Raw genomic sequence first — 57,671 nt, forward strand, 5'->3', positions numbered from 1 at the left:
CCAGTCCCCCTGCCGAGTCTGCGTAAACAAATGTCCTGCCATCCCTATCAATTCATCGGCCCAGAGGCAATTGGGACCCATGGTGCTGTTGAGAGGCTGTGACAGAGCACGAGCCGGTCCGGCGCGGCAGGAAGAACCGGAGGGGAGTGCTCAACCCGGCTCCGGTGGGCCGGGGAACCGTTCCCGGTGGGCCCGGGATCCGATACCGGCGCCGCCGGGGCGCCGCTTGCTCACGCTCTGAGACAGAATGCCGTTTGGCACAAGCCGTGTCGCCGCCGGCCATTCACATCCGCGCCTGCTGCACAGCTGTTCCCGTCCGCACCGTGTGTGCGGACCGCGCGACGACTCATGGAGTGCAGATTGACTACGACGTTCCGCTCTCGTCTCACCGCCCGGATCGGGCGCACCTACCTGTCCAGGATCCAGAAGTACGGGATCGGCTCCTCCACGGTCAGGCTGCTCCCCGACGACCTGCTGATGATGCTGCGCAGGGACGGCCTCGACCCGGTGGACAGGCTGGCCAGGACCCGGGCGAAGCGGCCGGTGCACAAGGTCTCGTTGCCGTTCGGCATGGACGCCTGGGTGGTCAGCGGCTACGAGGAGTCGAAGGCCGTCCTCGGCTCGGCCGACGGATTCAGCACCGACTTCGCCCACCTCGCGACGAACGCCGGAGTGGCCGCCGAACAGAGCCCCGGCGGACTCGGGTTCAACGATCCCCCCGTGCACACGCGCCTGCGCCGCATCCTGACCCCGGAGTTCACGATGCGCCGGCTGCGGCGCCTGACGCCCAGGATCGACGCCATCGTCGAGGAGCGCCTCGACGCGATGGAGGCCGCCCGGGGCCCGGTCGACCTGGTGCAGGAGTTCGCGCTGCCGATCCCCTCCCTCACGATCTGCGAACTGCTCGGCGTGCCGTACGAGGACCGCAGCGACTTCCAGCAGCTCGCCATGGACCGCTTCGACCTCTTCGCCGGAACCACCGCGCCCTTCGGCGCGATGTCGGAGTCGCTGGAGTACTTCAGGGGCGTCGTCAAGGCACAGCGCGAGAAGCCGGGCGACGGCCTGCTCGGCATGATCGTGCGGGAGCACGGCGACGACGTCGACGACGAGGAACTCGCCGGCCTCGCCGACGGTGTGCTCACCGGAGGGTTCGAGACGACCGCCAGCACGATCGCCCTCGGCTCCCTCGTCCTGCTGCGGAACAGGGACGTCCTGGAGCGAATACGCCACGACGACGCCATGACCGCCCCGTTCGTCGAGGAGGTGCTGCGCTACCTCTCGGCGGTGCAGATCGCCTTCCCCCGGTTCGCCCGCCGCGACATCGAGATAGGCGGCGTGGTCATTCCGCAGGGCGACATGGTGCTCTGCTCGCTGAGCGGTGCCAACCGCGATGCCGGGTACGTCACGGACGACGGGCGCTTCGACCCGCACCGCACCCCGTCCGGCGGCCACCTCGCCTTCGGCCACGGCATCCACCGCTGCGTCGGCGCCGAACTGGCCCGCATGGAGCTGCGCACCGCCTACCCGGCGCTGGTCCGGCGGTTCCCCGGGATGCGGCTCGCCGTCCCGCCCCAGGACCTGGACTTCCGCAAGCTGTCCATCGTGTACGGCATCGAATCGCTGCCGGTGCACCTGCGCTGAGGCGCCCGTACCGGACCATGCCGCGGGGCCGGCCGGGCCGGCCCCGTGACGGCGGCGGCCGGTCAGTGGCTGCCGGTGAGTTCGCCGCTGAGGGTCTTGTGGATCTCGGCGCTCGGCTCGTTGAGGCCGACGATCTCCACGGTCTTGCCGCGCTGTTCGTACTTGGTGGTGATGGCGTCCAGCGCGGCGACGGAGGAGGCGTCCCAGATGTGGGCGGCGGAGAGGTCGATGACGACCCGGTCGGGGTCGGTGGCGTAGCCGAACCGGGTGACCAGGTCGTTGGCGGAGGCGAAGAAGAGCTCGCCGGTGACGGTGTAGACGATCCGGTCGCCCCCGGAGTCGGTGACCGTCGTGACGTCGGCCAGGCGGGCGACCCGCCTGGCGAAGATCACCATGGCGATGACCGTGCCTACCACGACGCCGACGGCCAGGTTGTGGGTGACGACCACGCAGACCACGGTCACCACCATGACGAGGGTCTCCCCGGCGGGCATCCGCCTGAGGGTCCTCGGCGCGATGGAGTGCCAGTCGAAGGCCGCGACGGACACCATCACCATGACGGCGACGAGGGCGGCCATGGGAATGCGGGAGACGACGGGCCCGAAGACGATGCACAGGACCATCAGGAAGGCACCCGCGAGGAAGGTCGACAGGCGGGTGCGGGCGCCCGACACCCGTACGTTGATCATCGTCTGGCCGATCACGGCGCAGCCGCCCATGCCGCCGAAGAGGCCGGTGACGATGTTGGCGATGCCCTGGCCGATCGATTCGCGGGTCTTGCTGGAGCGGGTGTCGGTGATGTCGTCGACCAGCTTGGCGGTCATCAGGGACTCCATCAGCCCCACCAGCGCCATGGCGAGCGCGTAGGGCGCGACGGTCGTCAGCGTGTCCGGCGTGAACGGCACATCGGGCAGACCGGGCACCGGCAGCGAGGACGGCAGCTCGCCCCGGTCGCCGACCGTCGGCACGGCGATCCCGGCGGCGACGGTGATGGCGGTGAGGATGACGATGGAGACCAGCGGCGCCGGGACCGCCCGGGTGACCCTGGGGAAGAGCACCATCAGCGCGATACCGCCGACGACCAGCGGGTAGACGGGCCAGGGCACGTCGTGCAGCTCGGGGACCTGGGCCATGAAGACCAGGACGGCGAGGGAGTTGACGAAGCCGACCATCACACTGCGCGGCACGAACCGCAGCAGCTTCGCGACGCCCAGCGCGCCGAGCACGATCTGGAAGACGCCGCCGAGGACGACCGCGGCGATCAGGTAGCCGAACCCGTGCTGGCGGTTGAGGGGCGCGACGACCAGGGCGACCGCCCCGGTGGCGGCGGAGATCATCGCCGGGCGTCCGCCGACGACCGAGATCACCACCGCCATGGTGAACGAGGTGAACAGGCCGATCGCCGGATCCACCCCGACGATCACCGAGAACGAGATCGCCTCGGGGATCAGCGCCAGCCCGACCACGAGTCCGGCCAGCAGCTCGGTGCGGAACACCTTCGGGGACAGCCAGGCGGGACGGAAGCCGCGCAGCCGCGCGGCAGGGGAGAGTACAGAGAAGGACAAGAGCGGAAGACCTGTCGTGCGGGAGGGAGCGTACGGGGGAGCGAGGGAGGCCGGGGCGTTCCCCCGGCACTCGACGCATCAGGCCAGGATGCTCCCCCGACATCCGGCACCCGGGCACCGGGGTGCTCTCCCCGGCACCCGACACGTCACTCCAGGATGCTCCCCGGCCCTGGCCCCGGGCACCCGGCCTCAACACATCAGACCGGGGCGCCCTCCCCGGCACCCGACGCGCCAGGCCAGGGCGTTCCCTCAGCACTCGATGATGTTCACCGCGAGCCCGCCCCGGGCCGTCTCCTTGTACTTCACGCTCATGTCCGCGCCGGTCTCCTTCATGGTCTTGATGACCTTGTCGAGGGAGACCTTGTGGCTGCCGTCGCCGCGCAGCGCCATCTTCGCCGCCGTGACGGCCTTGACCGCCGCCATGCCGTTGCGCTCGATGCACGGGATCTGGACGAGACCGCCGACGGGGTCGCAGGTCAGGCCCAGGTTGTGTTCCATGCCGATCTCGGCGGCGTTCTCGACCTGCTCGGGGGTGCCGCCGAGGACCTCGGCGAGGGCGCCCGCGGCCATCGAGCAGGCGGAGCCGACCTCGCCCTGGCAGCCGACCTCTGCGCCGGAGATGGAGGCGTTCTCCTTGAAGAGCATGCCGATCGCCCCGGCCGCGAGGAGGAAGCGGACGACGCCGTCCTCCTTCTCCGCCTCGGTGGCGCCGCCGGCCGCGAAGTTCATGTAGTAGTGCAGCACCGCCGGGATGATGCCCGCGGCGCCGTTGGTGGGCGCGGTGACGACCCGGCCGCCCGCCGCGTTCTCCTCGTTGACCGCCATCGCGTAGAGGGTGATCCACTCCATCGCATGGGTCTGCGGGTCGCCCTCGGCGCGCAGCTGGCGGGCGGTGTTCGCGGCGCGGCGGCGGACCCTGAGGCCGCCGGGCAGGATGCCCTCGCGGGACATGCCGCGCGCGACGCAGGCCTGCATGACGCGCCAGATGTCCAGCAGACCCGAGCGGATCTCGTCCTCGGTGCGCCAGGCCCGCTCGTTCTCCAGCATCAGCGAGGAGATGGACAGGCCGGTGTCCTTCGAGAGCCGCAGCAGCTCGTCGCCGGTGCGGAAGGGGTGCTTCAGCACGGTGTCGTCGAGGACGATCCGGTCCTCGCCCACCGCGTCCTCGTCGACGACGAAGCCGCCGCCGACCGAGTAGTAGGTCTTCTCCAGGAGCGGGGCGCCCTCGTGGTCGAAGGCGAAGATCGTCATGCCGTTGGCGTGGTACGGGAGGGCCTTGCGGCGGTGCAGGACCAGCTGCTCGTCGGCGTCGAAGTCGATCTCGTGCATGCCGAGGAGGTTGATCCGGCCCGTGGCGCGGATCTGCTCCACCCGGTCGTCGGCGGACTCCACGTCGACGGTGCGGGGCGACTCGCCCTCCAGGCCGAGCAGGACCGCCTTGGGGGTGCCGTGACCGTGACCGGTCGCACCGAGCGAGCCGTACAGCTCGGCGCGTATCGAGGCGGTGTGGGCGATCAGGCCCTCGTTCTTCAGCCGGCGCGCGAACATACGGGCGGCGCGCATCGGGCCGACCGTATGGGAGCTGGACGGGCCGATGCCGATCGAGAACAGGTCGAAGACCGAGATGGCCACGGGTGACTCCTCAGGGGTTGGTAGACATCGTCGTCTGCCGGGTGGTGCGGTACGAACCGGGCCGGGCGGCCCGGAGAGCGGGGGGCATGGGACGGGGCACCGCGCTCACCCTTCAGTGTGCGCGGTGCCCCGCCCCAACGTGTTGCCAGAATCTGTCCGGACTACTTCAGGCCGGGGTACAGCGGGAACTTCTCCGCCAGCGCGACGACGCGGGCCTTCAGGGCGTCCGCGTCGTAGGACGGCTTGAGCGCGGCGGCGATGATCTCCGCGACCTCGGTGAAGTCCTCGGTCTGGAATCCGCGGGTCGCCAGGGCCGGCGTACCGATCCGCAGACCCGAGGTGACCATCGGCGGCCGCGGGTCGTTCGGGATGGCGTTCCGGTTGACCGTGATGCCCAGCTCGTGCAGCCGGTCCTCGGCCTGCTGGCCGTCCAGCTCCGAGTTGCGCAGGTCGACCAGGACCAGGTGGACGTCCGTACCGCCGGACAGCACGGAGACACCGACCTCGGTGACGTCCGGCTGGACCAGGCGCTCGGCGAGGATGCGGGCGCCGTCCAGGGTGCGCTGCTGGCGCTCCTTGAACTCCTCGGTCGCCGCGACCTTGAACGAGACGGCCTTGGCCGCGATCACGTGCTCCAGCGGGCCGCCCTGCTGGCCCGGGAAGACCGCCGAGTTGATCTTCTTGGCGAGCTCCTGGGTGGAGAGGATCACGCCGCCGCGCGGACCGCCGAGGGTCTTGTGCGTGGTGGTCGTGACGACATGGGCGTGCGGCACCGGGTTGGGATGCAGACCCGCGGCCACCAGGCCGGCGAAGTGCGCCATGTCGACCATCAGGTACGCGCCGACCTCGTCCGCGATGCGGCGGAAGGCGGCGAAGTCCAGCTGGCGCGGGTACGCGGACCAGCCGGCGACGATCAGCTTCGGCTTGGACTCCTTGGCCAGGCGCTCGACCTCGGCCATGTCCACGACGCCGGTCTCGTCGACGTGGTACGGGACCACGTTGTAGAGCTTGCCGGAGAAGTTGATCTTCATGCCGTGGGTCAGGTGACCGCCGTGGGCCAGGTTCAGGCCCATGATCGTGTCGCCCGGCTTGAGCAGCGCGAACATCGCGGCGGCGTTGGCCTGCGCACCGGAGTGCGGCTGGACGTTCGCGGCCTCGGCGCCGAACAGCGCCTTGATGCGGTCGATGGCGATCTGCTCGACGACGTCGACGTGCTCGCAGCCGCCGTAGTAGCGGCGGCCGGGGTAGCCCTCGGCGTACTTGTTGGTGAGGACGGAGCCCTGGGCCTCCATGACGGCGACCGGAGCGAAGTTCTCCGAGGCGATCATTTCGAGGGTGGACTGCTGACGGTGGAGCTCGGCGTCGACGGCGGCGGCGACGTCCGGGTCCAGCTCGTGGAGGGAGGAGTTGAGAAGCGACATCAGGTGGTCCCTTGGGGTCTTTAGTTGCCGGAGAACTCGGTGTACTCGTCGGCGGAGAGCAGGTCCTCCGGCTCCTCCGCGACGCGTACCTTGAACAGCCAGCCGCCCTCGAAGGGAGCGGAGTTCACCAGCGACGGATCGTCCACGACGTCCTGGTTCGCCTCGGTGACCTCGCCGGTCACCGGGGAGTACAGGTCGCTCACCGACTTGGTCGACTCCAGCTCACCACAGGTCTCGCCCGCGGTCACCGTCTCACCGACCTCGGGGAGCTGGGCGTAGACGACATCGCCGAGCGCGTTGGCCGCGTACTCGGTGATACCGATCGTGGCCACACCGTCCTCGACGGCCGACAGCCACTCGTGCTCCTTGCTGTACCGCAGCTGCTGGGGGTTGCTCATGACCTGAATTCTCCTGTACGCGGGGGAGTGCTGATGAACGGTGGTCTTACGGTGTGAGACGCGACTGCGTCACTTCTCGGTGGGCGCCGACGTCACTTCTGGCGCTTGTAGAACGGCAGCGCCACGACCTCGTACGGCTCGTGGCTGCCCCGGATGTCCACTCCGACGCCCTCGGCACCGGGCGTGGCGTGCGCGGCGTCCACGTACGCCATGGCGATCGGCTTGCCCAGCGTGGGCGACGGGGCGCCCGAGGTGACCTCGCCGATGACCTCGCCGCCGGCGACGACGGAGAATCCGGCGCGCGGCACGCGGCGGCCCTCGGCGACCAGCCCGACCAGCTTGCGCGGCGGGGCGGTCTCGGCGCGCCCGGCGGCGGCCTCCAGGGCCTTGCGGCCGACGAAGTCGCCCTCCTTCTCGAACTTCACGACCCGGCCGAGACCGGCGTCGAACGGGGTCAGCGCCGTGGTCAGCTCATGCCCGTACAGCGGCATGCCCGCCTCCAGGCGCAGTGTGTCGCGGCAGGAGAGCCCGCACGGGATCAGGCCGCGGGAGGCGCCCGCCCCGGTCAGCGCCTTCCACAGCTGCTCGGCGTGCTCAGGGGCGACGAACAGCTCGAAGCCGTCCTCGCCGGTGTAGCCGGTACGGGCGATCAGCGCGGGGACACCGGCGACGGTGCCGGGCAGACCGGCGTAGTACTTCAGACCGTCCAGGTCGGCGTCGGTGACGGAGGCCAGGATCGCGGGGGACTCGGGGCCCTGGACGGCGAGCAGCGCGTACGCGTCCCGGTCGTCGCGCACCTCGGCGTCGAAGCCGTCGGCCCGCGCGGTCAGCGCGTCCAGCACGATCTGGGCGTTGCCCGCGTTGGCGACCACCATGTACTCGGTCTCGCCCAGCCGGTAGACGATCAGGTCGTCCAGGATGCCGCCGTCCTCGGCGCAGATCATCGTGTAGCGGGCCCGGCCCACGGCGACCGTGCCGATGTTGCCGACCAGCGCGAAGTTCAGGAAGGCCGCGGCCGCGGGGCCGGTGACGGTGATCTCGCCCATGTGCGACAGGTCGAAGAGTCCGGCCCTGGTGCGCACCGCGTTGTGCTCGTCGCGCTCGCTGGCGTACCGCAGGGGCATGTCCCAGCCCGCGAAGTCGGTCATGGTCGCGCCCAGCGAACGGTGCAGGGCATCGAGGGCGGTGAGACGGGGGACGGTGCTCATGGATATGGCTCCCAGGGCATGACGACGAGGACGATCCCTCCCCATCTGTCATCGGAACCTGAGAGGTTCGCCGAGAGCCCCTGGAAGGGTTCGGCTTGCACCTTGGGTGGAGCCGCGAAGCGGCCCGCTTTTCAGATCTGCCTCATCCACGCGGTACGGGGCCTGAGAGATTCAAGGGAGGAACTTGCTCCTTCGGCGCCCGGCACAAGCAGTGACCGGAACTCTCCCGCGCGGATTCAAGCGGCCTTTATGCAGTTGGCCGGGTCATCATCGCATGCATCGCGCCGGAGTGGGGCCCCGGCCTCCTGCCGGAATTCACCGGCGTGGACGGTTGTGCCGCATTACCTTTTCTTTACACTTCAGGGGCATACGTGGGGTGAGCCGACAGGGGGAGGGCGATGACGTTGCAGCGGTACGCGACGACCGCGGGGGTCGCGCACGGCGCGATGCCCGCGCAGACGGGGGCCCCGGCGAGGGACGCCTCCGGCGCCCACGCGCCGGTGGTACGGGATCTGCGGGAGCGCTCCGGGCGCAGTCCGCGCGGCCTGTATTTCGCGGCGGGCGACGTGGTGGTGGTCTCCGGGCTGCCCGGCAGCGGCAAGTCGACGCTCATCCGGCGCGCGGTGACGACGGCGCACGCCATCGACTCCCAGGACACCCGCGACCGCTGGGCGCGGAGCATGCCCCGCTTACTTCCCTACGCCCTCTACCGTCCGCTGGTCCGCGCCGCCCACTACTGGGGGCTGCGGCGGGCGCTGCGCTCCGGGGAGTCCGTCGTCGTCCACGACTGCGGAACGCAGGCGTGGGTACGGGCCTGGCTGGCCCGTGACGCCCGGCGCCGGGGCCGCGCCCTGCACCTCGTCCTGCTCGACGTCACACCGCAGGCCGCGCGGGAGGGCCAGCGCGAGCGCGGACGCGGCGTATCGGGATACGCCTTCGCCCGGCACCGCAGGGCCGTGGGCAGACTGCTGAGGGCCACCGGGACGGGCCTGCTGCCGCCCGGCTGCGCCTCGGCGGTGCTGCTGGACCGGGAGGCGGCGGGGCGGCTCGGCCGGATCGCCTTCGGGGACGAACGGCTCGGGGCCGGGTAGCCGCGGGCCGGGCGGCTGTGCCCCGGGTGGGTGCGGGCCGGATGGCCGCGGGCCGGGCCGCCGCGGGGCCGGGCGTTAACCTTCTGCCGGAAAGCGTGGGCGAGAAGGGGAAGCAGTGGACGTTCCGGCACAGCTCCAGTCCCATCCGCAGGGCGGATGGCCGGCCAATGAGCTCGAAGAGGTACTGACGGCCTCGGTGGGCGTCCCGGAGGCGGGCGGACGGCTCGTCGAGGTGCTCGGACGCAGCGATGTCTGGGTGCCCCTGCCCAACGGCGGCGGGCCCGACTCGGAGGGACTGGACCTGCCGACGCTGGAGATCGAGGGCGCTCCGTACGTCCCCGTGTTCAGCTCCGAGCAGCAGTTCCTCGCCTGCGTCGGCACCCGGATGTCCTTCACCGTCGCGCCCGCCCGTGACTTCGCCCGCGGCCTGCCCCCGCAGCTCGGCATCGCGGTCAACCCCGGCGGCGCGGTCGGGATGCCGCTGCCGCCCCCCGCCGTGGCCGAACTCTGCCGGGCCGGACGCACCCCGCTGGACGGCCCGGCCACCGGCGGCCGGGTCCGGCTGTACGAGCCGGGCTGGAAGGAGGAGCCCGTCGACTTCCTCGCCGCGGCGGCCGGCGAGTTCGAGGAGAGCGGCGTCGTGCTCACCGCCCGCCGGGCGCTGGCCAGCGTCGAGGGCAACGACCCCGTCCTCTTCATCGGCGTGGAGTTCTCCACCTGGGACGGCGCGGGCCGCAACGCCCCGATGGACGCCCTCGGCCGCGCCCTGGGCCGGGTCGAGGTGCCCTGGCCGGTCAATCTCGTCCTGCTCGACGTGGCGCAGGACCCGGTCGGCGACTGGATGCGCGAGAAGGTCCGGCCGTTCTACCAGCGAGCGGCCCGGTAGCCCCGGCGCGGCGCCCGCGGCGGGCACCGGCGTGGAACACCGCCGCGACCCATGGCGTCAAGTCGGTGTCAGGACCGGCGCATAAGCTGGTTTCATGGCTGGTGCCTCGGCATCATGCCGCACCCGTGTGCCCGGGAGCGGCCGGCCGACACAGTGGATCGAAGAGGGGCGGGACCAGGTGAGTGCGTCAGGCACCGCGGCGGCCGGGCAGGTCGAGCACATGCTTCGCCAAGTGACGCCCGGACGCTACGACGCGTACGAGGCACTGCTCCAGGCCCTCGCCAACGGCCGGATCTGGATGCTCCTCTGGCACGGCCAGGCGGGATCGCCCGACGCCCAGTACGGAAACATGGAGGTCGACGGCCTCGGCTACGCCCCCTGTGTGACCTCCGCCCAGGAGCTCTCGGCCAGCGGCTGGAACCGCGCCCATGAGCTGGTCGGCGGCCTGGACATCGCCCGCACCCTCTTCCCCGACCGCTGGGGCATCTGGCTCAACCCGCACGCCCCGGGCGGCGGCGTCGGCATCCCCTGGCTGGACCTGCGCCGGATCGCCACCGGCCTCGACCGGATGCCCGCGGGCCCGCTCCGGCTCACCGAGCCCGCCATCGAGATCCCGCAGTTCTACGCCCTGCTCGCGCAGAACGCCCACCACACCTCCGCGATCCGCTCGCTGCGCCGCGCCTGGGTGCAGCCCGCGCTGGGTGCCCCGTACCTCACCATCGGCCTCGACCTCTACGACACCAGCCCGCCCTCGGTGGACGCGGCGCGCGCGATGATGCAGCAGTCGATCTCCGCCGTCCCGGACGGGCTGCCCGTCTCCACCGTCGCGATGTCCGACGAGTACGACCCGGTCGCGATGTGGCTGCGTGCCAACGCCCGCCCGTTCTACGACCGCGAGGCGCACGCCCCGGCGGCCCCGGTCACCGGCTACGGCTACCCGCCGCAGGGCGCGTACTGATCCGTCCGGCCGGCCCCCTCCGGTGATGTCCCTTCCGGGTCGTTCGCCCCTCGGGGGCCGGAATGCGGGTGTTGTGTTCAGGAATTCCGCAACGCGACCATAAGGTGCCAACTACCCGGATTTCTGCGCGCGTTCACCTTCGTAGTGTCACAACAGCCCTGCCATGTCCGAGATTTCCGCGCTGGTCACGTCTGGTGACGATAGCTTCGCGAATCTTCCGGGGTGTCCCCTTCCACCTCAACTGACCTGTGTTCGACGGGCGTTCACTTCCGTCCGGATAACGGAACACCCAGGCCCGCATCACGGTTAGGCATCCATTCGCCTGTCGGTATGGCTACCTGTAGTGACGGCAATGAAGACTCCCGCAGCAAGGGCGTCTTGCCGCCTCTGCGTACGACTGACTGATCGCGCCGCCACAGCGGCCAGTTCGGCCCGGCCACCGCCGGTTGAGAGGGGTCCTTGCCACGATGACGGCACCACTGCACGAGCCGACCAAGGAAGCGGATCCGGTCGCGGCCGACGGTCCCGCAGTCGACTCCGGGGTGAAGAAGGTCGAGGGACGGTCTCTCAAGCAGATCGCCTGGAACCGCCTGAAGCAGGACAGAGTCGCTCTGACGGGTGGCATCGTTGTCCTCGTCCTGGTCGTGGTGGCGATCTTCGCGCCCCTCATCGTCGGCCTGCTGGGACATCCGCCGAACGACTTCCACCAGGACAAGCTCGACCCGCTGACCAACCTCCCCACCGGCAGCCTCGGCGGAGTGAGCGGCGACTTCCTCTTCGGCGTCGAACCCAACAAGGGCCGCGACATCTTCAGCCGGATCGTCTACGGCGCCCGGATCTCGCTGCTCGTGGCCTTCCTGGCGGCCCTGGTCGCCGTCGCCCTCGGCACCCTCTTCGGGATCATCGCCGGATACTTCGGCGGCTGGATCGACGCGGTGATCAGCCGGATCATGGACGTGCTGCTCTCCTTCCCGCAGCTCCTCTTCATCATCTCCCTGGTCTCGGTCCTCCCCGACGACCTGCTCGGGCTCACCGGCAGCGGCGTACGCATCGCCGTACTCGTCGCCGTCATCGGCTTCTTCGGCTGGCCGTACGTGGGACGCATCGTCCGCGGACAGACGCTCTCGCTGCGCGAGCGCGAGTACGTGGAGGCGGCGCGCAGCCTCGGCGGCGGACGGACCCACATCCTCTTCCGCGAACTGCTGCCCAACCTCGTGGCGCCGATCACCGTCTACGCGACGCTCATGATCCCCACCAACATCCTCACCGAAGCGGCCCTCAGCTTCCTCGGTGCCGGTGTCCGTCCGCCCACCGCCTCCTGGGGCGGGATGCTGCGGGACGCGCTGGAAACGTACGAGCACGACCCGATGTTCATGGTCTTCCCCGGCGTGACGATCTTCATCACCGTGCTGGCCTTCAACCTCTTCGGGGACGGGCTGCGCGATGCCCTGGACCCCAAGGGGACCCGATAGCCCACGACTTGCCCCTGCCGCATCGTCAGGTGGCTCTTCCCATGGTTCTCCGGCAAGCAACGGCCTGGGACCGCGATCTCGGAGGTTACGAGAAAATGTCCACAGTTACCTCGAAACGACGGCTCACCGCTGGTGCGGCCCTCGTGGTCGCGGCGCTGATGACCACCACGGCGTGCGGCGGCGGCAGCGACAACGACGGCGGCGGCAAGGCGAAGGGCGCCGGCTTCAACGCGGCGTTCAACAAGGTCGCCAACCCTTCCACCAAAACGGGTGGAACGCTGAAGATGATCGGCAAGCAGGACCTCGACTCCGCCGACCCCCAGCGTGCCTACTACGGCATGGCCTGGGACTTCATGCGCTTCTACACCCGCCAGCTGGTCACGTACGACACCAAGCCGGGTCAGGCCTCCACCAAGCTCGTCGGCGACCTGGCCACCGGCCCCGGTGAGATCACGGACGGCGGCAAGACCTACACGTACAAGCTGCGCGATGGTCTGACCTGGGAGGACGGCTCCAAGCTGACCTCCAAGGACGTCAAGTACGGCATCGAGCGCATCTGGGCGACGGACACCATCACCGGTGGCCCGCAGTACCTGAAGCAGACGCTGGACCCCAAGGGCGAGTACAAGGGCCCCTACAAGGACAAGTCCGCGGACAAGCTGGGCCTCAAGACGATCGAGACGCCCGACGACAACACCATCGTCTTCAAGCTGCCCAAGCCCAACGGTGACTTCGAGCAGTTCCTCGCCATGCCGTCCGGCTCGCCCGTGAAGGCGGCGAAGGACACCGGCGCGAAGTACACCCAGCGCCCGTTCTCCGCCGGCCCGTACAAGTTCGAGACGTACAAGCCGGGCAAGAACATCGTCCTCGTCCGCAACGACAAGTGGCAGAAGTCCTCGGACCCGGTGCGCGCCGCGCTCCCGGACAAGATCGAGGTGACGATCTCCGCCAACCTGGAGGAGAACGACAAGAAGCTGATGGAGGGCGACTACGACGTCGACCTCAACGGCACCGGCATGACCCAGTCCGGCCGCGTCACCGCCGTCCAGGACCACAAGGCCAGCGTCGACAACATGCTGACGTCCTTCGTCCGCTACGTCGCGCTCGTCCACACGGCGAAGCCGCTGGACGACGTCCACTGCCGCAAGGCCGTCTTCTACGCCACGGACTTCGCCGGTCTCCAGCAGACCCGCGGTGGTGAGATCGCCGGTGGTGAGATCGCCAACAGCACGCTGCCGACCTCCATCAAGGGCCACAGCGACTACGACCCGTACGGCGTCCTCGCCCGCAAGGGCAAGCCGGACCCGGCCAAGGCCAAGGACGAGCTGAAGCAGTGCGGTCACCCGACCGGCTTCTCCACCAAGCTCACCGCCCGTAACAACAACCCGGGCGAGGTCGACACCGCCGAGGCGCTCCAGGAGCAGCTCGGCAAGGTCGGCATCAAGATCGAGGTCGACCCGATCGACGGCGCCGAGGCGTCCAGCATCACCGGTTCGCCGTCCGTCGTGAAGAAGCGCGGCTACGGAATGACGATGAGCGGCTGGGGCCCGGACTTCCCGTCCGGCCAGGGCTTCGGCCAGCCGCTGTGGGACAGCCGGTTCCTGTCCGAGACCGGTAACTACAACGAGTCGCAGCTCAAGGACCCGCAGATCGACAAGCTCTTCGACAACGCGATCGCGGAGACCGACCCGGTCAAGGCCGGCGAGATCTACAAGGAGCTCGACAAGCGGATCCTCGACCAGGCCGACTGGATGCCCTTCATCTACGAGAAGAACATCACCTGGCGCGGCGACCGACTGACCAACGTCTACATGTCCGACGCCTACAGCGGCCGTTACGACTACGTCTCGCTCGGCGTCGTCAAGTAGTCGCTGTAGTCAACAGCATTCGCAGTCAACCCGGTTGACTGTTCCACCGCCGCCGAAACCCGCCAGTCCGAAGGGCAGGTGAGGGCCGGGGCGGTGGCCGGGATCCCCCACGAGGGGCTCCGGCCACCGCCGGGCCGCACACAGTGCTTGCATATCTCATCCGGCGCCTGTTCGCCGTAGTCATCATGGTGCTCGTCGTACTGCTCGCGACGTTCACCATCTTCTTCATGCTGCCCAAGTGGGCGGGTCAGGACGTCGCAGTCCTCTTCGCCGGCAAGGCTTCCGGTGCCGAGCAGCTCGCGGGCATCCGGATCAAACTGGGTCTCGACGACCCCCTCCTCGTCCAGTTCTGGGACTTCGTCAAGGGCATCCCGATGGGACGCGACTACGCGAACGGTGCCGACGTCACCCACTGCGCCGCGCCCTGCTTCGGCTACTCCTTCCGCACCGAAGTGCCGGTCTGGACCACCCTGAAGGACGCGCTGCCCGTCACCGGCGCGCTCGCCGCCGGTGCCTGTGTCCTGTGGCTCCTCGGCGGTGTCGCCACCGGTGTGGTGTCCGCGCTCCGGCGCGGCAGCATCTGGGACCGGGCCGCGATGACCACGGCCCTCGCCGGTGTCTCGCTGCCGATCTTCTTCACCGGCATGGTCGCGATGGGCCTGTTCGTGCACAACCTCGGCTGGGTGCACATCGCGGACAACCTCTCCACGGACGACGGCATCGGCACCTGGTTCCAGACGCTGATCCTGCCGTGGATCGTGCTCGCCTTCCTGAACGCGGCGATGTACGCCCGGCTCACCCGGGCCACCATGCTCGAAGTGCTCGGCGAGGACTACATCCGTACCGCCCGCGCCAAGGGGCTCGGCGAGGGCACCGTCATCACCCGGCATGCCCTGCGTTCCGCGATGACGCCGATCCTCACCGTCTTCGGCCTGGACATCGGCGTGCTCCTCGGTGGTGCCGTCCTCACCGAGTCCACGTTCAACCTGCCCGGTCTCGGGCTCGCCGCGGTCCAGGCCATCAGCAACAAGGACCTGCCGGTGATTCTCGGCGTCACCCTGTTCGCGGCCCTCGCGATCGCCGTCGCCAACCTCGTCGTCGACATCATGTACGCCGTCATCGACCCGCGAGTGAGGCTGGGATGACCGAACTGAACAAGAGCGGTGCCGCGCTGGGCGAACCCTCCCCGGCCGGCTCGCCCGCTCCCACCGCCTTCCTCGAAGTGCGCGACCTCAAGGTGCACTTCCCGACCGACGACGGCCTGGTCAAGTCCGTCGACGGGCTCACCTTCCAGCTGGAGAAGGGCAAGACCCTCGGCATCGTCGGCGAGTCCGGCTCCGGCAAGTCCGTCACCTCGCTGGGCATCATGGGCCTGCACACCACCGGCCAGTACGGCAAGCGCAAGGCGCAGGTCTCCGGCGAGATCTGGCTGGACGGCAAGGAGCTGCTGTCCGCCGACCCCGACGAGGTGCGCAAGCTGCGCGGCCGCGACATGGCCATGATCTTCCAGGATCCGCTGTCCGCGCTGCACCCGTACTACACGATCGGCAAGCAGATCGTGGAGGCGTACCGGGTCCACCACAGCGTCGACAAGAAGACCGCCCGCAAGCGCGCGGTCGAGATGCTCGACCGGGTCGGCATCCCGCAGCCGGACAAGCGCGTCGACAGCTACCCGCACGAGTTCTCCGGCGGTATGCGCCAGCGCGCGATGATCGCCATGTCGCTGGTCAACAACCCCGAGCTGCTGATCGCCGACGAGCCGACGACCGCACTGGACGTGACGGTCCAGGCGCAGATCCTCGACCTGATCCGCGACCTGCAGAAGGAGTTCGGCTCCGCGGTCATCGTCATCACCCACGACCTGGGCGTGGTGGCCGAGCTCGCCGACGACATCCTGGTGATGTACGGCGGGCGCTGCGTCGAGCGCGGACCGGCCGAGAAGGTGTTCTACGAGCCCCGGCACCCCTACACCTGGGGCCTGCTGGGCTCGATGCCGCGCCTCGACCGCGACCAGACCGACCGGCTCATCCCGGTCAAGGGTTCCCCGCCGTCGCTCATCAACATCCCCTCGGGCTGCGCCTTCAACCCGCGCTGCCCGTACGCGGACGTGCCCAAGGACGACGTCACCCGCACCGTACGGCCCGAGCTCCAGGAGGTCGGCAGCCGGCACTGGGCGGCCTGCCACATGTCGCAGGAGCAGCGGGAGCGTATCTGGACCGAAGAGATTGCGCCCAAGCTGTGAGCGAGGACAAGGCCGTGACGAGCGACAACAAGGGCGTGACGAGCGAGGGCAAGGGCGTGGACGTTCCGGCGCAGAGGTCGGCCGGGCACGGCGGGCCGGCCGGTGACACCGCCTCCCGCGAGGTGCTGCTCAAGGTGACCGGGCTGCAGAAGCACTTCCCCATCAAGAAGGGGCTGCTGCAGCGCAACGCCGGTGCCGTGAAGGCCGTCGACGGGATCGACTTCGAGGTGCACTCGGGCGAGACCCTGGGGGTCGTCGGCGAGTCCGGCTGCGGGAAGTCGACGATGGGCCGGCTGATCACCCGGCTGCTCGAACCCACCGCGGGGCAGATCGAGTTCGACGGCAAGGACATCACGCACCTCGGCGTGGGCGGCATGCGCCCGATGCGCCGGGACATGCAGATGATCTTCCAGGACCCGTACTCCTCGCTGAACCCGCGGCACACGATCGGCACGATCGTGGGCGCCCCCTTCAAGCTCCAGGGCGTCACGCCCGACGGCGGCGTCAAGAAGGAGGTGCAGCGGCTGCTGGAGGTCGTGGGCCTCAACCCCGAGCACTACAACCGCTATCCGCACGAGTTCTCCGGCGGTCAGCGCCAGCGCATCGGGATCGCCCGCGCCCTGGCGCTCAACCCCAGGCTGGTCGTGGCGGACGAGCCCGTCTCGGCGCTGGACGTCTCGATCCAGGCGCAGGTGGTGAACCTGCTCGACGACCTCCAGGCCGAGCTGGGCCTCACCTATGTGATCATCGCCCATGACCTGTCGGTCGTCCGGCACGTCTCGGACCGGATCGCGGTGATGTACCTCGGCAAGATCGTGGAGCTGGCCGACCGCGAGTCGCTCTACAAGGCGCCGATGCACCCGTACACGAAGGCGCTGCTCTCGGCGGTTCCGATCCCGGACCCGAAGCGCCGTTCGGCCAAGAGCGAGAGGATCCTGCTCAAGGGCGACGTGCCGTCGCCGATCTCGCCGCCCAGCGGCTGCCGCTTCCACACCCGGTGCTGGAAGGCGACGGAGGTCTGCAGGACCCAGGAACCGCCGCTGGTCGCGCTGAAGACCGGACACCAGGTGGCCTGCCACCACCCGGAGAACGCGCCCGACCAGGTGCCCGGCGAGACGGTGACGGCGGCGGCGCGCGAGGCGATCGAGATCGTCGACGTGAGCAAGCCCGCGGCGGACGAGCCCGAGCCGGACGGGAACGGGTCCGACGACAACGGGTCCGGCGACAACGGGTCCGGCGGGACCGCGGCGGACGGCGCCGCCGCCTCGCCCGATACGCCGGAGGACGGCCCGAAGGAGTAGTACCGGCACAATTGCCCGGTGCTCAACGAACTGTTCACGCCCTCCGTCCAGCATGCGCTCGACATCGTCGGAATCTTCGTCTTCGCGATCTCCGGCGCTCTGCTCGCCGTACGCAAGAACTTCGATGTCTTCGGCATCGCGGTGCTCGCCGAGGTGACCGCGCTGGGCGGAGGGCTGTTCCGTGACATCGTCATCGGTGCGGTCCCGCCCGCGGCGTTCACGGATCTCGGCTACTTCACGACCCCGCTCCTCGCCGCCGTCCTGGTGTTCTTCCTGCACCCGCACGTCGAGCGGATCCAGGTGGGCGTCAACGTCTTCGACGCGGCGGGCCTCGGCCTGTTCTGCGTCACGGGCACGGTCAAGGCGTACGACTACGGCCTGGGCCTCACCGCGTCCGCGGCCCTGGGGCTCGCCACCGCGGTCGGCGGCGGTGTGCTGCGCGACGTACTGGCCAACGAGGTGCCCTCGCTGCTGCGCTGGGACCGCGACCTGTACGCGGTGCCCGCCATCGTCGGCGCCACGACGATCGTCCTGTGCATCCGCTTCGGGACGCTCAACGCGTTCACCAGCGGCGCCGCCGTGATCGTGGCCTTCGTGCTGCGGCTGCTGGCGATGCGCTACCACTGGCGGGCCCCGCGCGCCTACAACCGCAAGTCCGCGACGGCCGAGGAGGGCTCCGCGGCCACCTGATCCGCCGCTGTTATCCCGGCTGTGATCCCGGCTGTGATCCCGGCCAAAAAAGCTACCGCTCAGTAATGCAATCGGTGTACGGTGCGTCGCATGGCACAGGCAGCAGAGCAGACAGCAGGGCAGCCGACGGAGCAGACCGGACCGGCGACCGTCGGGGACAGCGAGTTCGACCGCGACACCGCCGTCACCCTTCGCGAGGAGGGCGTCTACGACGCAGAGCTCTCGGCGGGATGGACGATCATCCACGCGGTCAACGGCGGCTATCTGCTGGCCATGCTCGGCCGCGCCCTCGGCCAGGCCCTGCCGCACCCGGACCCCTTCTCCGTCTCCGCGCACTACCTCACCGCGTCCGTCCCCGGCCCCGCGGTGATCCGGACCCACACCGTCCGCACCGGCCGCACCCTCTCCACCGGCCAGGCGTCCCTCTTCCAGTACGCGGAGGACGGCACCGAGGTCGAGCGCATCCGGGTCATCGCCACCTACGGCGACCTGGACGGGCTGTCCGACGAGGTCCACACCTCGGCGAAGCCGCCGACCATCCCGCCGCGCGAGCACTGCCTCGGCCCGAGCGACGGCCCGGCCCCGATCCCCGGCAGCTCCGCCATCACCGAGCGGCTCGACATCAAGCTCGACCCGGCGACGATCGGCTGGGCCATCGGGCAGCCGTCCGGCAAGGGCGAGATGCGCGGCTGGTTCGGCCTCGCGGACGGCCGCGACGCCGACCCGCTCTCGCTGCTGCTCACCGTGGACGCACTGCCGCCCACCTCGTTCGAGCTGGGCCTCAAGGGCTGGACGCCCACCATCGAGCTCACCACCCACATCCGCTGCCGCCCGGCCCCCGGCCCCCTCCGCGTCTCCATCACCACCCGCAACCTCGCGGGCGGATTCCTGGAAGAGGACGCGGAGGTCTGGGACAGCGCGGACCGCCTGGTGGCCCAGTCCCGCCAACTGGCGCGCGCACCGCGCTCCTGACGGCCGGGGCGGGGAGGGCGATACGCGGGCAGCGACCGGGGTGAGGGGAGGAAGCACGGGCGGCGGTCGGGGAAGCTGGTGAGGTGAAATCCGACCGGCTGCTCTCGATCCTCCTGCTCCTCCAGACCCGCGGCCTGGTGCCCGCCACCGAGCTCGCCGAGCGCCTCGAAGTCTCCGTACGCACCATCTACCGCGACATCGAGGCGCTCTCCGCCTCCGGCGTCCCGGTCTACGCCGAGCGGGGGCGGCACGGCGGCATCGCGCTGCTGCCGGGGTTCCGAACCGATGTCACCGGGCTCACCGCCGACGAGGCGCGCGCCCTCTTCGTCCTCGCCGCCGAGGGCACCCATGCCGCGCTCGGTCTCGACGCGGCGCTCGGGTCGGCGCTGCGCAAGGTGATGGCCGCCCTGCCCGAACCGCACCGGCCCGCCGCCGAGCTGACCAGCAGGCGGATCCTGGTCGACCCGGTGCGCTGGATGAGCGGCCCGCGGCCGGCCGTCGACGTGGCCGAGCTGCACGACGCCGTCCTCGCCGACCGGCGGTTGCGGCTGAGCTACCGCCACAGCGGTACGAGTGACCCGCGCACCTACACCGTCGATCCGTACGGCCTCGTCGTGAAGGCGGGCGTCTGGTACCTGGTGGCGGACCGGGACGGGGTGCCCCGGCTCTTCAGGGCCGACCGGGTGCGGCGGGCCGGTCTCCTGGACGCACCCGTCGAGCGCCGGCCCGGGGTGGAGCTGGCGGACCTCTGGGGCGAACTGCGCAGGCAGGTCGAGGAGCGGCCCGGACGGGTCCGGCTCCGGGTGCGGGTGCGCCGTTCCCGCCTCGATCTGTTCCTGCGCCTGAACGCCGGGTGGCTGACCGGGGAGCCGCGCCCGGAGGGGGATGCGGGGTTGGAGGGAGAGGCGGGGCGGGCGGCGAGCGGGGAGTGGCTGCGGGCCGAACTGGCCGTCGACTCGGTCGAGCACGCCCGCTCCCTGCTCTCCTTCGGCCCGAACGTCGAAGTGCTCTCGCCGCCCGAGGCGCGGGACGTCCTCGCCCGTCACGCGGCGGCGGTCGTGGCGCTGTACGGGGCGGCGGGCACGCCCTAAGGGGTATCGGCCCCGTTCGCGTCGTCCAGCCAGTGCAGCCTGCCGAGGGTGACCAGTCTCAGCCGGCGGCGGGCCACCCCGGCCACCTCCCGCTCGCCGTCCGGCCCCGCGTCCAGCAGCGCCGACGCGGTGATCACCATGTGGTCGACATAGAGGCCGCCGAGCATCAGCAGGTCCTCCTCGCTCCACCCCCGGGACTCCGGCTCCTCGGCGAGCGCCGCCGCCACCTCCTCGGCGAACCGCCGTAGTTGGGCCGCTATGGCCTCGCGGACCGGGCCGACGCCGCCGTGCTGTTCACGGGCGATGAAGCGGAAGTGGGCGGGCTGTTCACCGACATGGCGCAGGATCAGCTCGACGCTGCGCCCCAGCCGCTCCTCGCTGTCGCCGGTCTCGGCGAGGACCGCGCCGATCATTCCGTGCAGGCTGCCCAGCGCCTCCTCGACGAGCGCCACGCCGAGTGCCGCGGTGTCCTCGAAGTGCCGGTAGAAGGCGGTGGGTGTGACGCCCGCGGCCCGGGTCACCTCGCGCAGCCCGAGGCTGCTGAGGCTCTGGTGCTCCAGGAGTCCGAGTGCGGCATCCAGCAGTGCCTGACGGGTTCTCAGCTTCTGGGTCTGTCGGACGCCGACGGTGTGACTCATGCCATTCAGTAAACAACTGTTCTCCAGGGCGGGGAAGCGCCGTGCGGGTCTAGACTGACAAGTCAGTGAACAGTCGTACTCTCAAATGCTCGTGAAGAGCTCGCGGAAGGCTGAACATGATCGTCCTCGTCGTCGCCCTGCTCCTGCTCGGAGTCGTGCTCGGAGCGGTGGTCCAGATCCCGCTGCCGCTGAGCCTCGCGCTCGCCGCCGCGATCGGCTGCTGGCTGCTGGTCTTCGCCGTGCGGGAGCGGGCGGGTGCGCGGCGCCGTTCGCAGTGACCGCCACCCGGGCTGTCCCGGCTGTCCCTGCCGTCGCGGCCGTTGCTCCGGCCGCCGGTCCGATTCCCCTTCCGGCCATCGATACGAAGGAGCCCGTGCCATGACACTCACCACACCGATCCGCCGGTCCCGGGTGGACGGGGCGACTCCCGCCGGTACCGTTCCAGGAGCCGACGCCGCCACCGCCCCGAAGGGGCCGTCGCGCAGTACCCGGGACGCCGATGCACTGGCCGTGGCCTCGTTCGTGCTCGGGCTCGTCGGCCTGCTGGTGATGAACGTCCTGCTCGGCCCGGCCGCCATCGTGATGGCGGTCCTCGCCCTCGTCCGGTCCACCTCCCGCCGTGGCCGCGCCCTGCTCGGGCTCGCGCTCGGCATCGCCGACCTCGTGGTCCTCGCCTTCCTCGTCGCCGGAAACGGTGTCGTCGCCTGGAACTTCGGCGGCTGAACCGGGCGGAGCGGACCTCGCCGCCGCGGTGTTCGGCTCCCGGGACGCGCTGTGCCCGCCGTACGCCCCGCCTCGGGCCCGCGGAGACCGCGGTGTCCTCCGATCGCTCGACAGGGCCGCCCGCATCCTGTTCGATCATGGATGGCACAGCGGGCGTCCGTCTGGGGTGGGCTGCGGCGAGGGGGAGGGTGCGTGCTGGAGATAGCGGGGATCGGGGCAGCGGAGGAGCGGGTCTACCGCCACCTGGTGGAGGTACGAGGCGCGGGCGTGGACGAGATCGTCCAACGGCTCCACATCCGGGAACGCGAGGCGGCGTCGCTCCTCTCCTCCCTGCATGACAAGGGCCTGGTCGGGCGGCTGCCGGGCGACGGCGGCATGCGGTACGTACCCGTCCCGCCGGACGTGGCGCTGCAGCCTCTGCTGTCGCGCGGCCAAGAAGCGCTGGAGTGGGCGCGGCGTGGAGTGGAGCAGCTGGCCGAGGAGTACCGGGCGGGCGGCCGGCGCCATGACGCCGGGCAGCTGGTCGAGGTGATCACCGGGGCCGGCGCCATCCGTCAGCAGCTGCGCCAACTCGCCTACGGGGCCCGCAGTGACCTGCGGTGGTTCTGCAAGGCCGATCCCGTGGCGCTGCGCGCCCAGGACAACGACGAGGAGTTCGAACTGCTCGCCCAGGGCATCCGCTACGAGGCGATCTACGAACGGGACTGCCTGGAGCAGCCCGGCATGGTCGACAACGTCGCCCAGGGCATCCGCGCCGGTGAAGTGGCCCGTGCCACCAGCGCACTCCCCGTGCGCATGGTCATCGTCGACGGCTCCGTCGCCGTCTGCCCGCTGATGCCGGGCAGCACGACCGGCGTCCGCGGCGAGCCGACCGCCGCGATCATCCGCAGCAGCACTCTCCTGGACGCCCTTGTCGCCCTGTTCGACATGCAGTGGGCGGCGGGGACCCCACTGCACGTCACGGAGGCGGGCGAGCTGGCCGACTTCGCCGACGGCATGGGACCGGGTGGCAGTCTCGCCGACGACGAGCGCTATCTGCTCTCCCTGGTCGTCGCGGGCGTGACGGACAAGGCGATCGCCACCCAGCTGCGGGTCAGTCACCGCACGGTGCAGCGCCGGATCACCGCGCTGATGCAGCGGGCGGGCGCGACGACGCGTACGCAGCTGGTGTGGCAGGCGGCGCGGCGCGACTGGCTGTCCTAGGACGCACGGAAGCCGCGACCGGGGCCGGTCGCGGCTTCCGGATCTCGCGTACTACCTCAGCGCGTACGCCCGCTCGATCTCCTGCGTCACCTCGTTGCCCGCGTCGTCCCAGGCGCGGACCCGCAGCGTGACGTACCCACTGGTGCGGGCGGTCGAGGGGTGGGTGACCCGGACGCGGTAGGCGCCGTCGCCCCGGGCGGAGGCCTTCGCCGCCCGCCAGTGCGCGCCGTCGTCGTACGAGACGGACACCTCCATGCCCTTCACGGAACGGCCCGTCAGGCCGTCCTGGTGACGGGCGCTCACTCCGAAGGCGAAGGACCCGGAGTCAGGGGCGGAGCCCTGGAGGTCGGTCGCCACGTCGTAGTCGAGCTGGAGGAGGGGAAGCAGGGATTCCTTGCCCTCGGCCGGGCGGGGGGCCGTGAACGACCAGCGGGTGCTGGTGGCCCGCGAGAGGGTGCCCTCGGGGCCGGTGCGCTTCACGTCCAGGTCCAGCCGGTAGCGGCCGTCTTCCCCGCCCGCGGGGAAGACGCCCCACGCCCGGGAGCCTTCGGCGAGGATCTCGCCGTCGCGACGCAGTACGGCCCGGGTCTCGTCGGGGTAGGGGGTGTTGGCGTCCTTGCGGGGCAGAGCGTAGCCGTAGTGGCCGGAGGCGGCGTCGGCGAACTCGGGGATCCCGATGGTCAGCTGGTCGCCCTTGCGGTGGGCGAGCCCTTCGACACCTCGGGGGATCGCCGGGCGCACCACGGGGGCGTACCAGCTCTCCGTGGCGTGCTCACCGGGCCGGTAGGTGCGCAGGGTGCCGAGCATGCCGGTCCCCACCGCCTGGATCGCCCAGGTGTTGCGGGGGTTGACCCAGTGCAGCCACCGGGTGTCGGCGGGACCGCTCACGTACTCCGTCCGCGCCTGCCCGGTGCGGACGTACCGGGACCGGATGGAGAGCTGCACGTCCTCACCCTCCCACGGACGCCAGGACAGCCGGTCCTCCGCGACGTAGCGCGCCCCGCCCGTGTCCGGGTAGCGCGAGACCACGGTGGCCGTGTTCTTCGGGCCGACCTTGTGGACCACGTGCTCGGGGACGCGCTGTTGGGCGACCTGCACCACGTCGTAGAGGTAGGGGCTTTCCGGGGTCCCCTTCAGCTCCAGTACGGTGCCCGGCGCGCGCAGCCGCTGCGCGGTGGCGTGGGAGGCGTACAGCCCGATCGCGGGCAGTCGCGGACCCACCGGCTGCCAGGGCGTGGCCGCGTACAGGTTGCCGCCGGCGGTGGTGACGGCGGCCGCGGCTCCGGCCCGGGCGGCCGAGGCCACCGCCTCGTCGTACTCCACCCCCTCCAGTTCCACGAGCACCGCCGCTCCGCGGACGTCCACGCCCCGTGCGCGCAGCGCCGCGTAGTCCTCGGGACGTCCGTGACCGGCGTCCACCACCCGCAGGCGCCGCACGCCTTCCACGGCGGGGGAGTTGTGGAGCAGACGGACGGGGACACCGGCCGCGGCGGTGGCGGAGACCGCGCGTGTGCGGAGCATCGGTGCGGTCAGCTGCCAGCGGGAGGTGAACTCGAAGGTTCCCTCGGTGAACTCCTCGGTGGGCGTGACGTAGAGGAGCTGTCCGCCGCTGTGTCCGCTGGTGAAGAAGCTGGCGAACTCCCGGTCGCCGGCTTTCCAGTGGGTGGAGAAGACCAGCGGGCCCCGCTGCTCGGCCGGCTTGGGGGTCTGGATCTTCACGGGGACCGCCTCGCGTGCGTCGAGCACCAGCTCCGTGTCGCCGCTCACCCGCAGGTGCGGGTTGACCACCAGGCTGTTGGTGACGTTGTCCTCCGTCGACTGCGTGATGACGCCGTGCAGGTAGTACATGCCCTCGGGCATGTCCAGCGTCAGGCTCTGCCCCGCCGGCACCTCCTGGACGACGTCGAAGCGGCCCGTGGGACCCAGCATGATCAGCGGGAAGACGGTCGCCGGCTGCCCGGCGCGGTCGATGCCGCGCACGGTGACCTTGTGCGTGACCGGGTCCTTCGCCGCGGAGAGAACGGTGTGCGTGACGGTCTGCCCGTCGGCCGAGGTGGCGGTGAGGCGGCCGCTGTAGACGCCCTCCGGCAGCGCGGGCGCGTCGAGGGTCACGGTCACGTCGGTGCTGCCGTGGGCGCCCACGGTGACCTGCGCGGGGGCGCCTATGGTGCCTGCCGGGGCCGAGGAGCCGTAGAGCTGGTCGAAGGTGGTGTCCAGGGTGAGCGACACGGGCGCGTCGCCGTCGTTGGTGTAGGTGACGCTCACCTGCCGCGGGCCCGAGTCCGGTGCCAGGGTGCCGAAGGTGGTGGTGCCGGTGGCGCGCACCTGCTGGCGCACCGAGCGGGCCACATCCACCCGGCCGGCGCCCTGCTCGTAGACCGTCTGGTCGGGGGCGGTACGCGTCGTGCTCATCAACGCGTCCTTGAGCTGCTGGGCGCTCCAGTCGGGGTAACGCCCGGCCAGGATCGCCGCCGCGCCCGCCACGTGCGGGGTCGCCATGGAGGTACCCGACGCGGCGGTGTAGGCCGCGTCCACCGGGTCGCCCATGGACGTGCCGGCCGCGCGGGCGGCGACGATGCCGACGCCGGGGGCGGTGAGGTCGGGCTTGACGCCGTTGTCCCCGACGCGCGGGCCGCGGCTGGAGAAGGGGGCCAGCTTGTCGTCGCGGTCGACGGCGCCCACGGTCAGTGCGTTCGCCGCGGCGCCCGGGGAGCCCACCGAGTAGTCGGAGCCCGTGTTGCCCGCCGCGACGACGAAGAGGGTGCCGGTCTCCTCGCTGAGGCCGTCGAGGACGAGGCTGAGTACGTCCGTGCCGTCGGTGGGCGGGCCGCCCAGGCTCATGCTGACGATGTCGGCGCCCGAGTGGGCGGCCCAGTCCATGCCGCCCATGATGGCGGAGTACGAGCCGGAGCCGCTGTCGTCGAGCACCTTGCCTATCAGCAGCCGTGCCCCCGGTGCCACGCCCTTGCGCGAGCCGCCCGAGGCGGCGCCGCTGCCGGCGATGGTGGAGGCGACGTGGGTGCCGTGGCCGTGGCCGTCGTTCGCGCTGGGGCCGTCGGTGAAGTTGCGTACTTCGCCGAGCTTCCCGGCCAGGTCGGGGTGGGTGGCGTCGACGCCGGTGTCCAGGACGGCGACGGTCGCGCCGTGTCCGTCGTAGCCGGCCTGCCACGCCTCGGGCGCACCGATCTGCGCGGTGCTGCGATCGAGGGAGGCGTGGACCTTCGCGTCCAGCCACAGCTTCTCGACGCCGCCCTCGAAGGCCGCGTTCTTGAAGGAAGAGTTCCTGGAAGCGTTCTTCGCGCCGCCCTCGGCGCCGCTCTTGGCGAGCGCGTCGTCGTCGATGGCCTTCCAGAACCGCCCGGCCTGCTTCTTGTCCGCCTTCAGTGCCGAGCCGCGCAGGCTCTTGATGACCAGGCCCTTGCGCGAACCGGTGGGCGCCCCCTTGGACGTGGGGTTCGTGCCGCCGGTGTAGCGGGCGATCAGCGGGATGGCGGAGGTGTGGGCGTCGTCGTACCCCTGCTTGACCAGGGAGGTGATGTTGAACAGCTGCCGGTCCAGTTTGCCGGAGGCGATGTACGGGAGCGCGGCGCGGGGCAGCACGTACAGCTGCTTGTCGATCTCCAGTTGGGTGAAGTCGGCCTGCGAGGCGCCCGAGACCGGCTCGACGGAGACGGCCTTCCGGCCGCCGGGGAAGGTCTCCAGTCGCACCCGGTCACCGGTCACGAGCGTGACGGAGCTGACCTGGGGACGGCCGGCGGAGTTCGCGCCGACGGAGGCGGGCGCCGGGGCGGCGCTCGCGCCGGAGGAGGTGGGGGACAAGGCGGCGATGAGGACTCCTGCCGCCAGTACGGCGGCAGAGCGATACCGTCTGTGCATCGGAACCTTTCCAGGAGGCAAGGAGAGGGACACGCGGTGCGGCTCAAGACTGGGGCCCCACTGATCGGCCGCACCAGCCTTTTCCCTGCCGTGCTTGCGACATGTCGCCAAAACGACACGGCGCTCTCCATCGCACGTACCGGCACGGTCACCGGGGCCGAGCAGCCCCTCCTCGTCACCGGCACCGGCCTCGTCGCCCGGGACTTCGCCGGCCGAACCGGGCGCGGAGCCCGACGCCCTCCCCGCCCGGACGGGCCCGGGAACGGGGCGGGGAGGACCGCACCGGGCCATGCGCGGGTGCGCCCTCCCCACGCCCCGCCGGGGGCTCGTAGAATCGAGCCCACCATGGCTTACCTCGACCACGCCGCGACCACGCCGATGCTTCCGGAAGCGATCGAGGCGATGACCGCCCAGCTCGCCGTCACCGGCAACGCTTCCTCACTGCACGCCGCCGGGCGCCGGGCCCGCCGTACCGTCGAGGAGTCGCGAGAGACCCTCGCCGATGCCCTCGGCGCACGCCCCAGCGAGGTGGTCTTCACCTCCGGTGGCACCGAGGCCGACAACCTCGCCGTGAAGGGCCTGTACTGGGCCCGCCGTGACGCCGACCCCCGCCGCACCCGGGTGCTGGCCAGCCCCGTCGAGCACCACGCGGTGCTGGACGCCGTCGACTGGCTCGCCGAGCACGAGGGCGCGACCGTCGAGTACCTCCCCGTCGACGGATACGGCCGCGTCCACCCGGACGCCCTGCGCGAGGCGATCCTCCGTGACCCCTCCGATGTCGCGCTGGTCACCGTGATGTGGGCCAACAACGAGATCGGCACCATCATGCCGGTACGCGAACTGGCAGCGGTGGCCCGTGAGTTCGAGGTACCGATGCATGCGGACGCGGTGCAGGCGTTCGGGCAGCTGGAGGTCGACTTCGCCCGGTCCGGGCTGGCCGCGATGACGGTCAGCGGGCACAAGATCGGCGGCCCGTTCGGCATCGGCGCGCTCCTGCTCGGCCGCGAATACACCCCCGTACCCGTGCTCCACGGCGGCGGCCAGGAGCGGCACGTCCGCTCGGGCACCCTCGACGTGCCCGCCATCGCCTCCTTCGCCCTCGCGGGGCGGCTGGCCGCCGACGGGCGCGAGGAGTTCGCCCGCGAGATCGGCGGACTGCGCGACGCCCTGGTCGCGGCCGTGCTGGCGGCCGTGCCCGATGCCGTACTCGGCGGCGACCCGGCCCCCGGCGGCCGGCTCCCCGCCAACGCGCACTTCACCTTCCCCGGCTGCGAGGGCGACTCCCTGCTCCTGCTGCTGGACGCCCAGGGCATCGAGTGTTCCACCGGCTCCGCCTGCACCGCCGGCATCGCCCAGCCGAGCCACGTGCTCCTGGCCACCGGCACCGACCCGGACCTGGCCCGCGGCACCCTGCGCTTCTCGCTCGGCCACACCTCCACCAAGCAGGACATCGACGAGGTGGCCCGCGCGATCGGACCGGCGGTGGAACGGGCCCGTACGGCAGGACTCAGCTGACCCCGGAGACTCCGGCTGATCCGGGCCCGTCCGGCGACCGGGCGGGCCGCGCGATCACCGCTTCCGCGCCGCGCGGACCAGCTTCAGATACCGGTCCCAGTCCCAGTGCCCGCCCGGATCGGTGTGGTCCGTGCCCGGCACCTCCACGTGCCCGATGATGTGCTTCCGGTCCACCGGTATCCCGTACCGCCCGCATATCGCCGCCGTGAGCCGCGCCGAGGCCCCGTACATCGCCGCCGTGAAGTCCCGCGGCCGGTCCACGAAGCCCTCGTGCTCGATCCCCACACTGCGCTCGTTGTACGACCTGTTCCCCGCGTGGAACGCCACGTCCAGCTCACGGATCATCTGCGCCACATGGCCGTCCTTGCGCACCACGTAGTGGGACGCCGCCCCGTGTCCCGGGTCCTGGAATACCTTCACCGCGCTCTGGTAGCTGCCCTGGGTGACATGGATGACGACCCGGTCGATGGGGTAGTCGCCCGGCCGGTCGGCCCGCCGCCAGTTCGCCGAGGAGGCCGCTATCCACTGGGCGCGCGCGTAATCCACCTCGCCGGGTGTGCGGGGCTTGTCCACGCCCGGCAGCCGCCACCAGGCACGCTCCAGCTCTTCCCGCGCCAGCGCGGCGGCGCCCGCGGCCGTGACGGCGGCACCGATCAGCAGCCCGCGCCGGCTGATGCCGTGCCCGGACTTCGCGCCGCCGGAGCTCTTGGCGCCCGATGTCCCCTTGGTCCCCATGTGATCCACAACGCATATCCGAGAGCGTTCGGTTCCCGGCGCCCCGTACTCTGGTGGAGCTATGACTGAGACTTCCCAGCGCCCCCTCCGTGTGCTCGCCGCCATGTCGGGCGGTGTCGACTCCGCCGTCGCCGCGGCCCGCGCCGCCGAGGCGGGCCACGACGTGACCGGTGTGCACCTCGCCCTCTCCGCCAACCCGCAGTCCTTCCGTACCGGGGCGCGCGGCTGTTGCACGATCGAGGACTCCCGCGACGCCCGCCGCGCGGCGGACGTCATCGGCATCCCGTTCTACGTCTGGGACCTGGCGGAACGCTTCCGTGAGGATGTCGTGGACGACTTCATCGCCGAGTACGAGGCGGGCCGCACGCCCAATCCGTGCCTGCGCTGCAACGAGAAGATCAAGTTCGCCGCGCTCCTGGACAAGGCCCTCGCGCTGGGCTTCGACGCGGTCTGCACCGGCCACTACGCCACCGTCGTCCTGAACGAGGACGGCAGCCGCGAGCTGCACCGCGCCTCCGACATGGCCAAGGACCAGTCGTACGTCCTCGGCGTCCTGGACGAGAAGCAGCTCGCCCATGCCATGTTCCCGCTCGGCGACACCCTCACCACCAAGGACGAGATCCGCGCCGAGGCCGAGCGCCGGGGCCTCGCCGTCGCCAAGAAGCCCGACAGCCACGACATCTGCTTCATCGCCGACGGCGACACCCAGGGCTTCCTGGCGAGCCGCCTCGGCGGCAAGGCGGAGGGCGACATCCTCGACGAGTCGGGTACGAAGGTCGGCACCCACGAGGGCGCCTTCGGCTTCACCATCGGCCAGCGCAAGGGGCTGCGCATCGGCCACCCCGCCCCCGACGGCAAGCCGCGCTACGTCCTGGACATCTCCCCGGTGAACAACACGGTGACGGTCGGCCCGGTCGAAGCCCTGGACGTCACCGCCCTCACCGCCATCAAGCCCCGCTGGTGCGGCACGGCCCCGGCCGCCCCCGGCACCTACACCGCCCAGCTCCGCGCCCACGGCGGCGAGACCGAGGTCACGGCCGAAGTCGTCGACGGTACGCTGCACGTCACCTTCACCGAGCCGGTACGGGGCGTGGCCCCAGGCCAGGCGGTCGTGCTGTACGACGGCACCCGCGTGGTCGGCTCGGCGACGATCGCTACTACGGTGCGGCGGGAGACGGCGACGGCGGCAGCCTCCGGCTGACCGGGCCGGCCGGTCGCCGCGGCCGTTGCCGACCCGTATTGCCGTCCCCGCTCATGGGCGCGGCCCCTGGGCGCCCCGCGCGGTCGCGTCCGACCCCCGTACGGGCGGGACCGCGCGGGGCGGGTCATGGGTCAGGAAGCCTGACGCAGGGGTACGGACCTGGCGAAGAAATCCATGAGGACCGGGGCCACCGCCTGGGGGGCCAGTTCGCGGGTCTGGCCCGTCAGAGTGCGGTGGCGGGCCCGGGGGAGGGCCTCGGCGAGAGCGCGGGTGGACTGGCGGGCGGGGGTGGGGCTGGAGCCGCCGCAGATCACCAGGGTGCGCACCGTGACGGCGGCGAACCGGGCGGCCGGGATCGAGCCGTCGCCGAGCAGCGCGTCGTCGTACGCGAGGGTGTGCGCCATCGCCACCAGGTCGCTCCACAGCGGGGCGCGGCGCATCCGGGCGATCATGTCGGCCGGCACGCCCGTCACCGAGAGGAACAGCTCCACGGCCCCCGCGCGGTCGCCGGTGGACAGCAGCCGGTGCAGCCGGGAGGTGCAGCACGCCTTGTACTGGAGGCCCGAGGCGCCCGGCGTGTACGGCGGCTCGTACACCGCCAGCAGGTCCACGGGGAGCCCGGCCGCCTGTGCCTCCAGGGCCAGCGCCCCGCCGGCCCCCATGCCGAACACCGAGGCCCGGCCGCCCACCGCGGTGACGAGCGCGGCCAGGTCCTCGATCTCGCGTTCCACCGCGTACGGGCCGCTGTCGCCGCTGGAGCCGCGGCCGCGCCTGTCGTACGTGACGACGTGGAACCGCGGCGCCAGCAGACGCGCCAGCGGCGCCTCGGTCGCCGCCGTGCCCAGCGAGCCGCCCACCAGGATCACCGGAGGGCCTTCGCCCCGGTGCCGGTACGCGATCATCGTGCCGTCGCGGGAGAGAATCTTGTCCATGCGAGGGTGGACCGCCGGGCCCGCCGAAACTCATCGCTCCGGCCGGAGTTTTTTTGAGATTCTTCAACGCCCCAGGTCAGGGACACTTTTGAGGTTCAGTCGGTGACGGTCTCGGTGTCGTAGAAGCAGAAGTGGTCCTTGATTGCGGCGACTTCGGGCTTCGGCTCCGGGTAGGCCCAGACGAGGTCCGCGGTGTCCGGCAGCGACCAGTAGGAGGCATCTCCCTTGAACGGACAGTGGGTACGGGTGTCCGAGGCCGTCAGGAGTTCCGTGCGGACGTCCTCCGGCGGCAGGTAGTAGCGGACCGGGCAGCCCGTCTCGCGCAGGACGAGCGGGCGCCGGCTCTCGGCCAGTACCTGCCCGTCGCGGACCACACGTACGTGCGCGGTGCCGGGCTCGACCGTGATGAGGTGTCCTGGTGAGGAGGTCATATCCCGTACAGCCGGATCGCGGAGCGGTTTCTTCCCGGTTCCTGCTCCCCGTTCCTTCCCTCGGCCCCGGGGTCGGCCCCCCGTTCCCGCGCGGTGGCCGGGTGTGTCGGTGGTGGCCTTTACGGTGGTCCCATGAAGATCTGTGTTTTTCTCTCCGCGGCCGACCTCGACGAGCGCTACACCCGGCCCGCCCGTGAATTCGCCGAGCTGCTCGGCAAGGGCGGCCACACCCTGGTCTGGGGAGGCTCGGAGAGCGGGCTGATGAAGGTCGTCGCCGACGGGGTCCAGGAGTCGGGCGGGCGGCTGGTGGGGGTGTCGGTCGACTTCCTGGCCGCGAAGGCGCGTACCAACGCGGACGAGATGGTGATCGCCCGCGACCTCGCCGAGCGCAAGGCGCTGCTCCTGGAGAAGGCCGACGCGGTCGTGATCATGGTCGGAGGGACCGGGACGCTCGACGAGGCGACCGAGATCCTGGAGCTGAAGAAGCACGGGAAGCACGACAAGCCCGTGGTCCTGCTCAACACGGCGGGCTTCTACGACGGGCTGCGCGAACAGTTCCAGCGCATGGAGGACGAGGGCTTCCTGCCCGTCCCGCTGACCGATCTGGTGTTCTTCGCCAAGGACGGCGTCGGCGCCCTGGCCTACCTGGAGGAATGGTCCGGCCTGCAGTGACGGGACGGCGGGGTGCGATCATGAGGGGCATGTCCACTCATGTCATCACCGGAGCCGGCTCCGGCATCGGAGCCGCTGTCACCCGCCGTCTGCTGGAGCGCGGTGACGAGACCGTGCTGCTCGCCCGCGACGCGGGCCGCGCCAAGGAACTGGCCGCGCTCCACCCCGGCGCCCGCACGCTCGTCGGCGACCTCGCCAATCCGGACCGGCTGTCGTGGGCGTTCGCCCAGCAGGCCATGCCGGAGCGGGTCGACTCGCTGCTGCACATCGCGGGCGTCGTGGAGCTCGGCAAGGTCGGCGACCTCACGCCCAAGGCCTGGCACTTCCAGCTCAACGCCAACCTGGTCGCGCCCGCCGAGCTGACCCGGCTCCTCCTGCCGCAACTGCGCGTATCCCAGGGCCAAGTGCTCTTCGTGAACTCGGGCGCCGGCCTCGCCGCGCATGCCGAGTGGAGCGCGTACGCCGCGAGCAAGCACGGCCTGAAGGCCCTCGCCGACTCGCTGCGCCACGAGGAGCACGCCAACGGCGTCCGGGTGACCTCCGTCTACCCGGGGCGTACCGCCAGCCCCATGCAGGCCAAGGTCCACCAGCAGGAGGGCAAGGAGTACGACACCTCCCGTCTGATCGACCCGGAGTCGGTGGCCACCACGATCCTGATGGCCCTCGACCTGCCGCGCGACGCCGAGGTCAACGACCTGACGGTGCGCCCCGGGCGCTGACCCGGCGCGGGCCGGGCGGCGTCGCCTCCGGAACAACGCCCCGCGGGACAGCCCTTACGCTTCCCGTGTGAGCGAGAAGAGCAAGTTCAGCGGTTGTCCGGCCACCGGGATCGGGTCCATGCCCGGGGGAGACGCCCGGGAGGCGGCGAAGACCGTCACCGGCTCCTTCGGGGACGGCGAGGGCCTGCCGTATCTGGCGGAACTGCCCGCCCGCGGTCCCGGCGCGGACATGATCGGGCGGACCATCGGGCTGCTCGTCGACCTGTACGGGCACGTCGAGCCCAGCGGCTGGCGGATCAGCGACCGGCCCGGCCGCGACACCCGCCGGGCCAGGTCCTGGCTGGGTGAGGACCTCGACGCCCTGGAGGAGTTCACCCAGGGGTACGAGGGGCCGCTCAAGGTCCAGGCCGTCGGGCCGTGGACGCTGGCCGCCGCACTGGAACGCCGGGGCGGCGAGGCGGTGCTCGGCGACCCGGGGGCCTGCCGCGACCTGGCGGGCTCCCTGGCGGAGGGGCTGCGCGCACACCTCGCGGAGGTGCGGCGCAGGGTGCCCGGCGCCGACGTGATCCTCCAGCTCGACGAGCCGTCGCTGACCGCCGTACTGCGCGGGCGGGTCAGGACGGCCAGCGGCTACCGCACCTACCGGGCCGTGGACCGCCAGGTCGTGGAGGGCACCCTGCGCGATGTCCTGGCGGCGGGCGGGGAAGCGGCGACGGTCGTGCACACCTGCGCGCCCGAGGTCCCGTTCGCACTGCTGCGCCGGGCCGGGGCCGACGGTATCTCGTTCGATTTCTCCCTGCTCACCGAGCGTGAGGAGGATGTGATCGGTGAAGCCGTCGAGGGCGGCACCCAGCTCTTCCTCGGAGTGGTACCGGGCACCGACCCGGCCTCGGGCGGATTGTCGGACCCGGGCGGTAGCGTCATGGGGGTCAGGACGCTGTGGCGCAGGCTGGGGCTGAATCCGGGGACTCTGACGGAGTCCGTGGTGATCACCCCGTCGTGCGGGCTCGCGGGTGCCTCGCCCGCGTACGCGCGCGCCGCGCTCGCCCACTGCGCTCGGGCCGCGAGATCGCTCGCAGACAACCCTGAGTAACGGGGCAATGGGTAACGGGAGGACGAGACGATGGCCGGCGAACAGCAGACGGCGATGCCCGCACAGGTCCAGGAGCGGCACGCGCTCCTCGCCGAGCAGGTCGAGGAGCACCGCTTCCGGTACTACGTGAAGGACCAGCCGGTCGTCAGCGACGCCGAGTTCGACCGGCTGATGCGCGAGCTGGAGGACCTGGAGGAGACGTATCCGCAGCTGCGCACGCCGGATTCGCCGACGCAGAAGGTCGCGGGCCCGTACCGGACGGAATTCACCTCCGTCGAGCACCGCGAGCGGATGCTCTCGCTGGACAACGCCTTCGACGACCTGGAGCTGGCCGCCTGGGGCGAGCGGATCGCCAAGGACGTCGGCACCACCGACTACCACTTCCTGTGCGAGCCGAAGGTCGACGGCCTGGCGGTCAACCTCACCTACGAGCACGGGCGGCTGACCCGGGCCGCCACCCGCGGCGACGGCCGCACCGGCGAGGACATCACCCCCAACGTCCGTACGATCGCCGAGATCCCGCACCGGCTGAAGGGCGACCGGGTCCCGGCGCTGGTCGAGATCCGTGGCGAGGTCTTCTTCCCGATGGAGGCCTTCGAGGAGCTCAACGCCCGGCTCGTCGAGGCCGACGACAAGCCGTTCGCCAATCCGCGCAACGCGGCGGCGGGTTCGCTGCGCCAGAAGGACCCGAAGGTCACCGCCACCCGCCCGCTCCACATGGTGGTGCACGGCATCGGCGCCCGCGAGGGCTTCGACATCGACTGCCTCTCGCACGCCTACGAGCTGCTGCACGAATGGGGCCTGCCCACCGCCAAGTACAACAAGGTGGTGGATTCCCTCGACGGGGTACGGGAGTTCATCAGGTACTTCGGTGAGAACCGGCACTCCGTGGAGCACGAGATCGACGGAGTGGTCGTCAAGCTCGACGAGATCCCGCTCCAGGGCCGGCTCGGCTCCACCTCGCGCGCCCCGCGCTGGGCGATCGCCTGGAAGTACGCCCCGGAGGAGGTCAACACCAAGCTGGTCAACATCCGGGTCGGCGTCGGCCGGACCGGCCGGGTCACGCCGTACGCCCAGGTCGAGCCGGTCGAAGTGGCGGGCTCAGAGGTGGAGTTCGCCACCCTGCACAACCAGAACGTGGTGAAGGCGAAGGGCGTCCTCATCGGGGACACGGTGGTGCTCCGCAAGGCGGGCGACGTGATCCCGGAGATCCTCGGCCCGGTCGTCGACCTCCGCGACGGCACCGAGCGGGCGTTCGTGATGCCGACGCACTGCCCGGAGTGCGGCACGGAACTGAAGCCCATGAAGGAGGCGGACGTCGATGTCCGTTGCCCCAACGCGCGGTCCTGCCCGGCCCAGCTCCGGGAGCGCATCGCCTATCTCGCGGGCCGCAAGTGCCTCGACATCGACCACTTCGGCTATGTCGCCGCCGCGGCCCTCACCAAGCCGCTGGAGCCCGCCGATCCGCCGCTGCGCGACGAGGGCGATCTGTTCGGGCTGACCGTCGAGCAGCTGCTGCCGATCCGGGCCTATGTCCGGGACCAGGACAGCGGGCTGCCCAAGCGCGACCCGAAGACCGGCGAGGAGAAGACCGCCTGGGTCTTCGCCAACCAGCAAGGTGAGCCGAAGAAGAACGCCCTCGCCATGCTCGACGCCATCGCCGCGGCCAAGGAGGCACCGCTCGCCCGGATCCTCACCGGGCTGTCCATCCGCCATGTGGGCCCGGTCGCCGCCGCCGAACTGGCCCGTCAGTTCCGCTCCATGGACCGGATCGACGAGGCGTCCGAACAGGAGCTGATCGAGGCCGACGGGGTCGGGGACATCATCGCCGCATCGGTGAAGCAGTGGCTCGCCGAGGACTGGCACCGGGAGATCCTGCGCAAGTGGCGCGAGGCCGGGGTCCGGATGGAGGACGTGGGCACCGGCGAGGACGAGGGGCCGCGTCCGCTCGAAGGGCTGACCGTCGTCGTCACCGGCACGCTGACCGGCCACACCAGGGATGGCGCGAAAGAGGCGCTCCAGAGCCGTGGTGCCAAGGTGACAGGTTCCGTTTCGAAGAAGACCTCCTTCGTGGTCGTCGGCGACAACCCCGGTTCCAAGTACGAGAAGGCCATGCAGCTGAAGGTTCCGGTACTGGACGAGGACGGCTTCGCCGTACTGCTCGAACAGGGTCCGGACGCGGCGCGCGAGGCGGCGGTGCCGGCCGAAGAACCGGCGGAATAGGGCAGATCCCCACCAGGGACCGGCGGAACCGAGCAGATCCGGCCATGGACCGGCGGAACCGGGCGGTCGGCGGACGGGCGACGAGACAGGGCGGCGGAAAGGGATGCGGGGGGACAGACGGGGGCAACTCTTCCGCCCCGCGGCCGGTTCACCCGATCGGCGCATAGCAGATGCTGACGGACGGTCGGTCCGCATTCGGGCAAGAGCGTCAGAGCGCTGCCCGTAGGAGCCATCCGCGGCCTACTGTTGATACGTGCACCTGCCGTGCCCGGCCGCGGGGTGGGAAACCGGGTCGTGGCGGCATGGAACGGAACCATCAGGTGACATCGGCACCGCCGGCTGTGAGAGGGACGGAATGAAACCGACCGAGAGCGCCGCACCGGTGTCGCGGCTGCAAGGTTTCGTCGGCCTCACGCCAAAAGTGGGTGCCGTTGTCATCGCGATCGCCGTTGTCCAGATCGCGACCGGTTTCTATCGGACCGTGAGCGAAGGACACGCGCTCTTCCCCGACGGCAGAGCCGGCTGGTCCCTCGCCGTCCTGACCGGAATCATCGTCGGCCATCTCGTCGCGCTCGGACGCGACCGCTGGTGGGGCGGCACCGGCTCCGGGGCCTCGCTCACCCTGGCGGTGCTGCTGCTCTACGGCTGGGTGCCCGCCGCGCTGGTCAGCCTGGTCGTCGTCGTCCTGGTCGGCGTCGCCCGCAGACACCGCTGGTGGCAGGGGCTGCTGCACGGCGCGGTGGACATCCTGGGGATAGGCGCGGCGGCCCTGGTGCTCGCCGCGTTCGGTGAGGTGCAGACCGTCGAATCGCCCTGGCGGCCACTCGACTGGGGCATCGACGCCGTCCCCGGGGTCCTGCTGGCCGCCTCCACCTACCTCCTGGTCACCCGGGTCCTGCTGTGGTACGCGCAGGCACCCCAGGGCGGCGGCGGGCTGCCGACCATCGCCCGCACCGCCCTGCTGCGCCAGGGCCTCGTCGCGGTCGCCCTGCTCGCCATCGCACCGCTGATCTGCGTCGTCGCGATGGCCACCCCCCTGCTCCTGCCGCTCTTCGCCGTCCCGCTGATCGCTCTGGACTCCGCGCTCTGGATCGCCCGTGCCCGTGCCGAGGAGCAGCTGCGCGACCCGCTGACCGGGCTGCCCAACCGGCAGTGGCTGCTGGAGCGCACCTGGACGGCCCTGGAGGACGCCGAGTCCGTCGGGGCGAGAGCCGCTCTGGTCCTGATCGACCTCGACCGTTTCCGCGCGGTCAACGACACCCTCGGCCATCTGGCGGGGGACCGGCTGCTGTTGCAGATAGCGGAACGCCTCCGCCTCGCGCTGCCCCGGGGCGCGGAGGCCGCGCGGCTCGGCGGCGACGAGTTCGCGGTGCTCCTGCCGACCGCCGACTCCACCACCAGCGCCCAGCGGGTCGCCCGCCATCTCGTCGCCGAGCTGTCCTCCCCGCTGGACCTCGACGGGCTGACCCTGGTGCTGGAGGCCAGCGCCGGGGTCGCCGTCTATCCGGACCACGCGCTGGACGCCGAGGGGCTGCTCAGGCGCGCGGACGTGGCGATGTACCAGGCCAAGCGGGACCGTACGGGCGTCGAGGTCTACGAGTCGAAGCGGGACAGCAACACCCCCGACCGGCTCGGCCTCCTGGGTGATCTGCGCCGTGCCCTGGACGCCGGTGAGGTCGAGCTGCACTACCAGCCGAAGGTCCGCTTCGACGGTCAGGTGGCCGGTCTCGAAGCCCTGGTGCGCTGGGTGCATCCGGAACGCGGCAGGGTCCCCCCGGACGAGTTCATCGCCATCGCCGAGTCGTCCGGCCTCATGCCGCACCTCACGGAGTACGTCCTGGAGACGGCGCTGGCCCAGGTCGCCCGGTGGCGGGCGCAGGGGCTCTTCGTCCCGGTCGCGGTCAATGTCTCGCCGCGCGACGTCCACACCCCCGGGTTCGCGGGCGGCGTCGCGGCCCGGCTCGCCCGGCACGGCGTCCCGGCCGGGGCGCTCCAGCTGGAGATAACGGAACACGTGCTGCTGGAGGACCCGCAGCGCGCCGCCGACACGCTTGCCGGGCTGACCGGGCACGGCGTGAAGATGTCCCTCGACGACTTCGGTACGGGGTACTCCTCGCTCGTCCATCTGCGGCGGCTGCCGGTCAGCGAGCTGAAGATCGACCGCTCGTTCGTGGCCCGGCTGGCCGTGGACAACGAGGACGCGGAGATCGTCCGCTGCACGATCGACCTGGCCCACTCGCTCGGCCTGCTGGTCGTCGCGGAAGGGGTCGAGGACGACGAGACCTGGGAGCGGCTGCGGGATCTGCGCTGCGACGCGGTGCAGGGGTGGCTGGTCGCCGCCGCGATGCCGCCGCTGGAGACCACGGCCTGGCTGCGGGCGCGTGGCGAGCACGGCTGGCGGCGCCCCGCCGAGCTGGCTGCCGCGGCGGCAGCCGCCGCGGCAGCGGCCGGCATCCAGCCGGAGCTGGAACAGCGCCCGCCCGGACGACCGGTCAACTCACGGCCCGCGACGACCTGAGGGCACGAGGACTGAGGCCGCGGCGGCCTGAGCACGTGGCGGCCCGAGCCCGCGCCGACCTGAGCCGTGACGGTCGTGGGCGCCTTCAGTGGGTGGACGCGAAGTGGCCTATCAGTAGGGCCAGGCGGCGGTCGTGGGCCTCCGGTGGGAGGCGGTCGCTGCGGGTCAGCGTGGCCAGACCATGGAGGCTCGCCCAGTACGTCTCCGTGAGCAGGACCGGATCGTCGCCGTCCACGGCCATCGGCTCGACGGCCAGGCGCAGCTCGTCGAAGGCCTCGTGCAGCGCTGCCGGTGCCTCGGGTGTGGCGAACGGCAGATCCACCGCGTGCGTGAACATCGCGTCGTACAGCGCGGGCCGTTCGCGCGCGAAGTCCGTGTACGCCCGGCTCAGCGCGGCCAGCGCGCCCCGCTCGTCCTTCGCCGCGGTGCGAGCCGCCCGTAGCGCGGTGGCCAGCTCGCCGCAGCCCTCCACCGCGACCGCCGCCATGATGGCGTCCCTGCCCTTGAAGTGGCTGTAGAGGACCGGCTGGCTGTACTCGACCTCGGAGGCGAGCCGGCGCGTGGTCACCGCGCTCCAGCCTTCCGACTCCGCCAGCTTCCGCGCGGCCGTCACGATCAGCTGCTCCCGCTCCGCCCGCTCGCGCTCCCGGCGCGTCCGAATAGTCATGCGAGAAATTCTAGCAGCGCTAGCGAATCTGTCGGAGCTTCTGCTAGCTTCGCTCTTGTTGCTAGCGGCGCTAGCAACGGTGGTCCGTGAGGCCGCCCCGTGCAATCGCCCATGAAGTCGTCCGGTGCGAAGCCGTCAGAAGCCAGGAGTCCTGCCATGACTGTCGCCGCGTACACGCTCGCCGTGGTGCTCGACCTGTTCGTCGTGTTCATCGGAGCCCGCTTCCTGCTCCGGCCCCTGCCCTCCGCCGCCGGATACGGAGTCCCCGCCAAGGCGGACGGGGACCGCGCGTACCTCACGGTCAAGGGGCTCAGGGACCTCACGTTCGGCCTGCTCGGCCTGGCGCTCCTCGCGTTCGCCGGTGCGCGGGCCGAGGCGTGGTACATGCTGCTCGTGGCGCTGGTGCCGCTCGGCGACACGCTCATAGTGCTGCGCCACGGCGGGACGAAGGCGGTCGCGTACGGCATCCACTTCGCGACCGCCGTCGTGGTCCTCGTCAGCGCCGGCCTGCTGTTCGCCGTCTGAACCCCCGGTGCGTGCGGGAGCGCCGCCGCAACCACTACCCGGACAGCGCGGTGCGGGAGAAAAGACGCCGAGGAGCCCCTCCGGGGGAAACCGTTTAGGGGCCATGCCTCCGGGCCCCATAGGATTGGGGGTCGGCGGCACACTTCCACCTGCCGCCGGCCCCCGGCCACAACCACACACCAACCCCTGAGGATCGCTGCATGCCTGGCATCACGCGCGAGGAGGTCGCCCACCTCGCCCGGCTGGCGCGTCTGGAGCTGAAGGGCGAAGAGCTCGATCACTTCGCCGGTCAGCTCGACGACATCATCGGCGCGGTCGCCCGCGTCTCCGAGGTCGCCGACCAAGACGTACCGCCGACCTCCCACCCGCTGCCGCTGACCAACGTCATGCGCGCGGACGAGGTCCGTCCGTCGCTCACCCCCGAGCAGGCGCTCTCCGGCGCCCCGGCCCAGGAGCAGCAGCGTTTCAAGGTGCCGCAGATCCTGGGGGAGGACTAAACAGCCATGACGGACAACAGCACCATCATCAAGCTCACCGCCGCCGAGATCGCCGCAGGGATCGCCTCCGGCGAGCTCACGGCCGTCCAGGTGACCGAGGCCCACCTGGCCAGGATCGACGCGGTCGACGAGAAGGTCCACGCCTTCCTGCACATCGACCGCGAGGGCGCCCTCGCGCAGGCCCGCGCCGTCGACGCCAAGAAAGCGGCCGGTGAGAAGCTCGGCCCGCTGGCCGGCGTCCCGCTCGCGCTCAAGGACATCTTCACCACCGAGGACATGCCGACCACGGTCGGTTCCAAGATCCTCGAAGGCTGGATCCCGCCGTACGACGCGACCCTCACCAAGCGGCTGAAGGCCGCCGACGTCGTCATCCTCGGCAAGACCAACATGGACGAGTTCGCCATGGGGTCCTCCACCGAGAACAGCGCCTACGGCCCGACCGGCAACCCCTGGGACCTCACCCGCATCCCGGGCGGCTCCGGCGGCGGTTCGTCCGCCGCGCTCGCCGCGTACGAGGCCCCGCTCGCCATCGGCACGGACACCGGCGGCTCCATCCGCCAGCCCGCCGCCGTCACCGGCACCGTCGGCGTCAAGCCCACCTACGGCGGCGTCTCCCGCTACGGCATGGTGGCCTTCTCCAGTTCCCTGGACCAGGGCGGCCCCTGCGCCCGCACCGTCCTGGACGCGGCCCTGCTGCACGAGGCGATCGCCGGGCACGACCCGATGGACTCGACGTCCATCGACGCCCCGGTCCCGCCGGTCGTCGAGGCCGCCCGCAACGGCAGCGTCGAGGGCATGCGCGTCGGCGTCGTCAAGCAGTTCGCCGGTGAGGGCTACCAGGCGGGCGTCGTCCAGCGCTTCAACGAGTCGGTCGAGCTGCTGAAGTCGCTCGGCGCCACGATCGTCGAGCTGGACTGCCCGTCCTTCGACCTGGCCCTGTCGGCGTACTACCTGATCGCGCCGTCCGAGTGCTCCTCCAACCTGGCCCGCTTCGACGCCATGCGCTACGGCCTGCGCGTCGGCGACGACGGCACGCGCTCCGCCGAGGACGTCACCGCGCTCACCCGCGAGGCCGGTTTCGGCGACGAGGTCAAGCGCCGCGTCATCCTCGGTACGTACGCCCTCAGCTCCGGCTACTACGACGCGTACTACGGCTCGGCGCAGAAGGTCCGCACCCTCATCACGCAGGACTTCGCGAAGGCCTTCGAGCAGGTCGACGTCATCGTCTCCCCGACGACGCCCACCACCGCCTTCCCGATCGGCGAGCGCGCCGACGACCCGATGGCGATGTACCTCGCGGACCTGTGCACCATCCCGACCAACCTCGCGGGCAACTCCGCCATGTCGCTGCCCTGCGGCCTGGCACCCGAGGACGGCCTGCCGGTCGGGTTGCAGATCATCGCCCCCGCCATGAAGGACGACCGTCTCTACAAGGTCGGAGCCGCCGTCGAGGCCGCCTTCGTGGAAAAGTGGGGTCACCCGCTGCTGGAGGAGGCTCCGTCGTTGTGAGCGCACTGACCAAGGCCAAGGGCTTCAAGAAGTCCAAGACCGGTACGTACCTGTCCATCGGCACCACCGCCTTCGGGGCGGTCGGTGTGCTCAAGCAGGCCAGGAAGGCCCGCTACGAGCACGACACGCTGCGACTGATCGACGCCGTTGTCTCCGCCGCCGCCATCGCCACCGGTGTCGCCCTGCTGCTGCGCGAGCTCAAGCGCCTCGGCGACGACGACGTACTGCTGGGCTGAGAGGGAAGTTTCACCGTGACTGTCACCGACCTGGTGTCGTACGAGGACGCGCTCGCGTCCTACGACCCCGTCATGGGCCTGGAGGTCCATGTCGAGCTCGGCACCAAGACCAAGATGTTCTGCGGCTGCTCCACCGAGCTCAAGCAGGACGCCAACTCCCAGACCTGCCCGGTCTGTCTCGGCCTGCCCGGCGCACTGCCGGTCGTCAACGAGATCGGCGTCGAGTCCGCCATCAAGATCGGCCTCGCGCTGAACTGCGAGATCGCCGAGTGGTGCCGCTTCGCCCGGAAGAACTACTTCTATCCGGACATGCCGAAGAACTTCCAGACCTCCCAGTACGACGAGCCGATCGCCTACAACGGCTATCTGGACGTCCAGCTGGAGGACGGGGAGATCTTCCGGGTGCAGATCGAGCGCGCCCACATGGAGGAGGACACCGGCAAGTCGACCCACGTCGGCGGTGCCACCGGCCGTATCCACGGCGCGTCCCACTCCCTGCTCGACTACAACCGCGCGGGCATCCCGCTCATCGAGATCGTCACCAAGCCGATCGAGGGCGCGGGCGCACGCGCCCCCGAGGTCGCCAAGGCGTACGTCGCCGAGCTCCGCGAGCTCATCAAGGCGCTCGGCGTCTCGGAGGCCCGCATGGAGATGGGCCAGATGCGCTGCGACGTCAACCTGTCGCTGCGCCCCCACGGCACCGAGACCTTCGGCACGCGCTCCGAGACGAAGAACGTGAACTCGCTGCGTTCCGTCGAGCGCGCCGCCCGCTTCGAGATCCAGCGCCATGCGGCGGTGCTGTCCTCCGGCGGCACGATCGTGCAGGAGACCCGGCACTTCCACGAGGAGGACGGCTCGACCACGGCCGGCCGCATCAAGGACAACGCCGAGGACTACCGCTACTTCCCCGAGCCCGACCTGGTGCCGGTCGCCCCGGCCCGCGAGTGGGTCGAGGAGCTGCGCAAGGGCCTCCCCGAGCTGCCCCGGCTGCGCCGGTCGCGGCTCAAGGAGGAGTGGGGTGTCTCCGAACACGACATGCAGTCCATCCTCAACGCCGGCGCGGTCGACCTGATCGTCGCCACGACCGACGCGGGCGCCCCCTCGGACCAGGCCCGCAAGTGGTGGATGGGCGAGCTGGCCCGTAACGCCAACGAGACCGCCCGCGGCCTCGACGAGCTGCCGATCACCCCGGCGCAGGTGGCCAGGGTGGCCGAGCTCGTCGCCTCGGGCGACCTCAACGACAAGCTGGCCCGCCAGGTCATCGAGGGCGTCCTCGCGGGCGAGGGCGACCCGGACACCGTCGTCGAGAAGCGCGGCCTGAAGGTCGTCTCCGACGAGGGCGCGCTGTCCACGGCCGTCGACGAGGCCATCGCGGCCAACGCCTCCATCGCGGACAAGATCCGCGGCGGCAAGGTCGCGGCGGCGGGCGCGCTCGTCGGCGCGGTCATGAAGGCCACCCGCGGCCAGGCGGACGCGGCCCGGGTGCGTGAGCTGATCCTGGAGAAGCTCGGCGTCGAGGGCTGATCCACCAGGCCGTACGTCCCCGAAGGGGCGGTGCACCCGCAGGCCGGGCGCACCGCCCCTTCGGCAGCTGAGGGGGTGTTGGACTTCCCGTACGACCTGTTGGACGTTCACCACGGAGCCGTCCGGAATCCTTCCGCGCGCCACCCGGCTTGATTAGTTTCCCGGCTGTACGACAGGACTCGGGAGGCTCAACTTGACCACGGACATTTCACGGCGACGGCTCTTCGCTCTCGGCGGCGGTGCTCTCGGCGCCGCGGCAGCGGGGTCGCTGCTGCCGCCGTCGCTGCAGGCCGCGATCGCCGCGCAGCCGGCACACTCGGCGGGGTCCGGAGGCCGTGACGGGCTCGGAGCCATCAAGCACGTGGTGATCCTGATGCAGGAGAACCGTTCCTTCGACCACTACTTCGGGACGCTCCGGGGCGTACGCGGCTTCGGTGACCGCAACGCCGTCGAGCTGCCCTCGGGCAAGCCGGTCTTCGAGCAGCCCGCACCGCTGGGCGCCTCCGTGCTGCCGTTCCCGGTGCGCGACGCCGCCGAGACACAGAAGAAGGACCTCCAGTACATCGGCGCGCTCGACCACTCCTGGAGCGGTGGCGGCAAGGCGTGGGCCGGCGGGTGGATGAACGGCTGGGTGACCGCGAAGACGGCCGCCACCATGGCGTACTACGACCGCCGCGACATCCCGCTGCACTACGAACTCGCCGACACCTTCACGGTCTGCGACGCCTACCACTCCTCCATCCACTCCTCGACCAGCCCCAACCGCAACCACCTGTGGAGCGGGAAGACGGGCAACGAGCCCAACGGCAAGCGGGCCGTCGGCAACGACGCGTACGACGAGGGCACCCACCCCGGCTACGACTGGGGCACCTACGCGGAGCGGCTGGACAGGGCCGGGCACAGCTGGCGCACGTACACCGAGTGGGAGAACTTCACCGACAACCAGATCGAGTTCTTCGCCACCTTCAAGGCGATCGCCCGCAAGGCGCTGGCGAAGACCGGCGGCCACACGTACATGGAGTCGTTCTACTCCGTGGTGCGGGACGCGGACGCCGCGGAGCGGGAGCGGCTGTTCGGCCTGCTGGAGGAGGGTGTCGCCACCCTGAACAAGACCGAGCGCCGCCTCTTCGAGAGGGCGCTGCGCCGGGTGGAGACCGGGACGCTGGCCGACGAGTTCGCCAAGGACGTGGCGGCGGGCACCCTGCCCGAGGTCTCCTACCTGGTGCCCTCCGCCGTCGACTCCGAGCACCCGAGCGTCTCCTCGCCGATCCACAGCGCGACGATCGTCTACAAGGTCCTGGACGCGCTGGGCAAGCACCCCGATGTGTGGCGGCACACCGCGGTCTTCATCAACTACGACGAGAACGACGGCTTCTTCGACCACGTGCCGCCGCCGGTCGCCTCGCCCGAGGTGACCGAGGAGCAGTGGGAGGGCAAGCCCACCGGCCTCGGCATGCGGGTGCCGATGCTCGTCGTGTCGCCGTGGACCATCGGCGGCTACGTCTGCTCCGAGGTCTTCGACCACACCTCCGTGATCCGCTTCCTGGAGCGCTGGACCGGAGTGAAGGAACCCAACATCGGCCACTGGCGGCGCACTGTCACCGGCGACCTGACCTCGGCCTTCGACTTCACGCGCGCACGCCGTCGCCCCGAGGTGGAACAGCCGGGCGCCATCCCGCCGTTCAGCGGACGCTGGGCGCCGAAGCCGCCGGCCGTGCAGCACATGCCCGAGCAGGAGCCCGGCGCCCGCCCGGCCCGCGCGCTGCCCTACCAGCCGGACGCGCAGGCGAAGCTGGTGAACGGCGCGGTGCGGGTGGCCCTCAGCAACACCGGGCGCTCCTCGGCGCACTTCGCGCTGTACCCGTACGCGGGCGAGTTCCCCGTGCCGCAGCACCGGGACGTGAAGCACACGGCGCAGTGGACGGTGCCGGTCAGCGGAGCCGCGTACCGGTTCACCGTGACGGGGCCGAACGGCTTCCGCCGCGAGTTCGCCGGGTCCGCGAAGAACGGCGCCCCGGCCGAGGTCGCCTCGCGGGTCGACGCCCATGAGCGCGACCTCCACCTCACGCTGCGCAACACGGGCCGCACCACGCTCACCTTCACCGTGCGCCCGCTGGGCTACGTGGACGAGGCGGACCTGCGGGACTGGACCCGGACCGTCAAGGTCAAGCCGGGACGCAGCCGCACGGTGGTGCACTCGGCGGCCGACGCGCACGGCTGGTACGACCTGGCCGTCACCGTCGACGGGGACGACGTCTTCCGGCGCCGGCTGATGGGCCACATCGAGAACGGCCGGGCGAGCGTCTCGGGCTGACCGGGGACGCCGGGGCGCCGTGGACCGTCGTACGGCGCGGCGCCCCGCCGCACGCCACTGTGAGTAAGGCCACGAAAGGGACAAAGGATCACGTTCGGCTGCCAGAGTGACGGTTCTCAGGTCATGCGTTCTCTGCGGGTAATTCATCTTTTATACCGGCAAGGGGCCACGAACCAGCAGGGAGCACGTCCGTTGGCTGCCATCGCCCGCTGGTGCATCAGGCACCGCCTTCTCGCCGTTCTCCTCTGGCTGCTCGCCCTCGGCGGCACGGCCACCGCGGCGGGCCTCGCGGGTTCCGCGTACTCCAACGACTACGAGGTGCCCGGTACGGAGTCCGGCCGGGCCGCCGATCTCCTCAGGAACGGCTTCACGGATCTCGGCGGTGACACCGACACCATCGTCTGGCACACCTCCGACTCCACCGTGCGGGCCGACGACGTCCGCCAGACGATGACCCGGACCCTGCACGCGGTCGAGGAACTGCCCGGGGTCGGCGCGGTCACCGGACCGTACGGGGCGTCCGGCGCCGCACAGATCAGCGGCGACGGACACACCGCCTACGCCGCGATCACCTTCGACCAGCGGGTCGAGGACATCCCGTCGCAGCAGGTCAGGGCCGTCGTCGACACCGCCCAGGCGGCTGCCGGGGACCACCTCCAGGTGGAGCTGGGCGGCCCCGCCGTCGCCCTCACCGAAGCGCCCTCCGCCCATCTCAGCGAGGTCGTCGGAGTCGTCGTCGCGGCGGTCGTCCTCTTCCTCGCCTTCGGCTCGCTCGCCGCCAGCATGCTGCCCATCGCCACCGCTCTCGTCTCCGTCGGCACCGCCTACGCGGGCACCGTCCTGCTCGGCCATCTGATGACCGTCGCCGACTTCGCCCCCATGCTGGGCATGCTGATAGGGCTCGGAGTCGGCATTGACTACGCGCTGTTCATCGTCACCCGGCACCGCAGAGGACTGCGCAGGGGCCTCTCCGTCACCGAGGCCGCGCAGAACGCCGTCGCGACGACGGGCCGCGCCGTGGTCTTCGCCGGGGCCACCGTCTGCGTCGCGCTGCTCGGCATGCTGATCCTGCGGCTCGGGTTCCTCAACGGTGTGGCGATCGCCGCCTCGCTCACCGTCGTCCTGACCGTGGCCGCCTCGGTGACCCTGCTCCCGGCCCTGCTGTCGTTCATCGGCACCCGGGCGCTGAGCCGGAGCGAGCGCCGGCGGCTCGCCGAGCACGGCCCGCGACCCGAGGTGCCCACGGGCTTCGCCGCCCGCTGGTCCGCCTTCGTCGAACGCCACCCCAAGCTGCTCGGGGCCCTGGCCGCCGTGGTGATGCTGGTACTGGCGCTGCCCACCTTCTCCCTGCACCTGGGCACCTCCGACCAGGGCAACAACCCCGCCTCGTCGACCACCCGCAAGGCGTACGACCTGCTGGCCGACGGATTCGGCCCCGGTGTCAACGGGCCGCTGACGATCGCCGCGCGGCTGGACGGCGCGGACGACCGGCTCGCCATGGACGGCCTGCCCGCCACGCTGCGGTCCACCGAGGGCGTGGCCTCGGTCGGCCCGGTCACGTACAACAGCAGCGGTGGTACGGCCTTCGTCACCGTCGTACCGACGTCGTCGCCGCAGTCCCAGCAGACCAGCGCGCTGGTGGACCGGCTGCGCGCCGAGGTCCTGCCGCGGGCCGGGGAGAACACCTCGCTCAAGGCCCATGTCGGGGGAGTGACCGCCGGCTACGACGATTTCGCCCGGATCATCATCGGTAAACTCCCGCTCTTCGTCGGGGTGGTCATAGGGCTCGGCTGTCTGCTCCTGCTGCTGGCCTTCCGGTCGATCGGCATTCCGCTGAAGGCCGCCGTGATGAACGTGGCCGCCGTCGCCTCCTCGTTCGGAGTCGTCGTCGCGATCTTCCAGTGGGGGTGGGGGAGCGAACTGCTGGGGCTCGGCAGCGCGGGGCCCGTCGAACCGTTCCTGCCGGTGATCATGGTGTCCGTGCTCTTCGGGCTGTCGATGGACTACCAGGTGTTCCTGGTGGGGCGGATGTACGAGGAGTGGCTGGAGACCGGGGACAACCGGCGGGCCGTCCGGGTGGGCCTGGCCGAGACCGGCCGGGTGATCAACTCCGCGGCCGTGATCATGATTTCGGTCTTCCTGGCGTTCGTCCTCAGCGGGGACCGGGTCATCGCCATGTTCGGCATCGCGCTCGCCGCGGCCGTCCTGCTGGACGCCTTCGTCCTGCGTACGCTGCTGGTCCCCGCGCTGATGCATCTGCTGGGCGGGGCGAACTGGTGGCTGCCGCGCAGGCTGGACCGGCTGCTGCCGCGGATCAGCATCGAGCCTCCCGAATCCGGATCCGGGCTGCCGCATGCGAAGATCCCGCAGGCGGCGCAACCGGTTCCGGTGGCGCAGGCGATGGAAGCGGTTCGAGAAGGAGCATGATGTTCGCGATATCCCTGGGTGACGACGGAGCGGAACTGCGTCCGCTGGAGATCTGGCAGGCGCAGGAGTTCCTCGACCACATGGACCGGGCCCGGGAGTCCATCGATCCGTGGATCCCCTTCGCCTCCTTCGCCACCGACCTGGACTCGGCGCGTGCGCTGCTGCGGAAGTACGCGGACAAGCAGGCGGCGGACGAGGGACGGATCTACGGCATCTGGCTGGAGGGCGCACTCGTCGGCGGTGTCATGTTCCGGGTCTTCGACGCGGAGTCGGGGAACTGCGAGATCGGCTGCTGGCTGGAGCCGGCGGGCCAGGGGCGCGGCCTGATCACCCGGGCGGCCCGCAAGCTCATCGACTGGGCCTTCCGGGTGCGCGGCATGCACCGCGTGGAGTGGGACGCGTCCGCCGCCAACACCGCCAGCATCGCGGTGGCCCAGCGGCTCGGCATGACGCGCGACGGGGTGCTGCGCCAGAACTACCTGTACCGGGGCGAGCGGCACGACTCGGAGATCTGGTCGTTGCTGGCCCCGGAGTGGGGGGCGCGGCAGGCCTGAGACGGGATCTCCGGCGCCGCCTGCCCGGTGGTCGTTAAGGGGGCTCTCATCCGGGCCGCCTAGCGTGCGCGACATGAACCCCACGACTTCCGCCAACCCCACCGACCCCACCGCCCCCTCGGCTCCCGATGCCGAGGAGATCTCGACCGAGAAGATCGCGACCGAGAAGACCGCGTTCGACACGGGCAAGGCCGACAGCAAGGGCACTGACGGGGCCGACGACAGGGCCGACGACGGAGCCGGGGAGGCGCTCGCGGAGACCGAGGACCTGGACCCGGACGACTTCGACGACCCGGCGAAGGAGCCCTCCGGACTCGGCGCGGCGGCCTCCGCCGTGGCCGCGGCCGCACTCGGCGTCGTCGCGCTCACCGGCTCCTGGACCGGCAAGTTCGCCGCCGAGCGCGAGACCCTGATCGGCCAGATCAAGACCTCGTCCAACAGCACCGCCGCCCAGCAGATCTCCGAGATCTACGGGGACGCCTGGCACTCCACCGCACTGGTCAACGGACTGTTCGCCCTGCTCGCCCTGCTGGCCGGAGTCTTCGCCCTGGTCCGCCCGGCCTTCGGCGCACCCTCCGCGCACCCGCAGCCCGGCTGGGTGCGGGCCGTCGCGACCGCCGGCATCGCCCTCGGTGTCCTCGGCCTGGTGATCTCCATCGGCATGTACTTCGACCTCATCGTGCCGCTGCCGACCGCGGGCGCCGCCCAGTGAGGACGAGGGGCGAAGGCCCTGGGCGACTACGGAACGGGCGGGACCTTTTCCCACCGGCCTAAGGCATCCGCCCCGGCCACCCCGCCCCGTATGCGGCGGTGTCCGCGACGCGCTAAGGCATTCCGTACCGCGAAGATGCGGATCCTGCCCGATGCGGCAGCACCTCCCGGAAGACGACAGTGGCGGCACGGCAGAAACCCTGCCGCCACCGAACGGCCCCGACCGGCCGTCGTCCTCCGGGAGAAGAACATGGACACGTTTGAAATCAACAGGCTGCACGTGGCCGAACTGCTCGGCCGGGCCGAGCGGGAGCGGGTGGTCCGGCAGACCGTCCGCGCCCGCCGGGATGCCCGCAGGGCCGCCCGGCGGGCATCCCGGCGCAGGGCGGCGGGGAGACCGGCGAGCACCGACCGGGAGCGATTCGCCCACGCCGCGTGAGGACCGCGCGCCGACGCCCGGTGTCCGCCGGGTCGGTGCCTGGCAGGCCGGTGCCGGTCGGGCCGGAGTCTGATGGGCCGACGTCTGGTGGGCCGGTGTCCGCCGGGCCGGAGTCTGATGGGCCGGTGCTCGCGAGGCCGGCGCCCACCGGACCGGCGCCCTGCGGCCCCCGACCGGGGCCCGCGCGATCCGGCCCGTATGCGATGCTCGGCGACGTGGAGACCAGGTCCGTCAGTCCCGTGTTCGTCGGCCGTGAGGGCGAGTTCGCCTCGCTCGTCGACGCCCTCGCCCGTGCCCGCGCGCAGGGCACCCGCGGCTCGGACGGGACCGGCGGCGCCGACGCCCCCGGCGAACCACAGGCGCTGCTCATCGGCGGTGAGGCGGGGGTCGGCAAGACCCGGCTGGTCGAGGAGTTCCTCGCGGCGGCGGCACGCCGCGACGCGGTCGTCGCCGTCGGCGGCTGCGTCGAGGTAGGCGCCGACGGCCTGCCCTACGCCCCGTTCTCCACCGCGCTGCGGGCCCTGCGCCGCACCCTGCCCGACGAGGTCGCCGCGGCCTGCGCCGGGCAGGAGGGCGAGCTGGCCCGGCTGCTCCCCGAACTCGGCGAGGCCGACCGGGACGCCACCGACGAGCACAGCACCGCCCGCCTCTTCGAGCTCACCGCCAGACTCCTGGAACGCATCTCCGCCGCGCGTACCGTCGTCCTCGTCCTCGAAGACCTGCACTGGGCCGACGCCTCCACCCGCCACCTCCTCGCCTACCTCTTCCGCACCGTGCGCAACGGCCGCCTCGTGGTGATCGGCACCTACCGTTCGGACGACATCCACCGCCGCCACCCCCTGCGCCCCCTCCTCGCCGAACTGGACCGGCTGCGCACCGTCCGCCGGATCGAACTCGCCCGCTTCACCCGCGCCGAGGTCCGCCGTCAGCTCACCGGGATCCTCGCCGCCACCCCCGAGGCCGCCCTGGTGGACGAGATCTTCGAACGCTCCGACGGCAACGCCTTCTTCGTCGAGGAACTCGCCTGCAGCCTGGAGAGCGGTGACCACTCCCGGCTCTCCGACTCCCTGCGCGACCTGCTGCTCGTACGCGTCGAGGCGCTCCCCGACGACGCCCAGCAGATCGCCCGGATCGTCGCCGAGGGCGGCTCCACCGTCGAGTACGGACTGCTGGCCGCGGTCGCCCGGCTGACCGAGGACGAACTCATCGAGGCGCTGCGCGCGGCCGTCGGCGCCAACCTGCTGCTCACCACCCCGGAGGGCAACGGCTACCGCTTCCGGCACTCCCTGGTCCGCGAGGCCGTCAGCGACGACCTGCTGCCCGGCGAACGCTCCCGGCTCAACCGCCGTTACGCACAGGCCCTGGAGGCCGACCCCACCCTCGTCCGCGCCGGGGAACGCGCCACCCGCCTCGCCAGCTACTGGTACGGCGCGCACGACGCCGCCAAGGCCCTGCCCGCCGTGCTGAAGGCCTCCGTCGAGGCCCGCCGCCGCTACGCGTTCGCCGAACAGCTCCGGCTGCTGGAACGGGCGATGGAGCTGTGGGACGACGCCCCCGACGACGTACGCCGCACCCTGCGGCCCATCGACTACGCCGAGAGCTACCCGGCCTGCGGCTGCGACCCCGACACCACACCCCTGCGCTACCTCGACCTGATGGCCGAGGCCGCCGTCGCCGCCCGGTTCGGCGGGGAGCGCGAACGGGCCCTGGCCATCGCCAGGAAGGCCGTGCGGGTGCTGGAGGGCGAGGACGACCCGCTGCGCGCCGCCTGGTTCTGGGTCCAGCGCTCCCGGCTGATGCAGGACCTCACCCGCGGCGACGGCCGCGAGGAGCTGGACACCGCCCAGGAGCTGGTCCGCGGCCTGCCCCCGTCCGCCGTGCACGCCGACGTCCTGATGAGCGTGGCGGGATGGGGCGCCCTGCACCGCCCCGGCCCCGAGACCCTGCTCGCCGCCGACCGGGCGGTGGAGTACGCCAGGCTGGTCGGCGACGAGTACATCGAGCTGCACGCCCGGCTCACCCGCGGCTGGCTCACCGCCGAGGCGGGCGGCGTCGACGAGGGCATCGCCGAGATGTACGCCGTCCGCGACCGCGCCGACGCACTGCACCTGGTCGGCGTCATGAGCCGGGCCGGCATCAACCTCCCCTCCACCCTCGAATCGATGGGCCGCTCCCTGGAGGCCGTGGCCGCCGCCGACCACGGCATCGAGATCAGCCTCAGCCACGGCATCGTCGACATGGAGGCCTGGGTCCGCTGCAACCGGGCCACCTCGCTGTTCTCCCTGGGCCACTGGGACGAGAGCCGGGCCACCACCGACGCGGCGGCCCGCGCCGCCCGGTCCGGCAAGGCGCAGGGACTCGTGGCCTCGCGCCGTACCGAACTCGCCCTGGCCCGGGGCGACCTGGCCGAGGCCGAGCTGCAACTCGCCCTGGCCCGGCGCGGCTTCGGCTCCTGCGACCCGCAGCCCCAGCACGTCATCGCCCCGGCCCGCCATGCCATCGCCCTCGCCGCGCAGCAGGGCCGTCTCGCCGAGGCACGGGCCGAGCTGGAGGCCTGCTCGGCGCAGGGATTCCCGCCCGGCACCCAGCGGTACGCCCTGCCGCTGCTGCGCGCAGCGGCCGCCGCCGAGGCCGACGCCAGGGGCCTGCCCGCCGCCGAGCCCGGCCGCCCGGCGATCCTCGCCACCATCCGCGCCCATCTGAAGGGGCTGCCGACGCTCGTCCCCGTCTGGGCCGCCCACGGTGTCCTCATCGATGCCGAACTGGCCAGGGCGGAGGGACTGGACACCCCCGGCCACTGGTCCCGCGCGGCGGCCGCCTTCGCGCCCCTGCACCGCCCGTACGAGCTGGCCCAGGTCCAGCACCGCTGGGCCGAGGCCCTGCTCATCGCCTCGGGCGACCGGCCCACCGCCACCACCCTGCTGAGCGAGGCCCACCGCACCGCCGTGCGCCTCGGCGCGCGTCCGCTGGCCGAGACCATCGAGCTGCTGGCCGGCCGTGCCCGGATCGCGCTCACCGCACCGGGGAGCGGCGCCGAACCCGGGATCCCGGCCGCCGTCACCGTCCAGGACGCCAACGCAACCGGCGACGCGGCCACGGACCCGGAGCGCACCGAGGACCGTCTGCGCGAAGCGGCCGCGGCCGCGGTGGAGTCCTTCGGGCTGACGCGGCGCGAACAGGATGTGCACCGGCTGGTCGCCGCGGGCCACACCAACCGCAGGATCGCCGAGGAGCTCTACATCTCGCCCAAGACCGCGAGCGTGCACGTCTCCAGCATCCTCGCCAAGCTCGGCGTCTCCAGCCGCGGCGAGGCCGCCGCCCTCGCCCACCGGCTCCGCCTGTACCCCGCCGGGAGCGCCCCCTGACCGGAACCGCCCGGACGCGGCCCGCCCCGCCCGGTCACCCCTACGCGTCCGGGGCGTCCGCGTCCGCCTCCGGCGCCGGGTCCTGCGCGGACCCCTGGCCCTGATCGGACCCAGGGTCCGCGTCGGAGCCCGCGTCCGAGCCCGCGCCGGACGGTCTGACGACCACCTTCCCGGAGGCCAGGTCTATCGGCCCGCGCCCCGGGTCGCCGACACCGAGATCCACCCGGGTCAGCTCCAGCCGCTTCTGTTCGTCGGCGGCATGCTTGCGGCCCGGTGCGAAGAGTTCCTCGAAGAAGTTGAACACCGGCCGCACGCCCTTTCACCTGCTGTAGCCGCTACCGCACCGCCAGCACCAGGATCCTGTCGTCTCCCGGCTTCGGGGTGCCACGGGTGTCCGTATTGCTCGTGACGAGCCAGAGCTTGTCGCCGCCCGCGGCGAGCACGGTGCGCAGGCGGCCGTACTTCCCTTCCAGGAACGACTGCGGGGCCGCGAGAGGTTCCCTGTCGCCCCCGGACAACGGGATCCGCCAGAGCCGCTTGCCGCGCAGGCCCGCCATCCAGAGCGAACCCTTGGCGAAGGCGAGCCCGCTCGGGGACGCCTCGGACGTCTTCCACTGTGCCACGGGATCGATGAAGCCCTTCTTCCCCGCCTTGCCCTCGACCTCCGGCCAGCCATAATTCCCGCCCGGCACGATCCGGTTCAGCTCGTCCCAGGTGTCCCGCCCGAATTCGGACGCCCACAGCTGCTCCTGCCCGTCCCAGGCCAGCCCCTGCACATTGCGGTGGCCGTACGAATACACCACGGAGTCGGCCGCCGGATTGCCGTGCAGCGGCTCCCCGTCCGGGGTCATCCGCAGGATCTTGCCGGCCAGTGACTTCTTGTCCTGGGCGAGCCCGTCGTCGCCGGTCTCCCCGGTGCCCGCGTACAGCATGTGGTCCGGGCCGAAGGCGATCCGCCCGCCGTTGTGGATCGACCCCTTGGGGATGCCGCGCAGGATCGTGTCCGGCGCGCCCAGCAGCCTCCCGGGCGTCGTGCCGTTCTCGTCGTACTGCATGCGCGCGATGCGGTTGTCGGACTCGGTCGTGAAATAGGCGTAGACCAGATGGTCCGCGCCGTACGTGGGGGAGACCGCGAGTCCCAGCAGCCCGCCCTCACCGGCGGGCGACACCCCGGGCACCGCGCCCAGCAGCGTCTTCTTCCCGGTCTTCCCGTCGATCCGGGTGATCGTGCCCTTGTCGCGGGAGGAGACCAGCAGATCGCCGCCGGGCAGGGCCGCCAGGCCCCAGGGCGAGTCCAGGCCCTCGGTGAGCGTCGACACCACCCGTACCGAGCCCTTCGCGGGCGGCAGGTCGGGCGAGGCGGACGGTTTCGGGGCGGCGGGGGAGGAACGGGGGACCCGCGGCGTCCCGACACCCGCCGTGCCGCCGGAGCCTCCGTCCGAGGAGCACCCCGCGGTCAGCACCAGCGCGCCCGCGGCCAGCGCGGCCACCGTCCCGCGGCGCAGCCCCCGACCCCGGCCCCGCGCCCCGGCGGGGCCTCGTACAGGCCCGGACGGAGCACCGCCAGATCCGAACAGAACACCGCGCACAGCACCGATCCCTTCGACGGCCACCCGACCGCGGTCCTCTGCCACCCGACCGCAGCCTCCACTGTCCTCGCACCGCGGTCCCGGCCTGGGGCTCCGATGCCCGCCCATTCTGCCGACCGGTGCCCACGCACGGGGGCGGATCGTCAGTCCCACGACCCCTGGGCCCGGGGCAACCGGGTGATCTCCGCCAGATCCCGCGCCGTCAGGGTCAGTCCGGCCGCCCCCGCGTTCTCCACCGCCCAGTGCTCCCGCTTGGTCCCCGGCACCGGCACCACATGCGGACCCTGCCGCAGCACCCAGGCCAGCGCCACCTGCGCGGCGGTCGCCCCGTGCCGCTCGGCGATCCGCCGCAGCCCCACGACCACCGGCTGGTTCGCCGCCATCATCTCCGCCGTGAACCGGGGATGCCGGGCCCGCAGATCCTCCGGCTCGAAACCCTGCCCCGGCGTCAGCGTGCCCGTCAGATAGCCGTTCCCCAGCGGCATCGCCGCCAGCAGCCCCACACCGCGCGCCGAGCACCACGGAAGCAGCGATTCCAGCGCCTCCGGCGACCAGACCGAGAGCTCCGCCTCCACCGCGCTCACCGGGAAGACCTGCTGCACCCGGTCCAGCTGACGGATCGTTTCGTCGTACGTCCGGGAACCCGACCGGCGCGAAGCGCGCGCCCCGACCGCGCAGAGCCCGAGCGCCCGCACCTTTCCGGCGGTCACCAGCTCCGCCATCGCGCCCCAGGTCTCCTCCACCGGCACCTCGGGGTCGGCCCGGTGCAGCTGGTACAGATCGATCACATCGGTCTGCAGCCGGCGCAGCGAGGCGTCGCAGGCCCGCCGCACATAGCCGGGCCGGCCATTGGCCACGATGTGCTGATCGCCCACCAGCAGTCCGCACTTGGTGGAGACGAACGCGTCCGACCTGCGGCCCTTCAGCGCCCGCCCCACCAGCAGCTCATTGGTGAACGGGCCGTACATGTCGGCCGTGTCGAGCAGTTGGACACCCGCGTCCAGCGCGGCGTGCACCGTACGCAACGCACGGTCACCGCGCTGCTGCGAGGCACTGTACGCCCAGTTCATCGGCATGCAGCCGAGGCCGACCGCGCCCACGGCGAGCGCCGCCGCACCGAGACTCCTGCGCTCCAACTCCCCGACCCTCCCCGGGCCCCGCCGCCGAACCGGGCCCTTGCCCCGCCGTCCACGGGACCGCACCGCACCCCAAAGTAACCTCTGCCGCCCGCCACCCTTCGCACGGCCTCCACCGATTAGCCTCCTGACCATGACGAAGACCCCCGACGAGGCGAAGACGCCCGAGGTATGGCTGCCGTTCCCGGCCGACGAGATCGAAGGGCTCCCCGAGGGGCTCACCTACCGGCTGTGGGACGGCGAACCGGACTACCCCGCCGACCCCGCCGACTGCGCCTTCTACGTCGTGCCGTACATGAAGGGCCCCGCGGTCGCGGTCCGGCCGCTCGGCGCCATGGCGGGCGTCCGGGTCGTGCAGACGCTCTCCGCGGGCATCGACCACGTCGAGCCCGCGCTCGGTCTGCTGCCGGCCGGGGTGCGGCTCTGCAACGCCAAGGGGGTCCACGAGGCCTCCACCGCGGAGCTCGCCCTCACCCTGATCCTCTCCTCCCTGCGCGGCGTTCCCGGGTTCGTCCACGGCCAGGACAAGGAGGAGTGGCGGTCCGGCTTCTATCCCGCGCTCGCCGACAAGTCCGTGCTGATCGTGGGGTACGGATCGATCGGCGCCGCCATCGAGGACCGGCTCGCGCCCTTCGAGTGCGCGCGGGTGGCGCGCGTCGCGCGCTCCGCGCGGACAACCGCACGCGGCCCCGTACACACGCTCGACGACCTGCCGGCGCTCCTGCCCGATGCCGATGTCGTCGTGCTGTCCACTCCACTGAACCCGTCCACACAAGGGCTGGTCGACGCGGAGTTCCTCGCCGCGATGCCGGACGGTGCGCTGCTCGTGAACGTCGCACGCGGCGGCGTCGTCGACACCGAGGCGCTGCTGCTCGAACTCCAGTCCGGCCGGCTGCGGGCCGCCCTCGACGTCACCGACCCGGAACCCCTGCCCGCCGGCCACCCTCTCTGGCATGCTCCCCACGTCCTGATCACTCCTCATGTCGGCGGCAGCACCTCGGCCTTCGAGCCGCGCGCCAAACGGCTGCTGGCCGGGCAGCTGAGCCTGTTCGCCGCGGGAGAGCCGGTGCGGAACGTGGTACACACCCTCGGCTGACCACGCTGCGCAGGCCCGCTGTCGCACTGCGTTCCGGACAACTCCCAGGTCGTCACGGAGAGTAGAGGAACTATGTCCCTGCGTGACGAGTCTGGTGTATCGTCCGGAAAGGGGGCGCTGCGCTGTGGAAGGGACGGCGCCGGGGAGGAAGCGACACGCAAGGGGGC

Annotated in this window: 48 protein-coding genes and 1 riboswitch; of the genes, 34 read left to right on the top strand and 14 right to left on the bottom strand. The window is 71.4% G+C overall.

The window, feature by feature from the left end; translation table 11 throughout:
• The first annotated feature begins 348 nt into the window (after positions 1-348).
• Complete coding sequence (locus GA0115234_RS33340; RefSeq protein WP_093549215.1) at positions 349-1,641, top strand: cytochrome P450; 1,293 nt, start codon at positions 349-351, stop codon at positions 1,639-1,641.
• A gap of 62 nt (positions 1,642-1,703) precedes the next feature.
• Here the strand turns inward: GA0115234_RS33340 and GA0115234_RS33345 are convergent, their stop codons facing one another.
• The 5 genes from GA0115234_RS33345 to gcvT form a co-directional block, all read right to left on the bottom strand.
• Positions 1,704-3,206, bottom strand: coding sequence for a SulP family inorganic anion transporter (locus GA0115234_RS33345; protein ID WP_093549216.1), 1,503 nt, complete (start codon positions 3,204-3,206; stop codon positions 1,704-1,706).
• Between the two features lie 249 nt (positions 3,207-3,455).
• Positions 3,456-4,838, bottom strand: a complete 1,383-nt coding sequence (locus tag GA0115234_RS33350) for an L-serine ammonia-lyase (protein WP_093549218.1) — start codon at positions 4,836-4,838, stop codon at positions 3,456-3,458.
• Positions 4,839-4,999: 161 nt separating this feature from the next.
• Entirely contained in the window at positions 5,000-6,259 is a 1,260-nt protein-coding gene (gene glyA, locus GA0115234_RS33355) for a serine hydroxymethyltransferase (RefSeq protein WP_093549220.1), read from the bottom strand.
• Between the two features lie 20 nt (positions 6,260-6,279).
• Positions 6,280-6,657, bottom strand: coding sequence for a glycine cleavage system protein GcvH (gene gcvH, locus GA0115234_RS33360; RefSeq protein WP_093549222.1), 378 nt, complete (start codon positions 6,655-6,657; stop codon positions 6,280-6,282).
• A gap of 92 nt (positions 6,658-6,749) precedes the next feature.
• Positions 6,750-7,865: a glycine cleavage system aminomethyltransferase GcvT gene (gene gcvT / locus GA0115234_RS33365; protein ID WP_093549224.1), complete on the bottom strand. Its 1,116-nt coding sequence runs from the start codon at positions 7,863-7,865 to the stop codon at positions 6,750-6,752.
• A gap of 141 nt (positions 7,866-8,006) precedes the next feature.
• Positions 8,007-8,104: riboswitch (glycine riboswitch) on the bottom strand.
• A gap of 159 nt (positions 8,105-8,263) precedes the next feature.
• Here gcvT and GA0115234_RS33370 point away from each other — a divergent pair.
• The 11 genes from GA0115234_RS33370 to GA0115234_RS33420 all read left to right on the top strand — a co-directional run bounded on the left by GA0115234_RS33370 (position 8,264) and on the right by GA0115234_RS33420 (position 20,436).
• The gene (locus GA0115234_RS33370; RefSeq protein WP_093549225.1) at positions 8,264-8,956 is read left to right on the top strand and encodes an AAA family ATPase; all 693 of its coding nucleotides are present in this window, start codon (positions 8,264-8,266) and stop codon (positions 8,954-8,956) included.
• Positions 8,957-9,071: 115 nt separating this feature from the next.
• A complete protein-coding gene (locus tag GA0115234_RS33375; RefSeq protein WP_093549226.1) occupies positions 9,072-9,842 on the top strand; it encodes an enhanced serine sensitivity protein SseB in 771 nt (256 codons plus the stop codon).
• A gap of 178 nt (positions 9,843-10,020) precedes the next feature.
• Positions 10,021-10,800: an enhanced serine sensitivity protein SseB C-terminal domain-containing protein gene (locus GA0115234_RS33380; RefSeq protein ID WP_093549228.1), complete on the top strand. Its 780-nt coding sequence runs from the start codon at positions 10,021-10,023 to the stop codon at positions 10,798-10,800.
• Positions 10,801-11,267: 467 nt separating this feature from the next.
• Complete coding sequence (locus GA0115234_RS33385) at positions 11,268-12,272, top strand: ABC transporter permease (protein ID WP_093549230.1); 1,005 nt, start codon at positions 11,268-11,270, stop codon at positions 12,270-12,272.
• A 95-nt stretch (positions 12,273-12,367) separates the two neighbouring features.
• Positions 12,368-14,140 (top strand): ABC transporter substrate-binding protein, encoded by a 1,773-nt coding sequence (locus GA0115234_RS33390; protein WP_093549232.1) that lies wholly within the window; start codon positions 12,368-12,370, stop codon positions 14,138-14,140.
• A gap of 143 nt (positions 14,141-14,283) precedes the next feature.
• Positions 14,284-15,285, top strand: coding sequence for an ABC transporter permease (locus tag GA0115234_RS33395; RefSeq protein WP_093549234.1), 1,002 nt, complete (start codon positions 14,284-14,286; stop codon positions 15,283-15,285).
• Complete coding sequence (locus tag GA0115234_RS33400; protein ID WP_093549236.1) at positions 15,282-16,382, top strand: ABC transporter ATP-binding protein; 1,101 nt, start codon at positions 15,282-15,284, stop codon at positions 16,380-16,382. Before GA0115234_RS33395 ends, GA0115234_RS33400 begins: the two co-directional genes overlap by 4 nt.
• Positions 16,383-16,438: 56 nt before the next feature.
• Complete coding sequence (locus GA0115234_RS33405; RefSeq protein ID WP_176729346.1) at positions 16,439-17,683, top strand: ABC transporter ATP-binding protein; 1,245 nt, start codon at positions 16,439-16,441, stop codon at positions 17,681-17,683.
• Positions 17,684-17,701: 18 nt separating this feature from the next.
• The gene (locus GA0115234_RS33410) at positions 17,702-18,373 is read left to right on the top strand and encodes a trimeric intracellular cation channel family protein (protein WP_093549238.1); all 672 of its coding nucleotides are present in this window, start codon (positions 17,702-17,704) and stop codon (positions 18,371-18,373) included.
• A 90-nt stretch (positions 18,374-18,463) separates the two neighbouring features.
• Positions 18,464-19,345, top strand: a complete 882-nt coding sequence (locus tag GA0115234_RS33415; protein ID WP_093549240.1) for a thioesterase family protein — start codon at positions 18,464-18,466, stop codon at positions 19,343-19,345.
• A gap of 83 nt (positions 19,346-19,428) precedes the next feature.
• Positions 19,429-20,436, top strand: coding sequence for a helix-turn-helix transcriptional regulator (locus GA0115234_RS33420; protein ID WP_093549242.1), 1,008 nt, complete (start codon positions 19,429-19,431; stop codon positions 20,434-20,436).
• Here the strand turns inward: GA0115234_RS33420 and GA0115234_RS33425 are convergent.
• A complete protein-coding gene (locus GA0115234_RS33425) occupies positions 20,433-21,074 on the bottom strand; it encodes a TetR family transcriptional regulator (RefSeq protein ID WP_093549244.1) in 642 nt (213 codons plus the stop codon). The genes GA0115234_RS33420 and GA0115234_RS33425 overlap by 4 nt on opposite strands.
• 116 nt (positions 21,075-21,190) lie before the next feature.
• Here GA0115234_RS33425 and GA0115234_RS42615 point away from each other — a divergent pair, with 116 nt between their 5' ends.
• The 3 genes from GA0115234_RS42615 (at position 21,191) to GA0115234_RS33440 (ending at position 23,000) form a co-directional block, all read left to right on the top strand.
• Positions 21,191-21,352 carry a hypothetical protein gene (locus tag GA0115234_RS42615; RefSeq protein WP_093549246.1) on the top strand — a complete coding sequence of 54 codons (162 nt, stop codon included), beginning with the start codon at positions 21,191-21,193 and terminating at the stop codon, positions 21,350-21,352.
• 100 nt (positions 21,353-21,452) lie between these two features.
• Positions 21,453-21,797, top strand: coding sequence for a DUF4190 domain-containing protein (locus GA0115234_RS43935; RefSeq protein ID WP_237541943.1), 345 nt, complete (start codon positions 21,453-21,455; stop codon positions 21,795-21,797).
• 192 nt (positions 21,798-21,989) lie between these two features.
• On the top strand, positions 21,990-23,000 hold the full coding sequence (locus GA0115234_RS33440; RefSeq protein ID WP_093549249.1) for a helix-turn-helix transcriptional regulator: 1,011 nt from the start codon (positions 21,990-21,992) through the stop codon (positions 22,998-23,000).
• Positions 23,001-23,051: 51 nt separating this feature from the next.
• On the opposite strand, the gene GA0115234_RS33445 is transcribed toward GA0115234_RS33440, so the two are convergent.
• Positions 23,052-26,876 carry a S8 family peptidase gene (locus GA0115234_RS33445; protein WP_093549251.1) on the bottom strand — a complete coding sequence of 1,275 codons (3,825 nt, stop codon included), beginning with the start codon at positions 26,874-26,876 and terminating at the stop codon, positions 23,052-23,054.
• 345 nt (positions 26,877-27,221) lie between these two features.
• Here GA0115234_RS33445 and GA0115234_RS33455 point away from each other — a divergent pair, with 345 nt between their 5' ends.
• Positions 27,222-28,391, top strand: a complete 1,170-nt coding sequence (locus tag GA0115234_RS33455) for a cysteine desulfurase family protein (RefSeq protein WP_093549256.1) — start codon at positions 27,222-27,224, stop codon at positions 28,389-28,391.
• Between the two features lie 54 nt (positions 28,392-28,445).
• Here the strand turns inward: GA0115234_RS33455 and GA0115234_RS33460 are convergent, their stop codons facing one another.
• Positions 28,446-29,126 carry an N-acetylmuramoyl-L-alanine amidase gene (locus GA0115234_RS33460; protein WP_093549258.1) on the bottom strand — a complete coding sequence of 227 codons (681 nt, stop codon included), beginning with the start codon at positions 29,124-29,126 and terminating at the stop codon, positions 28,446-28,448.
• Positions 29,127-29,187: 61 nt separating this feature from the next.
• Here GA0115234_RS33460 and mnmA point away from each other — a divergent pair, with 61 nt between their 5' ends.
• Positions 29,188-30,327, top strand: coding sequence for a tRNA 2-thiouridine(34) synthase MnmA (gene mnmA, locus GA0115234_RS33465; protein ID WP_093549260.1), 1,140 nt, complete (start codon positions 29,188-29,190; stop codon positions 30,325-30,327).
• A gap of 131 nt (positions 30,328-30,458) precedes the next feature.
• Here mnmA and GA0115234_RS33470 read toward each other — a convergent pair whose 3' ends face one another.
• Together GA0115234_RS33470 and GA0115234_RS33475 are read right to left on the bottom strand one after the other, a co-directional pair.
• Entirely contained in the window at positions 30,459-31,259 is an 801-nt protein-coding gene (locus GA0115234_RS33470) for an alpha/beta fold hydrolase (protein ID WP_093549261.1), read from the bottom strand.
• A 95-nt stretch (positions 31,260-31,354) separates the two neighbouring features.
• On the bottom strand, positions 31,355-31,690 hold the full coding sequence (locus GA0115234_RS33475) for a DUF427 domain-containing protein (protein WP_093549263.1): 336 nt from the start codon (positions 31,688-31,690) through the stop codon (positions 31,355-31,357).
• 132 nt (positions 31,691-31,822) lie between these two features.
• On the opposite strand from GA0115234_RS33475, the gene GA0115234_RS33480 reads away from it, so the two are divergent.
• The 5 genes from GA0115234_RS33480 to GA0115234_RS33500 all read left to right on the top strand — a co-directional run bounded on the left by GA0115234_RS33480 (position 31,823) and on the right by GA0115234_RS33500 (position 38,915).
• Positions 31,823-32,362 (top strand): LOG family protein, encoded by a 540-nt coding sequence (locus GA0115234_RS33480; RefSeq protein ID WP_093549265.1) that lies wholly within the window; start codon positions 31,823-31,825, stop codon positions 32,360-32,362.
• A gap of 29 nt (positions 32,363-32,391) precedes the next feature.
• Entirely contained in the window at positions 32,392-33,081 is a 690-nt protein-coding gene (locus tag GA0115234_RS33485) for an SDR family oxidoreductase (RefSeq protein ID WP_161275709.1), read from the top strand.
• A gap of 67 nt (positions 33,082-33,148) precedes the next feature.
• Positions 33,149-34,174, top strand: coding sequence for a methionine synthase (locus GA0115234_RS33490; protein ID WP_093549267.1), 1,026 nt, complete (start codon positions 33,149-33,151; stop codon positions 34,172-34,174).
• 30 nt (positions 34,175-34,204) lie between these two features.
• Positions 34,205-36,397, top strand: coding sequence for an NAD-dependent DNA ligase LigA (ligA, locus tag GA0115234_RS33495; protein ID WP_093549268.1), 2,193 nt, complete (start codon positions 34,205-34,207; stop codon positions 36,395-36,397).
• 355 nt (positions 36,398-36,752) lie between these two features.
• Positions 36,753-38,915, top strand: a complete 2,163-nt coding sequence (locus tag GA0115234_RS33500) for a putative bifunctional diguanylate cyclase/phosphodiesterase (protein WP_093549270.1) — start codon at positions 36,753-36,755, stop codon at positions 38,913-38,915.
• 85 nt (positions 38,916-39,000) lie between these two features.
• Here GA0115234_RS33500 and GA0115234_RS33505 read toward each other — a convergent pair whose 3' ends face one another.
• Positions 39,001-39,582 (bottom strand): TetR/AcrR family transcriptional regulator, encoded by a 582-nt coding sequence (locus GA0115234_RS33505; protein WP_093549272.1) that lies wholly within the window; start codon positions 39,580-39,582, stop codon positions 39,001-39,003.
• Positions 39,583-39,738: 156 nt separating this feature from the next.
• On the opposite strand from GA0115234_RS33505, the gene GA0115234_RS33510 reads away from it, so the two are divergent.
• From GA0115234_RS33510 to GA0115234_RS33560, 11 genes are all read left to right on the top strand, one after another.
• Positions 39,739-40,107: a DUF4267 domain-containing protein gene (locus tag GA0115234_RS33510; RefSeq protein WP_093549274.1), complete on the top strand. Its 369-nt coding sequence runs from the start codon at positions 39,739-39,741 to the stop codon at positions 40,105-40,107.
• Between the two features lie 200 nt (positions 40,108-40,307).
• Positions 40,308-40,604, top strand: a complete 297-nt coding sequence (gene gatC, locus GA0115234_RS33515) for an Asp-tRNA(Asn)/Glu-tRNA(Gln) amidotransferase subunit GatC (protein WP_015036350.1) — start codon at positions 40,308-40,310, stop codon at positions 40,602-40,604.
• Between the two features lie 6 nt (positions 40,605-40,610).
• Complete coding sequence (gatA, locus tag GA0115234_RS33520; RefSeq protein ID WP_093549276.1) at positions 40,611-42,113, top strand: Asp-tRNA(Asn)/Glu-tRNA(Gln) amidotransferase subunit GatA; 1,503 nt, start codon at positions 40,611-40,613, stop codon at positions 42,111-42,113.
• Positions 42,110-42,349 carry a hypothetical protein gene (locus GA0115234_RS33525; RefSeq protein ID WP_093549278.1) on the top strand — a complete coding sequence of 80 codons (240 nt, stop codon included), beginning with the start codon at positions 42,110-42,112 and terminating at the stop codon, positions 42,347-42,349. The genes gatA and GA0115234_RS33525 overlap by 4 nt, the downstream gene beginning before the upstream one ends.
• Positions 42,350-42,364: 15 nt before the next feature.
• Positions 42,365-43,873: an Asp-tRNA(Asn)/Glu-tRNA(Gln) amidotransferase subunit GatB gene (gene gatB, locus GA0115234_RS33530; protein ID WP_093549280.1), complete on the top strand. Its 1,509-nt coding sequence runs from the start codon at positions 42,365-42,367 to the stop codon at positions 43,871-43,873.
• 193 nt (positions 43,874-44,066) lie between these two features.
• The gene (locus GA0115234_RS33535) at positions 44,067-46,187 is read left to right on the top strand and encodes a phosphocholine-specific phospholipase C (RefSeq protein ID WP_093549282.1); all 2,121 of its coding nucleotides are present in this window, start codon (positions 44,067-44,069) and stop codon (positions 46,185-46,187) included.
• A gap of 192 nt (positions 46,188-46,379) precedes the next feature.
• Complete coding sequence (locus tag GA0115234_RS33540) at positions 46,380-48,614, top strand: MMPL family transporter (RefSeq protein ID WP_093549284.1); 2,235 nt, start codon at positions 46,380-46,382, stop codon at positions 48,612-48,614.
• Positions 48,614-49,168: a GNAT family N-acetyltransferase gene (locus GA0115234_RS33545; protein WP_093549286.1), complete on the top strand. Its 555-nt coding sequence runs from the start codon at positions 48,614-48,616 to the stop codon at positions 49,166-49,168. The genes GA0115234_RS33540 and GA0115234_RS33545 overlap by 1 nt, the downstream gene beginning before the upstream one ends.
• Positions 49,169-49,241: 73 nt before the next feature.
• On the top strand, positions 49,242-49,880 hold the full coding sequence (locus tag GA0115234_RS33550; RefSeq protein WP_176729345.1) for a hypothetical protein: 639 nt from the start codon (positions 49,242-49,244) through the stop codon (positions 49,878-49,880).
• 249 nt (positions 49,881-50,129) lie between these two features.
• Positions 50,130-50,318: a hypothetical protein gene (locus tag GA0115234_RS33555; RefSeq protein WP_093549290.1), complete on the top strand. Its 189-nt coding sequence runs from the start codon at positions 50,130-50,132 to the stop codon at positions 50,316-50,318.
• Positions 50,319-50,521: 203 nt separating this feature from the next.
• Positions 50,522-53,683, top strand: coding sequence for a helix-turn-helix transcriptional regulator (locus tag GA0115234_RS33560; protein ID WP_161275710.1), 3,162 nt, complete (start codon positions 50,522-50,524; stop codon positions 53,681-53,683).
• 40 nt (positions 53,684-53,723) lie between these two features.
• On the opposite strand, the gene GA0115234_RS33565 is transcribed toward GA0115234_RS33560, so the two are convergent.
• The 3 genes from GA0115234_RS33565 to GA0115234_RS33575 all read right to left on the bottom strand — a co-directional run bounded on the left by GA0115234_RS33565 (position 53,724) and on the right by GA0115234_RS33575 (position 56,372).
• Positions 53,724-53,987 carry a DUF6191 domain-containing protein gene (locus tag GA0115234_RS33565; protein WP_093549313.1) on the bottom strand — a complete coding sequence of 88 codons (264 nt, stop codon included), beginning with the start codon at positions 53,985-53,987 and terminating at the stop codon, positions 53,724-53,726.
• Between the two features lie 31 nt (positions 53,988-54,018).
• The gene (locus GA0115234_RS33570) at positions 54,019-55,173 is read right to left on the bottom strand and encodes a PQQ-dependent sugar dehydrogenase (RefSeq protein WP_093549292.1); all 1,155 of its coding nucleotides are present in this window, start codon (positions 55,171-55,173) and stop codon (positions 54,019-54,021) included.
• A gap of 242 nt (positions 55,174-55,415) precedes the next feature.
• On the bottom strand, positions 55,416-56,372 hold the full coding sequence (locus tag GA0115234_RS33575; protein ID WP_176729347.1) for an aldo/keto reductase: 957 nt from the start codon (positions 56,370-56,372) through the stop codon (positions 55,416-55,418).
• 169 nt (positions 56,373-56,541) lie between these two features.
• Here GA0115234_RS33575 and GA0115234_RS33580 point away from each other — a divergent pair, with 169 nt between their 5' ends.
• Positions 56,542-57,504 carry a 2-hydroxyacid dehydrogenase gene (locus GA0115234_RS33580; RefSeq protein ID WP_093549296.1) on the top strand — a complete coding sequence of 321 codons (963 nt, stop codon included), beginning with the start codon at positions 56,542-56,544 and terminating at the stop codon, positions 57,502-57,504.
• The last annotated feature ends 167 nt before the right edge of the window (positions 57,505-57,671 follow it).

The organism is Streptomyces sp. DvalAA-43 (assembly GCF_900091725.1).
Lineage (GTDB): Bacteria > Actinomycetota > Actinomycetes > Streptomycetales > Streptomycetaceae > Streptomyces > Streptomyces pulveraceus.

Excerpts from the sequence above, each read along its gene's own strand:
- GA0115234_RS33475 (WP_093549263.1), bottom strand. The coding sequence starts at position 31,690 with ATGACCTCCTCACCAGGACACCTCATCACGGTCGAGCCCGGCACCGCG.
- GA0115234_RS33545 (WP_093549286.1), top strand. The coding sequence starts at position 48,614 with ATGTTCGCGATATCCCTGGGTGACGACGGAGCGGAACTGCGTCCGCTG.
- GA0115234_RS33455 (WP_093549256.1), top strand. The coding sequence starts at position 27,222 with ATGGCTTACCTCGACCACGCCGCGACCACGCCGATGCTTCCGGAAGCG.
- GA0115234_RS33425 (WP_093549244.1), bottom strand. The coding sequence starts at position 21,074 with ATGAGTCACACCGTCGGCGTCCGACAGACCCAGAAGCTGAGAACCCGT.
- gatC (WP_015036350.1), top strand. The coding sequence starts at position 40,308 with ATGCCTGGCATCACGCGCGAGGAGGTCGCCCACCTCGCCCGGCTGGCG.
- GA0115234_RS33460 (WP_093549258.1), bottom strand. The coding sequence starts at position 29,126 with ATGGGGACCAAGGGGACATCGGGCGCCAAGAGCTCCGGCGGCGCGAAG.
- GA0115234_RS33390 (WP_093549232.1), top strand. The coding sequence starts at position 12,368 with ATGTCCACAGTTACCTCGAAACGACGGCTCACCGCTGGTGCGGCCCTC.
- GA0115234_RS33560 (WP_161275710.1), top strand. The coding sequence starts at position 50,522 with ATGCTCGGCGACGTGGAGACCAGGTCCGTCAGTCCCGTGTTCGTCGGC.
- mnmA (WP_093549260.1), top strand. The coding sequence starts at position 29,188 with ATGACTGAGACTTCCCAGCGCCCCCTCCGTGTGCTCGCCGCCATGTCG.
- GA0115234_RS33500 (WP_093549270.1), top strand. The coding sequence starts at position 36,753 with ATGAAACCGACCGAGAGCGCCGCACCGGTGTCGCGGCTGCAAGGTTTC.
- gcvH (WP_093549222.1), bottom strand. The coding sequence starts at position 6,657 with ATGAGCAACCCCCAGCAGCTGCGGTACAGCAAGGAGCACGAGTGGCTG.
- GA0115234_RS33480 (WP_093549265.1), top strand. The coding sequence starts at position 31,823 with ATGAAGATCTGTGTTTTTCTCTCCGCGGCCGACCTCGACGAGCGCTAC.
- GA0115234_RS33400 (WP_093549236.1), top strand. The coding sequence starts at position 15,282 with ATGACCGAACTGAACAAGAGCGGTGCCGCGCTGGGCGAACCCTCCCCG.
- GA0115234_RS33580 (WP_093549296.1), top strand. The coding sequence starts at position 56,542 with ATGACGAAGACCCCCGACGAGGCGAAGACGCCCGAGGTATGGCTGCCG.
- GA0115234_RS33415 (WP_093549240.1), top strand. The coding sequence starts at position 18,464 with ATGGCACAGGCAGCAGAGCAGACAGCAGGGCAGCCGACGGAGCAGACC.
- GA0115234_RS33505 (WP_093549272.1), bottom strand. The coding sequence starts at position 39,582 with ATGACTATTCGGACGCGCCGGGAGCGCGAGCGGGCGGAGCGGGAGCAG.
- ligA (WP_093549268.1), top strand. The coding sequence starts at position 34,205 with ATGGCCGGCGAACAGCAGACGGCGATGCCCGCACAGGTCCAGGAGCGG.
- GA0115234_RS43935 (WP_237541943.1), top strand. The coding sequence starts at position 21,453 with ATGACACTCACCACACCGATCCGCCGGTCCCGGGTGGACGGGGCGACT.
- GA0115234_RS33555 (WP_093549290.1), top strand. The coding sequence starts at position 50,130 with ATGGACACGTTTGAAATCAACAGGCTGCACGTGGCCGAACTGCTCGGC.
- GA0115234_RS33385 (WP_093549230.1), top strand. The coding sequence starts at position 11,268 with ATGACGGCACCACTGCACGAGCCGACCAAGGAAGCGGATCCGGTCGCG.
- gcvT (WP_093549224.1), bottom strand. The coding sequence starts at position 7,865 with ATGAGCACCGTCCCCCGTCTCACCGCCCTCGATGCCCTGCACCGTTCG.
- GA0115234_RS33470 (WP_093549261.1), bottom strand. The coding sequence starts at position 31,259 with ATGGACAAGATTCTCTCCCGCGACGGCACGATGATCGCGTACCGGCAC.
- GA0115234_RS33340 (WP_093549215.1), top strand. The coding sequence starts at position 349 with ATGGAGTGCAGATTGACTACGACGTTCCGCTCTCGTCTCACCGCCCGG.
- GA0115234_RS33550 (WP_176729345.1), top strand. The coding sequence starts at position 49,242 with ATGAACCCCACGACTTCCGCCAACCCCACCGACCCCACCGCCCCCTCG.
- GA0115234_RS33485 (WP_161275709.1), top strand. The coding sequence starts at position 32,392 with ATGTCCACTCATGTCATCACCGGAGCCGGCTCCGGCATCGGAGCCGCT.
- gatA (WP_093549276.1), top strand. The coding sequence starts at position 40,611 with ATGACGGACAACAGCACCATCATCAAGCTCACCGCCGCCGAGATCGCC.
- GA0115234_RS33370 (WP_093549225.1), top strand. The coding sequence starts at position 8,264 with ATGACGTTGCAGCGGTACGCGACGACCGCGGGGGTCGCGCACGGCGCG.
- GA0115234_RS42615 (WP_093549246.1), top strand. The coding sequence starts at position 21,191 with ATGATCGTCCTCGTCGTCGCCCTGCTCCTGCTCGGAGTCGTGCTCGGA.
- GA0115234_RS33510 (WP_093549274.1), top strand. The coding sequence starts at position 39,739 with ATGACTGTCGCCGCGTACACGCTCGCCGTGGTGCTCGACCTGTTCGTC.
- GA0115234_RS33445 (WP_093549251.1), bottom strand. The coding sequence starts at position 26,876 with ATGCACAGACGGTATCGCTCTGCCGCCGTACTGGCGGCAGGAGTCCTC.
- glyA (WP_093549220.1), bottom strand. The coding sequence starts at position 6,259 with ATGTCGCTTCTCAACTCCTCCCTCCACGAGCTGGACCCGGACGTCGCC.